The 57,671-nt window shown below is 45.4% G+C and carries 60 protein-coding genes and 1 pseudogene (1 of these 61 running past the window's edge); 55 read left to right on the top strand and 6 right to left on the bottom strand.

Annotated features, from left to right (window positions below; all coding sequences use genetic code 11):
- Nucleotides 1–579: the 3' portion of an Hsp33 family molecular chaperone HslO gene (hslO, locus tag DSOL_RS02990; protein ID WP_075363408.1), read on the top strand. 303 nt of this gene lie to the left of the window's left edge; only the last 579 of its 882 coding nucleotides appear in the window; the start codon falls outside the window, past its left edge; it ends in the stop codon at nucleotides 577–579.
- A gap of 125 nt (nucleotides 580–704) precedes the next feature.
- On the opposite strand, the gene rpmB is transcribed toward hslO, so the two are convergent.
- Nucleotides 705–896 carry a 50S ribosomal protein L28 gene (gene rpmB / locus DSOL_RS02985; protein ID WP_075363407.1) on the bottom strand — a complete coding sequence of 64 codons (192 nt, stop codon included), beginning with the start codon at nucleotides 894–896 and terminating at the stop codon, nucleotides 705–707.
- 214 nt (nucleotides 897–1,110) lie between these two features.
- Between rpmB and DSOL_RS02980 the strand changes: the two genes are divergently transcribed.
- From DSOL_RS02980 to DSOL_RS02955, 6 genes are all read left to right on the top strand, one after another.
- Nucleotides 1,111–1,467 (top strand): Asp23/Gls24 family envelope stress response protein, encoded by a 357-nt coding sequence (locus DSOL_RS02980; protein WP_075363406.1) that lies wholly within the window; start codon nucleotides 1,111–1,113, stop codon nucleotides 1,465–1,467.
- A gap of 46 nt (nucleotides 1,468–1,513) precedes the next feature.
- Nucleotides 1,514–3,208, top strand: coding sequence for a DAK2 domain-containing protein (locus DSOL_RS02975; protein ID WP_075363595.1), 1,695 nt, complete (start codon nucleotides 1,514–1,516; stop codon nucleotides 3,206–3,208).
- Nucleotides 3,209–3,448: 240 nt separating this feature from the next.
- Entirely contained in the window at nucleotides 3,449–4,117 is a 669-nt protein-coding gene (gene sdaAB, locus DSOL_RS02970) for an L-serine ammonia-lyase, iron-sulfur-dependent subunit beta (RefSeq protein WP_075363405.1), read from the top strand.
- A gap of 15 nt (nucleotides 4,118–4,132) precedes the next feature.
- Nucleotides 4,133–4,996 (top strand): L-serine ammonia-lyase, iron-sulfur-dependent, subunit alpha, encoded by an 864-nt coding sequence (gene sdaAA, locus DSOL_RS02965; protein ID WP_075363404.1) that lies wholly within the window; start codon nucleotides 4,133–4,135, stop codon nucleotides 4,994–4,996.
- Nucleotides 4,993–7,560: an ATP-dependent DNA helicase RecG gene (gene recG / locus DSOL_RS02960; protein WP_075363403.1), complete on the top strand. Its 2,568-nt coding sequence runs from the start codon at nucleotides 4,993–4,995 to the stop codon at nucleotides 7,558–7,560. The genes sdaAA and recG overlap by 4 nt, the downstream gene beginning before the upstream one ends.
- A gap of 182 nt (nucleotides 7,561–7,742) precedes the next feature.
- Nucleotides 7,743–7,871 carry a small, acid-soluble spore protein, alpha/beta type gene (locus DSOL_RS02955; protein ID WP_139314368.1) on the top strand — a complete coding sequence of 43 codons (129 nt, stop codon included), beginning with the start codon at nucleotides 7,743–7,745 and terminating at the stop codon, nucleotides 7,869–7,871.
- Nucleotides 7,872–8,034: 163 nt separating this feature from the next.
- Here DSOL_RS02955 and gpr read toward each other — a convergent pair whose 3' ends face one another.
- Nucleotides 8,035–9,021, bottom strand: a complete 987-nt coding sequence (gpr, locus tag DSOL_RS02950; RefSeq protein WP_075363402.1) for a GPR endopeptidase — start codon at nucleotides 9,019–9,021, stop codon at nucleotides 8,035–8,037.
- 287 nt (nucleotides 9,022–9,308) lie between these two features.
- Here gpr and rsmD point away from each other — a divergent pair, with 287 nt between their 5' ends.
- Together rsmD and DSOL_RS02940 are read left to right on the top strand one after the other, a co-directional pair.
- Nucleotides 9,309–9,860 carry a 16S rRNA (guanine(966)-N(2))-methyltransferase RsmD gene (gene rsmD / locus DSOL_RS02945; protein ID WP_075363401.1) on the top strand — a complete coding sequence of 184 codons (552 nt, stop codon included), beginning with the start codon at nucleotides 9,309–9,311 and terminating at the stop codon, nucleotides 9,858–9,860.
- A gap of 17 nt (nucleotides 9,861–9,877) precedes the next feature.
- On the top strand, nucleotides 9,878–10,384 hold the full coding sequence (locus DSOL_RS02940) for an ATPase (protein WP_075363400.1): 507 nt from the start codon (nucleotides 9,878–9,880) through the stop codon (nucleotides 10,382–10,384).
- A 156-nt stretch (nucleotides 10,385–10,540) separates the two neighbouring features.
- On the opposite strand, the gene ylbJ is transcribed toward DSOL_RS02940, so the two are convergent.
- Nucleotides 10,541–11,692, bottom strand: a complete 1,152-nt coding sequence (gene ylbJ / locus DSOL_RS02935) for a sporulation integral membrane protein YlbJ (RefSeq protein WP_075363399.1) — start codon at nucleotides 11,690–11,692, stop codon at nucleotides 10,541–10,543.
- Between the two features lie 86 nt (nucleotides 11,693–11,778).
- Between ylbJ and DSOL_RS02930 the strand changes: the two genes are divergently transcribed.
- The 45 genes and pseudogenes from DSOL_RS02930 to DSOL_RS02710 form a co-directional block, all read left to right on the top strand.
- Complete coding sequence (locus tag DSOL_RS02930; RefSeq protein WP_075363398.1) at nucleotides 11,779–12,543, top strand: patatin-like phospholipase family protein; 765 nt, start codon at nucleotides 11,779–11,781, stop codon at nucleotides 12,541–12,543.
- Nucleotides 12,544–12,717: 174 nt separating this feature from the next.
- Nucleotides 12,718–13,911 (top strand): acetate/propionate family kinase, encoded by a 1,194-nt coding sequence (locus DSOL_RS02925; RefSeq protein WP_075363397.1) that lies wholly within the window; start codon nucleotides 12,718–12,720, stop codon nucleotides 13,909–13,911.
- Nucleotides 13,912–13,977: 66 nt separating this feature from the next.
- A complete protein-coding gene (locus tag DSOL_RS02920) occupies nucleotides 13,978–14,493 on the top strand; it encodes a YceD family protein (protein WP_075363396.1) in 516 nt (171 codons plus the stop codon).
- Nucleotides 14,494–14,521: 28 nt separating this feature from the next.
- Nucleotides 14,522–14,701 (top strand): 50S ribosomal protein L32, encoded by a 180-nt coding sequence (gene rpmF / locus DSOL_RS02915; RefSeq protein WP_075363395.1) that lies wholly within the window; start codon nucleotides 14,522–14,524, stop codon nucleotides 14,699–14,701.
- A gap of 297 nt (nucleotides 14,702–14,998) precedes the next feature.
- Nucleotides 14,999–15,562, top strand: coding sequence for a transcription factor FapR (gene fapR, locus DSOL_RS02910; RefSeq protein ID WP_075363394.1), 564 nt, complete (start codon nucleotides 14,999–15,001; stop codon nucleotides 15,560–15,562).
- A gap of 24 nt (nucleotides 15,563–15,586) precedes the next feature.
- A complete protein-coding gene (gene plsX / locus DSOL_RS02905) occupies nucleotides 15,587–16,570 on the top strand; it encodes a phosphate acyltransferase PlsX (protein ID WP_075363393.1) in 984 nt (327 codons plus the stop codon).
- A gap of 47 nt (nucleotides 16,571–16,617) precedes the next feature.
- Nucleotides 16,618–17,619: a beta-ketoacyl-ACP synthase III gene (locus DSOL_RS02900; RefSeq protein WP_075363594.1), complete on the top strand. Its 1,002-nt coding sequence runs from the start codon at nucleotides 16,618–16,620 to the stop codon at nucleotides 17,617–17,619.
- A complete protein-coding gene (fabK, locus tag DSOL_RS02895) occupies nucleotides 17,616–18,572 on the top strand; it encodes an enoyl-[acyl-carrier-protein] reductase FabK (RefSeq protein ID WP_075363392.1) in 957 nt (318 codons plus the stop codon). Before DSOL_RS02900 ends, fabK begins: the two co-directional genes overlap by 4 nt.
- Before the next feature lie 2 nt (nucleotides 18,573–18,574).
- Nucleotides 18,575–19,513 carry an ACP S-malonyltransferase gene (gene fabD, locus DSOL_RS02890; protein ID WP_075363391.1) on the top strand — a complete coding sequence of 313 codons (939 nt, stop codon included), beginning with the start codon at nucleotides 18,575–18,577 and terminating at the stop codon, nucleotides 19,511–19,513.
- A 1-nt stretch (nucleotide 19,514) separates the two neighbouring features.
- Complete coding sequence (gene fabG / locus DSOL_RS02885) at nucleotides 19,515–20,258, top strand: 3-oxoacyl-[acyl-carrier-protein] reductase (RefSeq protein ID WP_075363390.1); 744 nt, start codon at nucleotides 19,515–19,517, stop codon at nucleotides 20,256–20,258.
- A gap of 43 nt (nucleotides 20,259–20,301) precedes the next feature.
- The gene (acpP, locus tag DSOL_RS02880) at nucleotides 20,302–20,529 is read left to right on the top strand and encodes an acyl carrier protein (RefSeq protein WP_075363389.1); all 228 of its coding nucleotides are present in this window, start codon (nucleotides 20,302–20,304) and stop codon (nucleotides 20,527–20,529) included.
- 140 nt (nucleotides 20,530–20,669) lie between these two features.
- Nucleotides 20,670–21,623, top strand: a complete 954-nt coding sequence (locus DSOL_RS02875; RefSeq protein ID WP_075363388.1) for an NAD(P)H-dependent flavin oxidoreductase — start codon at nucleotides 20,670–20,672, stop codon at nucleotides 21,621–21,623.
- Nucleotides 21,624–21,626: 3 nt separating this feature from the next.
- Entirely contained in the window at nucleotides 21,627–22,865 is a 1,239-nt protein-coding gene (gene fabF / locus DSOL_RS02870) for a beta-ketoacyl-ACP synthase II (RefSeq protein WP_075363387.1), read from the top strand.
- 62 nt (nucleotides 22,866–22,927) lie between these two features.
- Nucleotides 22,928–23,677 (top strand): ribonuclease III, encoded by a 750-nt coding sequence (gene rnc / locus DSOL_RS02865; protein ID WP_075363593.1) that lies wholly within the window; start codon nucleotides 22,928–22,930, stop codon nucleotides 23,675–23,677.
- Nucleotides 23,664–27,260, top strand: coding sequence for a chromosome segregation protein SMC (gene smc / locus DSOL_RS02860; protein WP_075363386.1), 3,597 nt, complete (start codon nucleotides 23,664–23,666; stop codon nucleotides 27,258–27,260). The genes rnc and smc overlap by 14 nt, the downstream gene beginning before the upstream one ends.
- Nucleotides 27,261–27,306: 46 nt before the next feature.
- Nucleotides 27,307–28,242, top strand: coding sequence for a signal recognition particle-docking protein FtsY (ftsY, locus tag DSOL_RS02855; protein WP_075363385.1), 936 nt, complete (start codon nucleotides 27,307–27,309; stop codon nucleotides 28,240–28,242).
- Between the two features lie 11 nt (nucleotides 28,243–28,253).
- A complete protein-coding gene (gene mtnP / locus DSOL_RS02850) occupies nucleotides 28,254–29,024 on the top strand; it encodes an S-methyl-5'-thioadenosine phosphorylase (protein ID WP_075363592.1) in 771 nt (256 codons plus the stop codon).
- Between the two features lie 15 nt (nucleotides 29,025–29,039).
- Entirely contained in the window at nucleotides 29,040–30,077 is a 1,038-nt protein-coding gene (gene mtnA, locus DSOL_RS02845) for an S-methyl-5-thioribose-1-phosphate isomerase (RefSeq protein WP_075363384.1), read from the top strand.
- Between the two features lie 105 nt (nucleotides 30,078–30,182).
- Nucleotides 30,183–31,487, top strand: a complete 1,305-nt coding sequence (locus DSOL_RS02840; RefSeq protein WP_075363383.1) for an amidohydrolase — start codon at nucleotides 30,183–30,185, stop codon at nucleotides 31,485–31,487.
- 73 nt (nucleotides 31,488–31,560) lie between these two features.
- A complete protein-coding gene (locus tag DSOL_RS02835; RefSeq protein WP_075363382.1) occupies nucleotides 31,561–31,929 on the top strand; it encodes a putative DNA-binding protein in 369 nt (122 codons plus the stop codon).
- 49 nt (nucleotides 31,930–31,978) lie between these two features.
- Entirely contained in the window at nucleotides 31,979–33,340 is a 1,362-nt protein-coding gene (gene ffh / locus DSOL_RS02830) for a signal recognition particle protein (protein WP_075363381.1), read from the top strand.
- Between the two features lie 282 nt (nucleotides 33,341–33,622).
- Nucleotides 33,623–33,889, top strand: a complete 267-nt coding sequence (gene rpsP / locus DSOL_RS02825; RefSeq protein WP_075363380.1) for a 30S ribosomal protein S16 — start codon at nucleotides 33,623–33,625, stop codon at nucleotides 33,887–33,889.
- 25 nt (nucleotides 33,890–33,914) lie between these two features.
- Nucleotides 33,915–34,145: a KH domain-containing protein gene (locus DSOL_RS02820; RefSeq protein ID WP_075363379.1), complete on the top strand. Its 231-nt coding sequence runs from the start codon at nucleotides 33,915–33,917 to the stop codon at nucleotides 34,143–34,145.
- Nucleotides 34,146–34,208: 63 nt separating this feature from the next.
- Entirely contained in the window at nucleotides 34,209–34,709 is a 501-nt protein-coding gene (gene rimM / locus DSOL_RS02815) for a ribosome maturation factor RimM (RefSeq protein WP_075363378.1), read from the top strand.
- A 6-nt stretch (nucleotides 34,710–34,715) separates the two neighbouring features.
- The gene (gene trmD, locus DSOL_RS02810; RefSeq protein ID WP_075363377.1) at nucleotides 34,716–35,528 is read left to right on the top strand and encodes a tRNA (guanosine(37)-N1)-methyltransferase TrmD; all 813 of its coding nucleotides are present in this window, start codon (nucleotides 34,716–34,718) and stop codon (nucleotides 35,526–35,528) included.
- Nucleotides 35,529–35,593: 65 nt separating this feature from the next.
- Nucleotides 35,594–36,151, top strand: a complete 558-nt coding sequence (locus DSOL_RS02805; protein ID WP_075363376.1) for an RNA methyltransferase — start codon at nucleotides 35,594–35,596, stop codon at nucleotides 36,149–36,151.
- A gap of 152 nt (nucleotides 36,152–36,303) precedes the next feature.
- Nucleotides 36,304–36,651, top strand: a complete 348-nt coding sequence (gene rplS, locus DSOL_RS02800) for a 50S ribosomal protein L19 (protein WP_075363375.1) — start codon at nucleotides 36,304–36,306, stop codon at nucleotides 36,649–36,651.
- A 197-nt stretch (nucleotides 36,652–36,848) separates the two neighbouring features.
- Entirely contained in the window at nucleotides 36,849–37,361 is a 513-nt protein-coding gene (lepB, locus tag DSOL_RS02795; protein WP_075363374.1) for a signal peptidase I, read from the top strand.
- Nucleotides 37,362–37,411: 50 nt separating this feature from the next.
- Nucleotides 37,412–38,242, top strand: coding sequence for a ribosome biogenesis GTPase YlqF (gene ylqF, locus DSOL_RS02790; protein WP_075363373.1), 831 nt, complete (start codon nucleotides 37,412–37,414; stop codon nucleotides 38,240–38,242).
- 122 nt (nucleotides 38,243–38,364) lie between these two features.
- A complete protein-coding gene (locus DSOL_RS02785) occupies nucleotides 38,365–39,147 on the top strand; it encodes a ribonuclease HII (protein ID WP_170871424.1) in 783 nt (260 codons plus the stop codon).
- A gap of 116 nt (nucleotides 39,148–39,263) precedes the next feature.
- A complete protein-coding gene (locus tag DSOL_RS02780; protein WP_075363372.1) occupies nucleotides 39,264–39,623 on the top strand; it encodes an NADH-quinone oxidoreductase subunit A in 360 nt (119 codons plus the stop codon).
- Nucleotides 39,614–40,135 (top strand): NADH-quinone oxidoreductase subunit B, encoded by a 522-nt coding sequence (locus DSOL_RS02775; RefSeq protein ID WP_075363371.1) that lies wholly within the window; start codon nucleotides 39,614–39,616, stop codon nucleotides 40,133–40,135. Before DSOL_RS02780 ends, DSOL_RS02775 begins: the two co-directional genes overlap by 10 nt.
- Nucleotides 40,125–40,613, top strand: a complete 489-nt coding sequence (locus DSOL_RS02770) for an NADH-quinone oxidoreductase subunit C (protein ID WP_075363370.1) — start codon at nucleotides 40,125–40,127, stop codon at nucleotides 40,611–40,613. The genes DSOL_RS02775 and DSOL_RS02770 overlap by 11 nt, the downstream gene beginning before the upstream one ends.
- 11 nt (nucleotides 40,614–40,624) lie before the next feature.
- Nucleotides 40,625–41,728: an NADH-quinone oxidoreductase subunit D gene (locus tag DSOL_RS02765; RefSeq protein ID WP_075363369.1), complete on the top strand. Its 1,104-nt coding sequence runs from the start codon at nucleotides 40,625–40,627 to the stop codon at nucleotides 41,726–41,728.
- A gap of 25 nt (nucleotides 41,729–41,753) precedes the next feature.
- The gene (gene nuoH / locus DSOL_RS02760) at nucleotides 41,754–42,800 is read left to right on the top strand and encodes an NADH-quinone oxidoreductase subunit NuoH (protein WP_075363368.1); all 1,047 of its coding nucleotides are present in this window, start codon (nucleotides 41,754–41,756) and stop codon (nucleotides 42,798–42,800) included.
- 4 nt (nucleotides 42,801–42,804) lie between these two features.
- A complete protein-coding gene (locus tag DSOL_RS02755; protein ID WP_075363367.1) occupies nucleotides 42,805–43,206 on the top strand; it encodes a NuoI/complex I 23 kDa subunit family protein in 402 nt (133 codons plus the stop codon).
- A gap of 2 nt (nucleotides 43,207–43,208) precedes the next feature.
- Complete coding sequence (locus DSOL_RS02750) at nucleotides 43,209–43,721, top strand: NADH-quinone oxidoreductase subunit J family protein (protein ID WP_083642286.1); 513 nt, start codon at nucleotides 43,209–43,211, stop codon at nucleotides 43,719–43,721.
- A complete protein-coding gene (gene nuoK / locus DSOL_RS02745; RefSeq protein WP_075363365.1) occupies nucleotides 43,708–44,061 on the top strand; it encodes an NADH-quinone oxidoreductase subunit NuoK in 354 nt (117 codons plus the stop codon). Before DSOL_RS02750 ends, nuoK begins: the two co-directional genes overlap by 14 nt.
- A 21-nt stretch (nucleotides 44,062–44,082) precedes the next feature.
- Nucleotides 44,083–46,026 carry an NADH-quinone oxidoreductase subunit L gene (gene nuoL, locus DSOL_RS02740; RefSeq protein WP_075363364.1) on the top strand — a complete coding sequence of 648 codons (1,944 nt, stop codon included), beginning with the start codon at nucleotides 44,083–44,085 and terminating at the stop codon, nucleotides 46,024–46,026.
- Complete coding sequence (locus DSOL_RS02735) at nucleotides 46,026–47,567, top strand: complex I subunit 4 family protein (protein WP_075363363.1); 1,542 nt, start codon at nucleotides 46,026–46,028, stop codon at nucleotides 47,565–47,567. The genes nuoL and DSOL_RS02735 overlap by 1 nt, the downstream gene beginning before the upstream one ends.
- On the top strand, nucleotides 47,567–49,012 hold the full coding sequence (locus tag DSOL_RS02730) for an NADH-quinone oxidoreductase subunit N (RefSeq protein ID WP_075363362.1): 1,446 nt from the start codon (nucleotides 47,567–47,569) through the stop codon (nucleotides 49,010–49,012). Before DSOL_RS02735 ends, DSOL_RS02730 begins: the two co-directional genes overlap by 1 nt.
- A 169-nt stretch (nucleotides 49,013–49,181) precedes the next feature.
- Complete coding sequence (locus DSOL_RS02725; RefSeq protein WP_075363590.1) at nucleotides 49,182–49,541, top strand: YraN family protein; 360 nt, start codon at nucleotides 49,182–49,184, stop codon at nucleotides 49,539–49,541.
- Nucleotides 49,542–49,696: 155 nt separating this feature from the next.
- Nucleotides 49,697–50,398: a response regulator transcription factor gene (locus tag DSOL_RS02720; protein WP_075363361.1), complete on the top strand. Its 702-nt coding sequence runs from the start codon at nucleotides 49,697–49,699 to the stop codon at nucleotides 50,396–50,398.
- Between the two features lie 62 nt (nucleotides 50,399–50,460).
- The gene (locus DSOL_RS02715; RefSeq protein ID WP_075363589.1) at nucleotides 50,461–52,257 is read left to right on the top strand and encodes a HAMP domain-containing sensor histidine kinase; all 1,797 of its coding nucleotides are present in this window, start codon (nucleotides 50,461–50,463) and stop codon (nucleotides 52,255–52,257) included.
- A 125-nt stretch (nucleotides 52,258–52,382) separates the two neighbouring features.
- Nucleotides 52,383–53,570 (top strand): annotated as a pseudogene (locus DSOL_RS02710) (YifB family Mg chelatase-like AAA ATPase); the annotation flags it as partial.
- A 316-nt stretch (nucleotides 53,571–53,886) separates the two neighbouring features.
- Here the strand turns inward: DSOL_RS02710 and DSOL_RS02705 are convergent.
- The 3 genes from DSOL_RS02705 to DSOL_RS02695 form a co-directional block, all read right to left on the bottom strand.
- Nucleotides 53,887–54,417 carry a hypothetical protein gene (locus tag DSOL_RS02705; protein WP_075363360.1) on the bottom strand — a complete coding sequence of 177 codons (531 nt, stop codon included), beginning with the start codon at nucleotides 54,415–54,417 and terminating at the stop codon, nucleotides 53,887–53,889.
- 75 nt (nucleotides 54,418–54,492) lie between these two features.
- Complete coding sequence (locus tag DSOL_RS02700) at nucleotides 54,493–55,104, bottom strand: hypothetical protein (RefSeq protein ID WP_075363359.1); 612 nt, start codon at nucleotides 55,102–55,104, stop codon at nucleotides 54,493–54,495.
- 21 nt (nucleotides 55,105–55,125) lie between these two features.
- On the bottom strand, nucleotides 55,126–55,404 hold the full coding sequence (locus DSOL_RS02695) for a hypothetical protein (protein ID WP_075363358.1): 279 nt from the start codon (nucleotides 55,402–55,404) through the stop codon (nucleotides 55,126–55,128).
- Nucleotides 55,405–55,765: 361 nt separating this feature from the next.
- Between DSOL_RS02695 and DSOL_RS02690 the strand changes: the two genes are divergently transcribed.
- Nucleotides 55,766–56,257 (top strand): hypothetical protein, encoded by a 492-nt coding sequence (locus DSOL_RS02690; RefSeq protein WP_075363357.1) that lies wholly within the window; start codon nucleotides 55,766–55,768, stop codon nucleotides 56,255–56,257.
- The last annotated feature ends 1,414 nt before the right edge of the window (nucleotides 56,258–57,671 follow it).

The following is a 57,671-nucleotide window of genomic DNA, read 5'->3' as shown; positions in this document are numbered from 1 at the left end:
GCTTCGGGGAAACTGGATGTAGCTACTGCAGTTGGCTCTGGTGAGTTGGCGGTGAGCCGTAGTTTGCAAAATGGTGAAGTTTATACGGGAATGGTCCCGCTGGTCAGTGGTGAGATTGCGGAAGATCTTGTGCATTATTTGCTGACGTCTGAACAGATTCCTTCGGCTTTGCTGCTTGGGGTACTGGTCGAAAAGGACTATCATGTGGCTGGAGCGGGTGGGCTTTTGATTCAACCGTTACCTGGAGCGACAGAAGAGGATATACAAGCCATTGAAAGTCGGCTCGGACAGTTAGGGGTAGGAATCAGCGAACTGGTCGCTCAGAGCGGAAATATGGAGGAGTTGATCGGCAGTCTAATGGGACAAATTCCTTATCATGTCTTGGAACGACGGGTGGCAAAGTTTTCTTGTTCGTGTTCTAAGTCACGTCTGACGGATACCTTAGTATCGTTAGGCAAAAAAGAAATAGCAGACCTAATCTCAGACGGGAAAGCCGAGATGGTTTGCCATTTTTGTAACGAACATTATTTATTTAATGTGGAAGAGCTTCAACAAATTTCGGATCAGGCCGAAATGTAGACGGGCTGTGTAATGTTGCTCCACTCACCCGCAGCACCGTCGCTATTGCGCTTGATTGTGGGAGACGTGGCAAAACCTTAGGGTAAAATGAAAAAAGCCCGACAAACTGTCGGGCTTTTGATTCATTAGCTAGCGCGCTGAACTTTGCCGGAACGTAAGCATCGGGTACAAACTTTGATCCGGGCGGGAGTACCGTTGACAATTGCATGAACGCTTTGCAAGTTGGGTTTCCAAGTTCGCTTTGACCGTATATGAGAGTGGCTGACTTGAAATCCGGTTTTTACTCCTTTGGCGCATACTGCACAAACATTAGCCATGCTTTAAAACCTCCTTTGCCACCGAAATGACACTGCTATATTCTATCAAAAGTCTTACGGGTTGGCAAGGTATCCTCTAATTTTCTTAATGCTAAATTATGAAAACAGTTTTAGCGGGTGTTAGCAAGATATTTAAAGTTTTCTTTGAACATTTTTCATTTACTTGATAGAATAGTTTCAATGTGGACGATGCTGGAAGGAGTGGATCCTTTTTATGGGAAAAGAAATTATTAATAGTTTAGGTAAAATTGATATTTCTGAAGAAGTCATTTCTACGATTGCGGGTGCTGCAGCTGTTGAATGTTACGGATTGGTGGGCATGGCCTCACGCAAAATAACCGATGGTTTTGTGGATCTGCTGAGACGGGAAAATTTGGCTCGTGGTGTGGTGGTTACCATAAAAGACAATGAACTCGTTATTGATCTCCATATTGTTGTTGGATATGGTGTTAGGATTTCTGAAGTGGCGGCTAATGTTATGGAACGCGTTCGTTATACCACGGAGAAACTTACGGGATTAAACGTATCCCAAGTGAATGTGAACGTTCAAGGAGTTCGCATTTTAGAGTAGTGCAAAAGAGTAGGGGGATTCGGTTTTGAGGTCAGCGACGAACATTATGAATGTTCTTAACGGACAAGTATGGAAACAAATGATGGTGGCAGGGGCACGGGCCCTAGAAATAAAAAAACATGATGTTGATGCCCTAAATGTTTTTCCAGTTCCAGATGGAGATACAGGAACGAACATGTTTTTAACGATTCAATCTGCAGCAAGGGATGCCGAAAAGATCTTGAGTGATTCTATCGGTGAAGTGGCAACAGCAGCTTCAATGGGCTCGTTAATGGGTGCTCGCGGTAATTCAGGGGTGATTCTTTCTCAGCTCTTACGAGGGATTGCCAAAGGGTTTGATGGATTGTCAACGGCCAATTCTCTTCAAGTAGCACAAGCTTTGCAAGCTGGGGTGGATACGGCGTACAAAGCAGTTATGAAACCTGTTGAGGGTACGATCCTAACGGTTTCGAGAGAAACGGCGCGGGGCGCGTTAACCAAGGCCAAGGGGGGGGGATCACTTCTCGAAACTCTTCAAGAAGCAGAGCGTAAAGGTTTAGAGGCTCTTGCGAGAACACCGGATTTGTTGCCGGCCTTAAAACAGGCTGGTGTGGTTGATGCTGGAGGTCAAGGATTCCTCATTATTTTGGGCGGATGGATTGCTGTTTTAAAGGGAGATACGAGGGTAGGGGACAATCTGCCTAATCTGGAGAAAACATCAGCTCCACGTGTTCAGAAAACTCAGGAGTCTCATGAAACTAAACCAGGATTCATGCAAATTGAAAGTCTAGAGTTCCCTTATTGCACTGAATTCTTGGTTAAGGGAAGTAATTTGCGTGTTGAACAGATTCGACAGGATTTAACGGATCGTGGGGACAGTTTGCTGGTCGTAGGAACACCTGAAGTGGTTAAAATTCATGTTCACGTTAAAAATCCTGGTAAAATCTTGGATTATGCGATTCAGTGGGGCTCACTTCATGCTGTTGAAATTCACAATATGTTAGAACAAAATGAGAACATGGCTCACGCTAAGAAAACCAAACAGGATAGTCAAGAACCTGTACCAGATAAATCAATCACTGAAGAGGATTGTAACCCGTGGAAAGAATACGGCGTGGTTGCTGTGGCCATGGGGCAAGGAATTGCAGATGTATTTCAAAGTTTGGGTGCCGATGAAGTTGTTTATGGCGGTCAAACTATGAATCCCAGCACGGAAGATCTTGCTGAAGCTGTGCGGAAGATTTCTTCACGTCATGTTTATATACTACCGAATAATGGGAACATTATTATGGCAGCCCGTCAAGTTAAAGATGTTGTGCAGGACCGTGAAATTTATGTGATACCGAGTAAATCGATTCCCCAAGGAATTTCCGCTTTGCTGAACTTTAATACAGAAGGGGAAGCGGAGACGAACATTCAGAATATGGAACTTGCTCTAGGCCAAGTTCATTCCGGTGAAGTAACGTATGCGGTTCGTGATTCCCAATATGGAACGTTGGATATTTCAAGTGGGGATATTTTAGGGTTGGTGGAGGACGTAATAGTCACTACCGGTCAATCGTTACTCGACGTTGCACAGTCAACCTTGGAGAAAATGGAATGGCAAACCCATGATTTGGTTACCATTTTCTATGGCGAAGAAACTAAACAAGAAGAGGTTGAACGCCTTAGGAATTGGCTTAGCGAAGTAAATCCGAACGTCGAAGTAGAGGTTCATCCCGGTAGGCAACCACTCTACTATTATATTTTTGGGGTGGAATAGGTTATCCTCCGGAGTTTCCGGAGGATTTTTTAACCAGTTAGAAAGTTTATGTTTTGGGTGGGTCCCTTCTCGCCATCACGGCGCTTTGCCATCCTTGGCAGCGCTCTAATCTCGAACGTCCTGTTCGAGTCTTGGCTACAGGGACACTCGGCCATCCTTGGCCAGCGCATAAGTGCAACTAGGGCAGCGCCTTCGCTAGGGCTTGGCGCCAGCCAAGTTTTCTATATTTGGAGGTGTATTGTGGGCAAGAGTAATGTATTTGATCTTCTTGGGCCGATCATGGTTGGCCCTTCCAGTTCACATACGGCAGGAGCAGTGCGTTTGGGTGGAATGGCTAGAAAAATACTGGGCGAGGAACCAGTCCAGGGAAAGATCCTTCTACACGGCTCGTTTGCTACAACAGGGAAGGGACATGGGACAAACCTAGCGTTGGTTGCAGGACTTATAGGCATGGCGACAGATGATGAGCGCATACCTGAGGCTCTCAAGATTGCCGAAGAACGTGGCCTGAACGTCTGCTTTGAAACAGCCGACCTTGGAGATGTTCATCCGAACACTGTGAAGTTTGATTTGTTGGGAGAGCATGGGAGTCATGTTCGGGTGATTGGATCATCTGTCGGAGGAGGAACCATTGTCATTCGGCAGATCAACGATTTTCAGGTGGAGATTAGGGGTGACTATCCCACGTTAGTGATCTTGCACCAGGATCTTCCGGGAGTTGTTGCACAAGTCACGCTCCTCCTATCAACTGTTCAGATTAACATTGCCCGTATGCTAGTTTCCCGTAAAAAGAAGGGCGCTGAGGCCTTAATGGTGCTGGAGACGGACCAAACGATTGACAATGCCGTTCTTGATTTATTACGAAAACTACCAAGAATTTACCAGGCATTGGCTATTGAACCGTTGTAATAGGAGGAAATGAGCATGCGCGCATACGAAGATTGGGTTATTGAGGCGGAAACCAGAGGCTTGAAAATTAGTGAAGTCATCGTTCAAAACCAGATGGAAGAATTAGAACAATCGGAACAAGCTCTTTTTGAACGTATGAGACAGAATCTCAGAGTAATGCGTAAATCGGTTGAAACGGGTCTCAGTGGGGAACGTCGTTCTTTATCCGGTTTAGTAGGGGGAGATGCAGCAAAAGTTGAGGGTCGACGAAAAAGAGGAGAGAGCTTGGTTGGAGAGCTAATGAGTGGTGCGATTGCCAGAGCTCTTGCAGTGGCCGAAGTCAATGCCTGCATGGGGAAAATCGTTGCTGCACCGACTGCAGGTTCCTGTGGGGTACTGCCAGCCGTCCTTTTGACGATTGAAGAGGATCGTCGAGTCTCAGAACAGGCGGTTTTACATGCTCTTTTTACGGCTGCGGGATTAGGAATAATCATCGCAGAGCGAGCAAATGTTTCTGGTGCTGAAGGCGGGTGTCAGGCTGAGATAGGGTCTGCAGCAGCTATGGCTGCCGCAGCGGCCGTGGAATTGGCTGGTGGATCGCCGAGACAGACAGCTGATGCTGCAGCGATCGCCATGAAATCGATGTTGGGTTTAGTTTGTGACCCCGTGGGAGGGCTTGTGGAGGTTCCTTGTGTCAAACGGAATGCAACGGGAGCAATAATCGCCTTGACGGCTGCCGAGATGGCACTTTCGGGTGTGAAGAGCGCAATTCCAGTTGACGAGGTTATCGATACTATGGGCCAGATTGGTAAACAAATGCCGTGTACTCTGAAGGAAACAGCGCAAGGTGGCCTTGCAGTGACCCCAACGGGACGACGAATTCAGGCTGATTTTCTATGAAGCTCTCTCAGGCGCAATTGGTTTTAAATAATTTTCAACGTGCGCTCTTGGCAGAAGAAAAACAGGGATTTACGAATACCGGGGTTTTGGGCGGATTTAATGCCTTTTTGCGAGGAATTCTCCCAAGATTAGGACAGTTATTCCCGGCTCACGACATGGATTTGCTGAAAAATTTGGCTCAACAATATCCCACCTGGAGCCCGCTGCGAAGAAGAGAAGCCTTTGCAGAACTTCGCCGTTTCATGCAAGAAATTTCACTAGAAGCTCAAGAGATACTAGTGCAGAATGAGCTATTTAATGCGGATTTAAAACTACTGGGAAAACAAGATATTACTGAGAAACGAGAAGTACCGGGAAAACATATATCGGCTAAACAGAAAGTACCGGAAGTACCGGAAGTACCGGAAGAACAGGAAGAACAAAGACTACTTGAAAAACAAGAAGGTAAAAAAAATGCTGATAAAGCTCATCCTGTGCACGTAATTAAGAGTCAAGAAATCCCTCTAGAAAGGGCTTTTAAGGGATCAAACAGTGCCTCGTTGCGAATGAGGCCTTTACAATACTTAAAAGGGGTAGGCCCAGAAAGAGCAAAACAACTTGAAAAGCTGGGAATTAATAATGTACAAGATCTGCTGCTCTATTACCCTCGTCGGTATGAAGATCGACGCAAGCAAATGATTGCCGAGATGAAAGATGGAGAAACGGCGACGCTCGCCGGAAAAGTAGTGGCAGGGCATGTGACGAATGGCAAGATGAAAGTGGTTAAGTTGAGTATTGAGCAAGAAGGGCGCTTGTTCCAGGCAACTTGGTTTAACCAAACCTTTATTCTTAAGCAATATCCTGTTGGAACGCACGTCGTTGTAACGGGTAAAGTGCGCTGGCAGCAACAGGTGCCGGAAGTTCTAGTGACAGATATTGAAAAGGACAGTGACGGTGGTCCCTTCACCACCGTTGATCAAGGTACTCAAACGATTTTACCGATTTATTCCGAAACAGCGCGCCTATCTTCCAAGGTAATCCGCGGCATAATTCAGAGTATTTTAGGTCAGGTTGAGGCAGCTTTTCCAGAAGTCCTACCTCGAGAAGAATTGGGGCAATGGATGGAGAGATCCCGAGCGCATCGAGAAATTCACTTTCCGGAGAACGATACCAGTTTGTCCAAGGCAAGGGAAAGGTTGGTTTGGGAAGAGATTCTCTTTTTGCAGTTAGCGGTCGCCGGGCTACGGGAGGGTATGGTTCGTCTGGGAAGTCCACCGTTAACAGGGGGAGAGGAACAGATCCAGAGTTTTTATAGGGCCTTGCCTTTTCGTTTGACCACAGCTCAACAACGAGTGATTCAAGAGATTTTTCAAGATTTGGCTAGACCACAAGGGATGGCTCGCTTGGTCCAAGGGGATGTTGGGTCCGGTAAAACGGCAGTTGCTATGGCCGCTTTGCTCCGTGCGGTGGGATCAGGATACCAAGGGGCAATGATGGCTCCTACGGAAATTTTAGCATTACAACATTTTCAATCCCTTGAGAAAGTGTTCACTCCTCTAGGAATTACGGTGGTTTGTTTATTGGGTAGTCAGAGCAAAAGTGCGCGGGAGGAAACCTTAGCAATGATCGCGGACGGCAAGGCACAAGTCGTAGTGGGAACTCATGCCCTTATTCAAGAAACCGTGGCATTTAAAGCTTTGGGTCTAGCCGTCACGGATGAGCAACATCGGTTTGGGGTGCGACAGCGTTCACTGCTTCAGAGCAAGGGAGAAAGCCCTCACGTTTTAGTCCTCACGGCGACACCGATTCCCCGGACGTTAGCTTTGACACTTTACGGAGATTTGCAGCTTTCTGTGCTTGATGAGATGCCTATGGGGCGAAAGCCAATTATAACCCGCAAATTATCGGAACGGGCCCGTCCAAAAATGGAAAAATTCCTTGAAGAGCAAATTGATCTTGGCAGGCAAATTTATGTCGTTTGTCCGTTAGTAGAAGAATCAGAATCGCTTGATCTTATTTCTGCCACGCAGCGTGCCTCTGATCTTCAAGTTAGGTTTCCGAATCGTCGCGTTGCCCTCCTGCACGGCAAAATGAAGGGAACGGAAAAGGAATCGATCATGGCAGAGTTTAACGCTGGGGAGATTGATGTTCTGGTTGCTACGACCGTGGTGGAAGTTGGGGTCAATGTCCCCAATGCCTCAGTTATGGTCATTGAATCGGCAGAACGGTTCGGACTCGCGCAATTGCATCAACTTAGGGGGCGGGTCGGCCGCGGCAGTGATCAATCTTACTGTTTTTTGTTATCGGGAAACAAAAATAGTCGTCGTTTAGATATTCTCTGCCAAACGGAAGACGGCTTCAAAATTGCCGAAGAGGATATGCGTCTGCGCGGAACAGGGGAACTATTAGGGACACGCCAGCACGGTTTAGCCGAATTGAGGCTTGCGGATCTCTCCCGGGATGGGCATCTTGTCGAGAAGGCCTATCAGATGGCGCAAAAAGCTTTGCAGAACCCGGAAAAGTTTAAATTGCTTTTTCAAGAAGTGCAGAGGATGTTTCCGCCGGAGAAGATAGGGGTAAATTAGGGAGATGTAATTGATTTAAATACAGTTTTTGATTTTTAGCCTAAACCTTTGGCAGGAATTGCCGAGTATGATTATGGACAAATGATCGAATAATAAAACCAGACTGAAGCGTTAAAGTAAAGGCAAAGCAGCAGCGAAGCAGGTCTGCTGCCTTCTCAAAATACTCTAAGGAGGTGTAAGCTTTGACTGAACCCAATAAAACGATGGTCCAACTGACACCGGAATTAGAAAAGTTCAAGTATGAAGTCGCGCAGGAGATTGGGATTGCAAATCGCAAACACAAACGTTTTCCCAATACACCACAACAATAATCTATATGGAAATGGGTCGGGTTTATTTTTACTAAACCTGACCCATTTCTGCTTTCATGCTTAACTACTCTTCTGGCCCAGCCAATGAATGAAATGAAATTGCAGAGGGAGTCACTCCAGAGTTTTGGTGAACGTGCAATTTCATTTGCATTCATCCGTTCAGCTATTGCAAATAACGCTCATAGTCTTCACGATCGACTCCGGGATGCAGGCTGATGGCCAGAGCACCAGCAATAATCTTAGCCGTCGTTTTTATGAGTGTGTCGATTTCCTTGGGTGTGACCATCAGATTTCCTTGGAATGGAGAAAGCACATCATCGATGATTTTGCTGAATGTTTCAGGTTTTATGCCCTTATAAAGTTTATAGAGTGAAGGGCTGGTTACAAATTGCTTAAAAACTCCTTCGACGACGTCGTGGGCAATGAGTGAAGCATTGACAACTGTGGGGAGACCGATGGCAATTACTTTACAACCGACTGTTTCTTCGTTGATGCCAGCCCGTGGGTTTCCTACTCCTGAACCAGGGTGAATTCCAGTATCAGCGAGCTGGATACTTGTGCCGACTCGTTCAAGGGAGCCGGCGGCCAGGGCATCAATAGCTATGACCAAATCAGGTTTGACATGGTCCACTATACCACGGATGATCTCGGCGGTTTCAATTCCGGTAATCCCCAATACGCCCGGCGCAATGGCACTTACTTTTCTCATTTTGCCGTGCAATTCATCTGGAGAGAGTTGGAAAAGGTGGCGGGTGACCATTGTTTTGTCAATAACTTGAGGACCTAACGCATCGGGTGTTGCATTCCAGTTTCCCAACCCAATTATTAGAATGCTGGCATCTTCTTTCAGATTCATGAGTTCGATTAATTGGTCGGCAAGTACCTGGGTGATATCTTCATGGACGACGTAATTGCTCGTTCGGATTTCAGGGGCATCAATCGTAATGTATTTTCCTTTAGGTTTACCGATTGCTTCGACTCCTTCATCGGTCTCAACAGTAATGATCGTTACTTTGGCATGTTCGAGCTTTTGTTCATCCATTCGAACACCGGGAATTTCTTCCCCGCTTTCTCCCCTCAGGAGCTGATGGGCTTCAACGGCTAAATCAAGTTGAACCTTGAGGTGGCGATAAAGTTCTAATTTCTTCATGGCTTCTAACTCCTTTAAATGGATTGAAAAAATCACTGGGGCTTTATTCAAGCTCCCAGTGAATAGAGAGGAAACGAAAGGAAGAGCTGGATGGGGGAAGGACATTCGATGTTTCGTGTTCATTGGCATCGAATACCAAATATAGTATTGGCAAAAACTAAAATGATATGCAGGAAATTTAGGGAAATATATTTATTTGCTGTGGTATAATGATAAGCAGTCCTATTATCTAATAATTATGGCTGAAATGCTTAATAAGCTCTGCTATAATATAACATGGAGGATTTATGAGGATTATTGCAGGGGAAATGCGTGGCCGCCAACTAAAGGCGGTAGAAGGAATGCAAACACGTCCGACCTCGGATAAAGTAAAGGGCGCAATCTTTAATGTTTTAGGAAATAAGGTCTTGGATGCTCGTGTGCTAGACCTTTTTGCTGGAACCGGAAATCTGGCGATTGAGGCACTTTCCCGCGGTTGTCGCGAAGCAGTGATGGTAGAGAAGAGTCTGGCAGCGCATCAAGTTATTCGGGAAAATCTCGAACGAGTTGGGGTTACCCATAAGGCCAAACTTCTATTAATGGACGCATTTAAGTATCTAAACAGACATCCTCATGAAGTATTTGACCTTATTTTTCTCGATCCCCCTTATCGTCAGGAACTTGTCTTAAAGATTATCTTGAGCCTAAAAGAATACTCCTTTTTGACACCAACGGGCGTTATTATTGCTGAAACGGCTAAGGATGAAACGCTAAATGAAGATATTTATCCATATGAAATACGTAAAACAAGCGAATATGGGGACACCAAAGTGTGGTATCTACAGAAAACGGACGTATGACGAGGGAGAGGATTTAAGTGGAAAGCGATATCTTAAGTTTGCTTAACGAAATGGAAGAGATTGTAGATCATGGCCCTAAGATCCCGATGACAGGGAAGGTTTTAGTAGATGACACTGTGATCTTTGAATTGCTGGATCGTGTGCGGGCAGCCTTGCCAGAGGAGTTAACCAATGCCAAATGGGTTTTAAAAGAGCGGGAACGAATCTTGAATGAAGCGCAAACTGAAGCTCAGAAACTGATGGAACAAGGGAAATCGTACGTTGATAAGATGGCAGTAGAGAATGAAGTGGTTAAACAGGCCCAGAGCTATGGAGAGGATATCGTTAGGCAGGCGCAATCCTATGCACGAGATGTAAAGATTGGAGCTGTTCAATACGCTGATGAAATGCTGCAGCATGTCGAACAGAGTTTGTACGAAACGCTTCAATCCTTGCGTAAAAATCGCGAGGAATTAAAGGGGCTAGCCAAAGAAGATCGGGACAACATAGGAAAGTCTGAAAAAGATAAGGGTGAGAAAGCTTAACGAATTCGGTTCAAGAGCGAAAATCATCTAGTATTCGAGGATAATGGCAGTTGAATTGGAAACAATTTAACTGCCATTTTAAAGGTATATAGGATATAAACCATAATCTATATAATGACATTGATAATGGCCTTAATCTCGGAATAGCTCATAACACTATCTTGTAGGTTGTTGGATCAAGGTAAGGACGAAGAGTATGGCAATGATCCCCATAAATACTAGGGAGCTTAAGTGCCAAGTATTCCACACTATAAACGACGTGCTTGGGGTTTGAATTGTAACGACGGATGTAGGTACCTTGGCAACTAAGAGGAAGAGCTGGCTTAAACCTAACGCAAGGATAGCATGTAGTACCCTTGCAATCACAAAAGGGTAGAAGCGCAAATCGGTTCCGCTAATTAATCCGGCGACTTGTGCAAACACGGAAAGTCCTCCCCAACCCATTAGTAAGGCTAGAAGTGCCACTTGCTGATGGAGTAAAGAAAGGGCGCGGATTGACTCCTGACAACCTAAAGTCATTTCAAAGAGACCGTTAAAAAAGGCTTGAAAAACAGGAATCTGAACGATTCGGATAACACTGTGGCTTAGGAATGCTAAAAATAATGTAACGTGCCAGATGTTTAAAAGTCGGAGGACAACGGAAAAAAAGGCCATGAAGCCCGCGACCATTAGGACGGTATTGGTGCTTTGTTTGATGGCATCGCCAAGGACTTGACCGAAAGCACGCTTATCTCTGTTTTGAGCGTCTCTCAGCTCTTGCCAAGCTCGTTTTAATGAGGGTAAATTTGTCGGAAGAGGGGATTTAGGGGAAACACGGTAAAAGCGAAAGAGGAAGCCAACCATCAAATTGGCGAGATAAACTGAGCCGGCCAATAAAACTCCAAGCGAAGGCTTACCTAACATTCCAGAGGCGACGGCTCCAATCATAAAACCGGGGCTGGGGTTATTTGTAAAGGCTAAGAGACGTTCTCCTTCTTCGCGTGTGATTTCTCCAGCTTGACGAAGTCGCGCGGTTAGCACTGCCCCCATAGGAAAGCCTGAAGTATAACCCATGGCCACAACAAAAGCCGCTTTGCCGGGAAGGCGAAAGACCGGACGCATAAATGATTCTAGAAGAACACCGAGAAAATGAACGAAGCCAGCCGCCATGAGAAGCTCAGAAATAATAAAGAAGGGGAGCAAAGCAGGGAGGACAAAATTCCACCATAACGTCAATCCTCCACCAGCGGAGCTAAGAACTTCTTGGGGATAGGCAAACATGCCGAGGGCGAGGAGACTTAAGGCAACGACACGGGCAACGTTGGACATGGGACTATCACCTTCCTAGACCTTTGTTCATAATTTATATGATGGAATGCCAGGCCCTAGAAGTTGGGGTGAGGAGGAGACGTGTAATGAGTCCAAAAAAAGGTCTTGTTTTGGGTGCCGGAGGGGCGCGGGGGTTCGCCCATCTTGGTGTCCTACAAGTACTGGAAGAAGAGAAAATAGGAATGGATATTGTCGTTGGATGCAGTGCAGGAGCAATCTTTGGCGCTTTGTGGTGCGCAGGATTGGATCTATATCGCATTGAACGACTGCTGACTTATCCGGGGTTTGCCAAAAAACTTCTAGACCCTGCCGTCTCCAAAGAAGGTCTAGTTAAAGGGGACAAAATTCTTGAGGTCCTCCGCTTGCTAACCAGAGACATGTCGTTTGAAAATTTAAAAATCCCGTTAGCAATCGTAGCTACAGATATTGAATCAGGGGAACTTGTTGTGTTTAGCGAGGGAAGTGTAGCACAGGCTGTTCGCGCCAGTATTTCTATCCCGGGATTTTTTAAGCCTTATCGTTACCAAGGTCGTCTCTTGGTCGACGGTGCCGTTAAGAATCGCTTACCAGTACATATTGCTCGGAATATGGGAGCGGAGAAGGTATTGGCGGTTGATGTCAAGAAAGGATTGATGACTAAACTTTCCAGTGCCATGGACATCTTACTTCAGTCTATAGAAATTCTCGAAGACGAAGTGTTCCGTGCACATTGCCATGGTGCTGACCTACTAATTCAGCCAGACATTGGCCATATTGGAAGTTTCCAGTTTGATCGTGCCGAAGAAGGGATCCGTCTTGGACGGAGCATCGCGTTTGCGAAATCTTCTGAAATTAAGAGAATAATGGCGTGAGGGGTTGAAAAAACGAAATTTTGTGCTACACTCACGGAAGATGCATAATATCTTCGTGACAATAAATGGTACCTCGAAAAAGGTAAAATTTATTGTTCTTGGGAAGACTATCGTTATTACTTCATTTAGAAAGAATCATGGGATCAGGTGGAAAAATTAAAAGGGGTAGAGGAAATGAAAATTCTTGTTATCAACTGTGGGAGTTCTTCACTAAAATATCAGGTGATCGATATGGACACAAAGAATCCAATCGCCAAAGGGTTAGTAGAACGTATTGGCCTTCCGGGTGCTGTCCTTACGCATAGTATTACCTCCGGGAAAAAGGAGGTCATTAAGACTGAAATACCGAATCATGTCGCTGCCATTGAACTTGTGCTGAAAGAATTAGTGTCTCCTGAATATGGTGCTCTTCAAGATTTGAGTGAGATCTATGCCATAGGGCATCGCGTCGTCCATGGCGGAGAGAAATTCTCGAAATCTGTCGTCATTGATGACGAAGTTATGAAAGCACTAAAGGATTGTATTGAACTAGCTCCACTGCACAATCCTCCCAATATTGCTGGAATTAAAGCATGCCAGAAAATGATGCCGGGTACTCCGCAAGTGGCAGTCTTCGATACGGCTTTCCATCAAACGATGAAGCCTGCCAGCTATATCTATGGCTTACCTTATGAATATTATAAAAAATATGGAATTCGGAAATATGGTTTTCATGGTACATCCCATAAATATGTCAGTCAGCGTGCTGCGGTCCTTCTCAAAAAACCGTTACAAGAATTAAAGCTCATTAGCTGTCACTTAGGGAATGGAGCTTCAATTTCTGCCATTCGTGGGGGAAAATCGATAGAAACTTCGATGGGCTTTACCCCGTTGGATGGATTAATGATGGGAACTCGCTCAGGAACCTTAGACCCAGCAATCGTCACGTATATCATGTGTAGGGAAAACTTGAGTTGCGACCAAGCTAATGACTTTTTAAATAATAAATGTGGCGCTTTAGGGGTTTCTGGGGTAAGCAGCGACTTTAGAGACATTGAAGTGGCTGCGAAACAAGGGAATTTCCGGGCCCAATTGGCCTTGGATATTTTCGCGCATGACGTTAAGCAGTTCATTGGCTCTTATGCTGCTGTATTGAATGGGCTTGATGCCATAATATTTACAGCGGGAGTTGGAGAGAACGCTTCGAACATGCGGGCAGATATTTGCAAAAACCTGGATTTCCTTGGCATAGATCTTGATTTAGAGAAAAACAAGGTCCGGGGTGAAGAAGTGGATGTTTCCAAGGCGAATGCACGTTGCCGAGTTCTTGTTATTCCGACAAATGAAGAACTTATGATTGCTTTAGATACGCTTGAATTAACGATGTAAATGAGTTTCCCTTGACAAAGAAAAATGTCCCAACTATAATAATGTAAGTGTATTGGGGTGGTTAATATGAAAGTGAATGTAGCCCAGGTTCGTTATAGTGAAGGTAGAAGTGTACATTTTGATCTTGTAGAAGATTTTTCTCCCTTCGATTTGGCAACAGAGGACATCTCATTTCAAGCACCGGTACACGTTCAACTTCAGGTAAACAACACAAGTAAAGCAATGCTGGTGAATGGAACCATTGATACAGAGCTTAAAGTGGTGTGTGGACGCTGTTTAGAGGGGTTCGTATATCCATTAAGTCTCGCCTACCAAGATGAATGGGTTTTCCGAGCTCTGGCGACAGAGGATCAATTGGAGACAGCACTCCTTTTGGACAAAGATGAGGTCGAGATCAACGAACGAATTTTTGAACAAATTGTGTTAGCTTTACCGATGAAGTTTATTTGTTCAGCAGAGTGTCAGGGGCTATGTCCGACCTGTGGTGCGAATCGAAATCTGACCCCTTGTCATTGTGGGGAGGACGACATTGACCCTCGGTTATCAGCACTGGCCAAATGGCAGTCTCTCATGACTGATTAAGTTTAGTGAACCTAAAGGGGGTGTAATTATGGGTGTTCCGCAACATCGCCAATCAAAAACAAGAGTGCGTAAACGTCGGGCTATGTGGAAACTTACTGCACCGAACCACATCGAATGCCCCCAATGCCATAAACCGAAAATGCCGCATTATATATGCCCTAGTTGTGGGTATTATAATTCCAAAGTCGTTATTGCAATGGAATCATAAGGTTTAGCGCGCAAAAACAAAGAACTCTTTTTTAAAGAGTTCTTTGTTTTTGCGTTTTAGATCCTATTCCATTAAGAAACATTAAAGTTGTTAACCACTTTTTAGACCAAAATCTGGTATTCCCTCTGCTTTCGACAGGGTTATTTCTTGAAAAGCTTAGCATGATGGTTTATAATTGTGACCAGGTCATAAAGCGCGATGCGTTATGCGAGTGGGTCGATGTTCGAGCTCCACAAAGTGTCGTTTTTATCATCGGACAAAGAGTTAATAAATTCAGGGTAAGAAATGGTGATAGTGATGGCCCGTTATACTAAAGAAGAACGCCGCAAAGTATTGGAGGAAGCACTTTCAGAGCATCCGTTCTTTACCGATGAGGAACTAGCAGAGCGGTTCAAGGTGAGTGTCTCGACCATACGTTTAGATCGGGGAGAACTGGGGATACCGGAATTGCGGGAGAGAACCAGGGCAGTAGCCCAAGATGCGTACTTCGCGTTAAAGTCGTTAGATGACCAAGAATTGATCGGAGAGTTGCGAGAACTTGTCATTGGAGAGAGAGCTCGTTCCGAGTTGAGGATTGAGGAGAGTATGGTTTTAGCCAAGGCCAGAGTTGCCCGTGGACATTATCTCTTTGCCCAGGCCAATTCCCTCGCCATTGCCTTAGTGGATGCTCCTATGGCCTTAACGGGGAGTGTCGATATGAAATTCATCCGGCCTGTTCAGTTAGGTGAGGTTGCCGTTGCTGAAGGAAGAGTAATCAAGCGAACTCGCAATAAATATTGGGTTCAAGTATCAGTAAACGTTGATTTGGAGGAAGTGTTCCAGGGACTTTGGATTCTTTTTGCTAGGGAAGAGCTCTTGTGAGGAATGGGAACGGAGATGAGGTACATGAGAATTGCAGTGGACGCCATGGGTGGCGATCATGCCCCAGAGGAGATAATCAAGGGGACGTTGATAGCTGCAGAAAAAAATCCCGATGTTCAGCTTATTCTAGTGGGCCAAAAAGAGCGGATTTTACCGTTTTTTACAGGCGCGAAACCAAAGAACATATCCCTCTATGAAGCGACTGAAGTCATTGCTATGGACGAACATCCGGCTAATGCTGTACGTAAGAAGAAGGATTCCTCGATTGTCGTTGCAACCCGCTTGGTGAAACTGGGTGAGGCGGATGCCGTTGTGAGCGCGGGAAGCACCGGAGCACAAATGGCTTCTGCGCTTTTGGGCTTGGGCCGTATTAAGGGAATTGAACGACCAGCCATTGCCACAGTTCTTCCGACCCCAGAGGGCGGGAAACTTATTCTCGATGTAGGTGCTAATATGGACGCGACGCCTGAGCAACTTAGTCAATATGCCCTTATGGGCAACATCTATGCCGAAAAGATCCTAAGGATTCCAAATCCGCGCATTGGTCTTCTCAATGTAGGAAGCGAAGAGGGAAAAGGAAATGACTTGACCCAGAAAGCTTATGGGTTACTAAAGGGAGCCCCACTTAATTTTATTGGGAATGTTGAAGGGCGAGATGTACCCTATGGGCGTGCTGATGTGGTCGTTTGCGAAGGTTTCGTCGGAAATATATTGCTTAAAACGGCAGAAGGCCTAGCGGGAGTATTGTTTCAGCAGATTAAGGAAAAAATTACTTCAAATATGGTTCGTAAGCTAGGCGCGCTGGCTGTGAAACCAGGTTTAAAAGAAATCGCCCAGATGATGGATTATGCCGAGTACGGCGGGGCCCCTTTGCTTGGTGTCAATGGGATCAGCATTATCTGTCATGGCAGTTCGAATGCCAAGGCGATTCTTAATGCGATCCGGGTGGCCCAAGAATGTATGAAAATCCAATTAATTGAGCAGATACGGGAAGATCTCCCTAAGTGAGTCTGTTGTTTAACAAAGAGAAAAGAGGACAGATGACTATGCGAAGTGTGCGAAGTGTGGGAATTGCGGGGCTAGGGTCATATGTTCCTGAAAACATTTTAACGAATGCCGATATAGAAAAGATTGTGGACACCAATGATGAATGGATCCGATCGCGTACAGGGATCAGGGAACGTCATATCGCCCCGAAAGAGATGCCCGTCTCGGAACTATGTTACCAAGCGGGGTTGCGGGCTTTAGAAGATGCTCAAATTGCTCCTGAAGAGGTTGACCTCGTTGTTGTAGCGACGATAACGCCAGACTATGCCTTTCCTGCGACAGCCTGTCTCGTTGCCGACCGATTAGGAGCAAAAAATGCAGCGGCCTTTGACCTTGAAGCGGGATGCACAGGATTTATTTATGGTGTTGCGACCGCAAGTCAGTTTATTGCTTCAGGAATGTACAAAACAGTGCTCGTTATTGGGGGGGAAACCCTAAGCAAAGTGCTTAACTGGGAAGATCGTTCCACGTGTATCCTTTTTGGTGATGGTGCTGGGGCGGCAGTTTTGCAACCAGTGGAAGAGGGATCTGGCTTTTTGAGTTTTGAATTGGGTTCAGACGGTTCAGGTGGTATGTTGCTTTCTCAACCGGCTGGGGGGTCCCAATGTCCGGCAAGTTTTGAAACAGTCGAAAAGAACCTCCACACCATTCAGATGGAGGGTAAAGAAGTCTTTAAATTCGCAGTGCGAATTATGGGGGATGCTTCGCTTAAGGTCATTGAGAAAGCGGGTTTAAGTAAAAAGGATGTGGATCTTCTTGTCCCCCATCAAGCAAATATCAGAATTGTAGATGCAGCGGTTAAGCGCTTGGGGATTTCTCCAGATAAGGTGGTCGTTAATTTAGACAAGTATGGAAATATGTCAGCAGCGTCCATTCCAGTGGCCTTAGATGAGGCTGTCAAAGCGGGACGCATTGCAGAAGGAGACATTGTAGTTATGGTGGGATTTGGTACAGGTCTAACATGGGGAGCTTGTGTTTTGAAATGGACGAAAGTAGGCATAACCGTATGATTAAAACAAGGATTTGCGAACTCATTGGGATCGAGTACCCGATTTTTCAAGGAGGCATGGCTTGGGTTGCGACTGGGGAATTGGCTGCCGCGGTCTCCGAAAGTGGGGGATTAGGCATTATAGGCTCGGGACATGCCCCTGCGGACTGGTTGCGTCAGGAAATTCATAAGGTTAAAGCGATTACGAAAAAGCCGTATGGGGTTAATGTCATGCTGATGTCCCCGTTTGTGGACGACGTCATGAAAGTCATTCTGGAGGAACGTGTTCCGGTGATTACGACGGGGGCAGGTAATCCTGGAAAATACGTACCTCTTCTTAAGGAACTAGGGACAAAAGTGATTCCGGTGGTTGCCTCAGTTGCGTTGGCTAAACGTTTAGAAAAGGCTGGAGTTGATGCGCTCATTGCCGAAGGAATGGAGTCTGGTGGGCATATCGGAGAAATCGGAACGTTCCCACTTGTTCCGCAGGTCGTGGATGCTGTTAAAATACCAGTCATTGCTGCCGGAGGGATCGTAGATGGGCGAGGTCTAGTGGCGGCTTTAGCCCTTGGAGCAGAGGGAGTACAGATGGGGACTCGCTTTATGTGCGCGGAAGAATGTACGATTTCCCGCCTTATCAAGGAAAAAATTGTCAAAGCCAAAGACCGTGCTACTGTTATTACAGGTCGTTCCACTGGTCATCCCGTGCGTTGCCTAGATAATCACTTTACTCGTGATATTGAGCAATATGAAAAAGAAGGAATGTCAGCAGAGGAACTTGAAAAACTGGGCGTCGGAAAATTACGCCTAGCCATGGTGGATGGAGATGTGGAGAATGGTTCTATCATGGCTGGACAAATTGCCGGTGCGGTAACCCGAATAGAACCTGCGGCACATATCATTCAGGATATTATGCAAAGCGCAGAACGGGAATATGAGCGGCTGACTGCCCGGTTTGGGGAAAGGAGGGCCTAAACTTGGGCAAACTTGCCTTTATTTTCCCGGGCCAAGGGTCTCAATATGTCGGAATGGGAAAAGAACTCTTCTTGACTTCAAGTGGAGAGAGCGCGCTCGAGACGGCACGCGAGATCCTAGGGAGTAAGTTTATCACCTTACTGGAGGAGGGGCCTGATGAAGAACTTCAACTGACGGCTAACACGCAACCGGCGATTTTATTAGTCAGTGTGGCAGCATGCCGGCATCTTCGAGAGGCGGGGATTGAACCGGATTATGTCGCAGGGCACAGTCTCGGCGAGTATTCTGCCCACGTAGCTGCTGGAAGTTTGAACTTGGCTGAGGCACTCCGCGTCGTGAGAGCACGCGGAGAACTCATGCAAGCAGCTGTTCCGAGAGGTGAGGGGGGAATGGCTGCGATCCTAGGGCTCTCTGCTGATCAAGTGGAAGAGGCTTGCCATCGTGCATCAGAACTGGGTGTGGTCGCTCCGGCAAATTATAATTGTCCAGGACAAGTGGTTATCTCTGGAGAAATGAAGGCCATTGCCTATGCCATAGAGGTGGTAAAGGGAATGGGAGCAAAACGTGCTATACCGCTTTTGGTAAGCGGGCCATTTCACTCTAGCCTAATGGAGCACGTGGGAGAAGAACTACGCCCGATTTTAGAGCAGGTACCCTGGCAAATCCCGCGTTGTCCTGTTATTGCGAACATTGATGCCATGGACGTAATTTCTCAGGAACGTACGGTCAGTACGTTGGTTAAGCAAGTTAGTGGTGCCGTCCATTGGGAGCAATCCGTCCGACATTTGATAAACTCAGGTGTTGATACATTTATTGAGTGCGGTCCAGGTAAAGTCCTGACAGGTCTCGTCAAAAAAATTGCCCCTAGTGTCAATCTCCTCCGCGTCGAGGATAAGGGGTCCTTAGAAAAGTCACTTGCATATTTGAAGGAGAGTCGTTAAAATGGTGCTGAATGATTGCGTAGCGATTGTTACGGGAAGTGGGCGAGGGATTGGGCGCTCCATAGCTCTGGAACTGGCGTCAGCGGGTGCGAAAGTTGTCGTCAATTATGCAGGTCGGTCCGATAAAGCTGAGGAAACCGTGGAATTGATTCGCCAAGCGGGCGGAGAAAGTTTGGCCGTTCAAGCAGATGTGAGCCAAGAAATTGATGTCAAGCGCCTAATACAAACCACCTTAGACCATTATGGAAAGATCAACATTCTCGTCAACAATGCTGGAATCACCAGGGATACGTTGTTGCTTCGCATGAAAGAAACAGATTGGGATGCTGTCTTGGACACGAATCTCAAAGGAGTTTTTCTCTGCACTAAAGCGGTGAGCAAAGGAATGCTCAAACAACGGTCAGGGGTTATTGTTAATATCTCTTCAGTCGTGGGTCTTTCCGGAAATGCGGGACAAGCAAATTACGCTGCAGCAAAAGCCGGGGTGATCGGGTTCTCAAAGTCCGTTGCTAAGGAATTCGCCTCTCGTGGAGTTCGGGTTAATGTGGTCGCTCCAGGGTATATTTACACGGATATGACGGAAACCTTACCAGAAGGGGTCCAAAGTGAAATCTTGCGCGGTATTCCGCTTGGCCGCATAGGAAAGCCAGAAGACGTTGCCAAAGTGGTCCGCTTTCTTGTGTCCCCGGAGGCTTCCTACATTACAGGACAGACTGTGTGTGTCGATGGGGGTATGGAAATGTAATCCCCGTTATTAATGAATCTGTGAGAGGAGGTGAAGAAACAACATGGGAGTTTTCGAAAAAGTGAAAGCCATCGTCGTCGAACAACTTGGGGTAGATGAGGCTGATATTACCCAGGAGACCTCCTTTGAAGAGCTAAATGCAGATTCTTTGGACATCGTTGAACTCATTATGGCTCTTGAAGAGGCATTCGACTTGGATATTCCGGATGAGGAAGCAGAAAAGATCCGGACAGTTGGAAACGCAGTAACTTACATCAACGATAACAAGTAACTAAGAAAAGGTCCCGTACTCAGATGCGGGGCTTTCTTTTAAGAGGGTTTCTTTCTCCTTTACAAATGAAATGTAACTGGGAGAGAGTTAAATATAAATGCTTATTTGTTCAGGTAGAACTCTGACGGGGAGGAAAAATCGTGAAAATACCCGAACTTCGTATTGCTAATTTAGTGGCCAAAATTCCTATTATTCAAGGAGGAATGGCCGTAAGAATATCCATGGCTCCTCTTGCAGCAGCGGTTGCTGAAGAGGGAGGGATCGGAATCATTGCAGGCAGTGGTTTGTCCGTGGAGGAACTGAAAGCCGAAATTCGAGAAGCACGGCGACGAACTAAAGGAATTATCGGGGTCAATGTAATGTTTGCTGTCCGTGAATTTGCTCAGTTGGTTCACGCAGCGTTTGAGGAAAAGATTGATCTCTTAGTTTCTGGAGCAGGCTTTTCAAGAGACATGTTCACTTGGGGTAAGGAAAAGGGGATTCCGGTTGTACCGATCGTCTCATCTGCTAAATTGGCTAAACTATCCGAAAAGCTAGGCGCAGCTGCTGTGATCGTGGAAGGAATCGAGGCTGGTGGGCATTTAGGGACGGATCGTTCCATGCGCGATATCCTTCCGGAAGTTAAAGCAGCGGTCAGCATTCCTGTGATTGGGGCCGGAGGGGTTGTTGATGGCAAAGACGTCGTGGAAGTCATGAAAATCGGCGCCGATGGGGTGCAAATGGGAACGCGATTTGGTCTGAGCGTAGAAAGCAGTGCAGCTCCAAATTGGAAAGCCGCAATGTTGAAAGCAACTGAAGAGGACATTGTGATTATTCATAGTCCTGTTGGCTTACCAGGTCGGGGGATCCGAAGCCCTTTCACTCAAGCCCTTGAAAACCAAGTGGATGTCAAACCGACGGAGTGTGCTGGTTGTCTTAAACATTGTGAGGGGAATTTTTGTATCATGAGCCGATTAGTTAAGGCTCAGCAGGGAGATGTTCAGGAGGGACTTATCTTTTCAGGGGCAAAAGTGCATAAAATTAATGAAGTTTTGTCCGTGCACGAGATTTTCCAGGACATCAGAAACGAACTACTCAGCGTGAAGGAGGAATAGGTTTTGAAGCATCGCGCAGTTATTACGGGGATGGGTGTGATCTCTCCCGTGGGGAGCAATTTAGATGAATTCTGGAATAATTTGATCGAAGGAAAGTCCGGAATCGGACTGCTGACCCGCTTCGATACGATCGATTTGTCGACTAAAGTTGCGGCAGAGGTGAAAAACTTCGAGCCGACGGAATGGGTCGAAAAAAAGGAAAGTCGCCATATGGATCGTTTTTCCCAATTTGCCATTGCAGCCGCCAAGTTGGCGTTGCAGGATTCCGGGTTGGATTTAGAGAAAGTGGACAAGGAACGGGCAGGAGCCATCATGGGATGCGGAATTGGTGGCGTCACAACGTTTGAAGAACAAAAAGAAGTGCTCATGAAGAGAGGTAACAGTCGGATTAGCCCTTTTTTTGTTCCCATGCTGATTAGCAATATGGCAGCCGGACATTTATCGATTGAGTTTGGCTTACAGGGATCGAGTATGACGATTGTTACAGCCTGTGCATCAGCAACCAACGCGATTGGGGAAGCGTTACGGATTATTCAACGGGGAGAAGCCGACGTCGTGTTATGCGGAGGAACCGAGGCGCCAATTACACCTTTGGCCTTTGCTGGTTTTTGCTCCATGAAGGCGATGTCGACTGAAAAGGAAAATCCTGAGCAAGCGTGCCGACCCTTTGATAAACGCCGCAGTGGCTTTGTCATGGGGGAAGGAGCAGGAGTTTTGGTCTTAGAATCTGTCGAACATGCAAAAGCGCGAGGGGCGCACATTTATGCTGAACTGGCGGGCTATGGAAACTCCTCGGATGCTTATCATATTACCACACCGGTCCCTGGCGGTGCCGGTGCGATTCGGGCGATGCGACTGGCCTTAAAGGATGCCGGCGTGAGTGTTGAAGAGGTTGACTATATCAATGCGCATGGTACCGGCACGGGGCCCAATGATGCGACAGAAACTGCGGCCATCAAAGCTGTGTTTGAGGGGTATGCGTCGAAGTTAGCGATCAGTTCGACTAAATCTATGACAGGGCACTTAATGGGGGCTGCCGGAGCCATTGAGGCTATTATTTGTGCCCTGGCCATTGAACGAGGAGAGATACCCCCAACGACAAACTACGGAGAGCCAGACCCGGAATGTGATCTTGACTACGTTCCAAATGTTGCTCGAAAACAAGAGGTGACGGTGTCAATGTCTAATTCTTTAGGTTTTGGTGGACATAATGCCACCATCGCCTTGAAGAAATTTGTCTAAAGGTAAGGAGATCTAGAGTAATGGTCGAAAAAACCCGCAAAGTGCCTACGAATTCGGCGAAAATGGAAGGAAAGTCAGGGAGGAAAAACTATGCCCTGACTTCTCTTAAACAAGATCTAGGGCTTGATCTGGCAAAACGATTGGGACTAGACACTCCTCCCAATCGTCTGTTCATCACGGCCCTAACGCACCCATCCTACGTGTTTGAAAATCCTCAGTTCGGGAAGGAAAATAATCAACGTCTTGAGTTCTTGGGCGATGCAATTTTGGACTTTGTGATTGCAGAGTATCTGTATTTGAGTTATCCGGATCGGCCGGAAGGAGAACTTACAAAGATGCGAGCCGCTGTCGTCAACGAAACGACGTTAGCCCACAAGGCGCATGAAATTGGATTGGGGCAAGAGCTTTTGTTGGGTAAGGGGGAGCAGGTATCAGGTGGACGGGAACGGCCATCCATCTTGGCGGATGCCTGGGAAGCTCTTATTGGAGCGATTTACTTGCAATATGGATTCCCAGAGGCCCGAAGGATTATCTTGGATTTACTCAAACCGTCCATTAATGAAGTCGCCGAAGGAAATTACGGGGACTACAAAACCGTGTTACAGGAAAAAGCTCAACGGGAAGAAAAAGAGGTAAACTATCAGATCTTAGCTGAAGAAGGACCTGATCACAATAAATGTTTTACAGCGGGTGTCTTTTTGCAAGGAAATTTAATGGGTAAAGGGATAGGCCGCACCAAAAAGGAAGCTGAACAACATGCAGCTAAGCAGGTTCTAGAACATTGGGGGAGGGAGAACGATGGCGAAACCTGAGAATTTCCCGGTATTCTTAAAGGGAATTCATATTCAGGGCTTTAAATCGTTCGCCGATCGTGTCAAATTGGAACTAGGCCAGGGATTAAGCGTCATTGTGGGCCCAAATGGGAGTGGAAAAAGCAATGTCGCAGATGCGGTTCGCTGGGTTCTGGGGGAACAAAGTGCCAAGAGCCTGCGAGGAGCAAAAATGGAAGATGTTATTTTTGCTGGAAGCACACAACGTCGCCCTGTCGGGATGGCAGAAGTGTCCCTTGTTTTTGATAATACAACGGGAATCTTTCCGTTGGACTTTCGGGAAGTCACGATTACACGGCGGGCCTATCGTGACGGTGACGGACAATATTTAATTAATAAAGCACCCTGCCGGCTCAAAGATATTCAGGAACTATTTATGGACACGGGAGCTGGGAAAGAAGGGTTTTCGATCATTGGGCAGGGGCGGGTTGAGGAAATCTTAAATCTGAAATCGGAAGAACGCCGATCGCTGATCGAAGAGGCGGCTGGGATTACCAAGTTCCGATTCAGAAAACGCGAGGCCTTGAAGCGTCTGGATGCTACGATCATGAATCTTCAACGTCTTGAGGATATCGTACGGGAAATTGAGGGACAACTGACTCCTCTGGCTGCCCAAGCCCAAGTGGCCGAACAAAGCCTTGTGCTCACTGCGGAACAAAAACGCTTGGAAATCCAGTGGGTTGTGCTCGACATCTCTGAAGTAAAACAAAAATTATCAACGGCTGCCAAGGATTCGGAAACTTTGCAGACTAGTCTAATAGAGGCACAAGCTATCTTGGGGCTGAAAGAAAGTCAAATTCTTAAAGAAAAGCTAGAACTCCAAAAATTAGAGGAGCACATTCAACGGAAGCAGGGGGAGACCTTTCAGGCTGAGCAAACTCTCAATGCTTTAAAACACGACCGAAGCATTCGTACTGAGCGCTTCGGGTATTTTGATGAGCAAATGGCGCGATTAACTCAGGAAATCATTGAGGATGAAGACAAGCTGAAACGTTTGCAGGAACGGATTAAGACCTTAGGAACAAAGCAAACAGTTTTAAAACATACGGTTGAAGAATTACAGTACAAAGTCACTACCCAAGAACAAAAACTAGATGAAGTGCGGGAGAACCATCTCGCTGAAGATATTGATCGCATAAAGACGGACCTTTTTCAGGCTTTAGCAGAGCAATCTAGATGTTCCAATGAATTGACGGGAAAGCGTCAAATTCTTGCTTCTCTGGAACAACAAATTCTTCAGGTGGAGTATGAACAAGGGGAGAAAGAAAAAGAACAACGATCCTTGGCAACGACTTGTGAAAACCAAGAAGAAGAACTATCCCTGATGGATGAGAAAGCCCAAGTCACGGAAAAAGAAGGGTTAAGGCTCAAGACAGAGTGGGATAGGCTTAAAGGGCTTCAGCGAGAAAAGGGCCTGGAACTGCAAAAACATAAAACTCTTACGGATCAATCCAGAGCACGGTTACATGCTTTGCAGTCCTTAGAAGATTCTTTAGAGGGATATCAGCGTGGAGTTCGCGAAGTGATGCTCGCTAAGAAAAAAGGAAAAACAGATTGCTTGGGCCTCTGTGGAACGGTCGCTGACCTTATTACGGTGAATGAAAAGTATGAACTAGCCTTAGAGACTGCACTAGGAGCAGGGTTGCAAAATGTTGTGGCCGAGAATGAAAAAGCCGCTAAACGTGCAATTGCTTATTTAAAGGCCCATCAATTGGGACGAGTTACCTTTCTGCCCCTAGATATGATTCAGGGGTACAGGATGTCGGTGAGCCCGGCTATAGAGAGAGACAGCGGATACATCGGGATAGCAGTTGACCTTGTTAGCTATGACGCAGTATACCGACCAGCGATGGAATTTCTCCTTGGGCGCATTGTCGTTGTTGCGGATATGGATGCTGCGACTCGGATTGCACGAGCGTCTGGGTATAGACAGCGCATTGTGACGTTAGAGGGAGATCAAGTGAACCCGGGAGGGTCTCTAAGTGGAGGGAGTAGTCAGCGCAGAGGGGGAAATTTGCTCGGTCGTTCTCGTGAGATAGAGACCTTGCGTGCGGCATTGCTCCAACTAGAAAAAGATTTGGTGGAAAAAGACTCAGAATGTGTAGAGATAGAGATGCTCTGTCGTAAACTTCAGGTAAACATCGATGATTTGGGATTAAAGCAACGTGGAGATAAAGAACAACAGGTCGTCCTGAGGGCGATGTACGAGAGTGTTCTGAAGCAAATGCACCGAATCACGGAGGATTTAGGGGAGTTAAAGCGGCGGAATCAGGGGAATATTGCACGGAAGAACGAACTTTCCCTTGGCGTGGCAGACCTCGCTGAACGTTTAGCAACTTCAGAAAAGACAGCTGTTAATTTGCGGGAGGCTTATAATAAGAGAGAGCAAGACGCTAAAACTGCTGTTGGAGAAATTGAAGTGCTCAGTGAGCAATTGACACAGGAGAAAATTCGGTTAGCCAAGTGGGAGCAAGAATTAACTCAAAGTGCGGAACAACTAGCACAGGAACGCAAGACACTTGGAGAACATGAAGAGAATCTTCAGCAGAAAAAACAGAATCGTGCTAACTTTGCAAGAAACCGTCAGGTGGTTGCAGAAGAGCAAGAGGAGCTAAGCCGACAAATAGAGAAACAGTCACGAGCCCAAGAAGGTTTGCAATATTCTTTAATGCAACATAGACAGGACAGAGAGAGTTTATCAGCACGGGTTGTTGAACTGGAACAGGAGATTCAGACCATGCGCCAGGGAGTCCATGCGCTAGAACAACGCCTCCATGCCAATGAACTACAGGTTGTTCGCTGGGAAACGGAGAGCCAAGCTGGAGTAACCCGTTTAACTGAGGAGTTTTCTTTAACTTGGGAAGAAGCGACTCTTTATCAAACTGAGGAGGATAGGACCGCCCTGGGGCGAAAAGTTCAAGACTTAAAACGTCAGATTGAGGGGTTAGGCCCAATCAACCAAGCGGCTATTGAAGAGTATCCCAAAATGCTCAAGAGACAGGAATTCATGTTGGCCCAGCAGGATGATTTGGTTGAAGCTAATCGGACCTTGCGTCAATTGATTTCCGAATTGGATGAAACCATGAGTGAACGATTTGGAGAAAGCTTCAAGGCAGTGAATATGGCGTTTCAAGAGGTGTTCAAAGAACTTTTTCATGGCGGAAATGCAGAACTTCATTTAGTTGATCCAGATCATTTGTTGGAAACGGGTGTCGAGATTATTGCTCAGCCACCCGGTAAAAAACCGCAGCTTCTCTCTCTTTTATCTGGAGGAGAACGAGCTTTAACGGCGATTGCTATTTTATTTGCTCTCTTGCGCGTAAAGCCGAGTCCGTTTTGTATCTTAGATGAGATTGAAGCCTCGCTGGATGATTCTAATGTTCAGAGATTTGCCCAATATATTCACCGTTTAGCGGATTCTACCCAGTTTGTTGTAATCTCTCACCGTAAGGGCACCATGGAATCGGCCGATGTTTTGTATGGTATTACCATGGAGGAATGTGGGGTTTCAAAGTTGCTGTCTGTCCAACTTGAGGAACGACAGGATACAACTTATACAGCTTGATGATATAATAAAGGAAAATAGTGACCACATGGGAGGATGTTATAGCTTGGCAGGATTTTTCGCAAAGCTCAAAGAAGGTTTAACAAAAACACGACAAAACTTTGTAGAAAAGGTTGAGCAGGTTTTTACAGGCCGCAAGAAAATTGATGAAGATTTGTACGAAGAATTGGAAGAAGTGTTAATTCGTTCAGACGTCGGTGTTACCACATCCTTTGAATTAGTGGAACGATTGCGTAAAGAAGTTAAACAACGCAAACTCTCGGAGCCTAGTGAGCTAACTCAGGTCCTACAAGAACTGATCGCGGAGTTATTGGGTGAAGAAGTACAGCTGAACATCGCGGAGCAAGGTCCAAGCATTATTCTCATTGTTGGGGTCAACGGGGTTGGTAAAACAACAACGATCGGCAAGCTCGCGAACCGGTTCAAAAATGAGGGCAAACGGGTTATCTTGGCTGCAGGGGATACCTTTCGGGCAGCAGCTATTGATCAACTGGAGGTTTGGGGAGAGCGTTGTGGAGTAGAGGTGATCAAACAAAAGGAAGGTGCAGACCCTGCAGCGGTTGCCTATGACGCAGTACAAGCAGCAAAGTCACGCAATATTGACGTTGTTATCGTAGATACCGCCGGTCGTCTCCACAATAAAGTGAATCTGATGGAAGAATTGCGCAAAGTGAAGCGGGTGATTGAACGGGAAATTCCGGGGGCCCCTCAGGAAGTGCTCCTCGTGTTAGATGCTACGACGGGGCAAAACGCACTGCAGCAAGCCAAGCTTTTTCAGGAAGTGGCAGGAGTCACTGGAATTGTCTTAACCAAACTGGATGGGACGGCCAAAGGGGGCGTCGTGTTAGGAATTCAAGGGGAGACTCGGATTCCAGTCAAATGGATCGGAATTGGAGAAGGGATGGATGATTTGCGACCGTTTGTTCCCAAGGATTTTGCAGCAGCACTCTTTGGCCGGGCAGACGAGGAGGGAGAACGTTGATCCACTACGCTCTGATCGGGGGAACTGGAGTTGAACACTTTGAGCTATCCGAACAGCGTGTCATCAAGGTAAAAACCCCTTACGGAACGGTTGAACCCATGATCGGAAAACTCGATAAGCGCGAACTGGTGTTCATGAGCCGACATGGACGTGATCACGCTACCCCGCCCCACCTCGTAAATTACAGGGCTAACATTTGGGCCTTGCGCGAACTTGGAGTACGAAAAGTACTGGCGACTGCAGCTGTCGGTTCTTTGTCCCCAGAGATTCATTTAGGCGAGTTAGTGCTACCAGATCAGTTTCTTGATTTTACGAAGAGCCGTCCTCAGACTTTCTATGAAGGAGGGCAACAAGGTGTCCTTCATGTAGATATGACAGAGCCCTATTGCTCCACTGCCCGCCAGTTGATCATAGAAGCGTCAGACCACCTTGGATTTGCAGTTAAGAATGGAGCATGCTATGTTTGTACAGAGGGCCCGCGTTTTGAAACTCCTGCAGAGATTCGAATGTTTCAACGTTTAGGGGCTGAACTTGTCGGAATGACGAGTGTTCCAGAAGTTGTTCTGGCTCGCGAACTGGGAATGTGTTACGCCACGATCGGGATGGTTACGAATGAAGCGGCTGGAATTTCAGCTCATCCGTTAACCCATGCCGAAGTGATGGAGAGTGTGGAGAAGCTGGGGGTTAACGTAGCTAAATTGATTGAAGAGACAGTTGAGTTATGGACCCTTGGGCAGGATTGTGCATGTGCATCGGCGAATATAGAAGTTGGTAAGTTTTAGAAAGGTGGTGGGACGTTGAAAGCGATTGAATGGCTAGGAAATGCTTTGCGAATATTAGATCAGACTAAACTTCCACATGAAATTGTTTATCGGGATGCCTTGTCCTATAAGGAGGTGGCAGAGGCTATTGAACAAATGGAAGTACGTGGTGCACCTGCCATTGGGGCAGCCGTTGCATATGGGTTTGCTTTAGGTGCCTTAGAGTACCAAGGAAATCGAGAAGGGTTACCTAGTTTCATGGAAGAGGTACAAGATAGACTTTCGGAGACTCGACCGACAGCGGTCAACTTGTTTTGGGCACTACGGCGTATGGAGGACCGTCTGCGTGAGTGCTGGGATGTGGATGATTTAGATGAGGTGCGGCGCCTTTTAATTGAGGAAGCGGATCGTATTGCCGATGATGATCGCCGCATGAATCGCCTAATTGGAGAGTATGGGAATGAGATTATCCCGGAGAAGAGTAATGTTCTGACCCATTGTAATGCAGGAGCGTTAGCCACTGTGGAGTATGGGACAGCGCTAAGTGTTATTCGTAAGGCTCATGAGACGGGTAAGACTATTCACGTTTATGCGGACGAAACGCGACCGTTATTACAAGGGGCACGTTTAACTGTTTTTGAACTTTTGCGAGACAAGGTTCCTGTGACGCTGATTGCGGACAATATGGCCGGATATCTAATGCAACAAGGTAAGGTTGACCTCGTGATTGTTGGAGCAGATCGCATCGCGGCTAATGGTGATACAGCGAACAAAATTGGGACTTACTCTTTAGCGGTCTTGGCGCAAGCTCATGGCGTACCGTTTTATGTAGCAGCTCCAACCTCGACTATCGATATCAAAGTGGCCAATGGCCAAGAAATCCCAATTGAAGAGCGACCAGCGAAAGAAATTCGAGAGTGCTTTGGGGTAGCCATAGCCCCAGAAGAGGTCAATGTCTATAACCCAGCCTTCGATGTAACCCCGGCGAAATACATCACGGGGATTATTACAGAAAAGGGAATTATTGCTGCGCCCTATTCAGTCAACCTTCTTAAACTGATGGTGAGATCTTAACTTGTACCAGTCAGGAAGGCGTTAGCATTCGACTTGACGCTGGCGCCTAAAGGCTTGGCGCTAGCCAAGTTTTCTTTAAACGACGGGTGTAAGGAGATGGAACGAATGTCCAAAGTTTTAATTCAAGCTATGGTTTTGCCCATGACAGGGCCGGATAGGTTTTATCCCCAAGGAGAAATTTGTATTGAGGATGATCGAATTATTTCGGTAGGAGAACTGGGTTCTGCTCCAGCAGGGTTCGTGCCCGATCGTGTTCTTGATTTGCCAAATGATGTAGTTATGCCGGGCTTAATTAACACTCATACTCACGCCGCTATGACATTGCTTAGGGGCTATGCAGACGACCTACCCCTCATGCCTTGGCTCAATGAGAAGGTATGGCCCTTTGAAGATAAATTAACGGATGAGGATATTTATTGGGGGACAGCGCTGGCGCTTTGCGAAATGATTCGCTCTGGAACGACTACAATGCTGGATATGTATGCTTCGATGGATCAAGTGGCAGAAGTAGTACTCAAGGCAGGTACCCGAGCTGTCCTTGCTCGGGGGCTTATCGGGAATGGTCCGAATGGCAATAGGGCTTTACAAGAGAGCATTGACTTAGTTCAGCGTTATCACGGAGCAGGCGCTGGGAGAGTGAACGTGATGTTTGGTCCTCACGCCCCTTATACTTGTTCAGCAGAGTATCTCCGCAAAGTGAAAGTAGAAGCAGATCGCTTGGGTGTGGGAATTCACATTCATGTGGCTGAGACTCAAGATGAGATTAAGATCTTACAAGATCAGTACGGAAAAACCCCTGTGCAGTGGCTCGATGAGCTTGGGCTTTTCGGAGGGCATGTTGTGGCAGCGCACTGTGTCCATCTAACCCCAGAAGATATGGAGATTTTGGCTCGCAAGCACGTCTGTGTCGCCCACAATGCGGAGAGCAATATGAAGTTGAACAGTGGAACTGCCCCTATTATTGAGTTGCGGGCCCAAGGAGTTGTCGTTAGCCTCGGAACCGACGGTGCTTCGAGCAATAACAACCTTGATCTCTTTGGGGAGATGCGTTCTGCAGCTTTTCAACAAAAACTGTGCAAGGGTTCAACCGTGCTGCCTGCTTATGAAGTATTGGAAATGGCAACCGTTGCAGGGGCTCAAACCCTCGGACTAGAGGATGTCGGAATGCTGGCCCCGGGTTTCAAAGCAGATCTGATTACGATCGACATGGATCAACCTCATTTCTATCCTCGGTTTTCTATCCCAGCGCATCTGGTTTATGTTGCTCATGCTGGGGACGTACGCACGGTGATGGTTGATGGTAAACTTCTCATGGAAGAACGAAAACTTTTGACAATGGATGTTAGTAAAGTTTGCCAAGAAGCGGAAACCCGGGCAAAGCGAATTTCGGCTGAGTTAATGGACAAGTAATAGTCCTTGACAAACCACAAACTTTAGTCTAGAATCCGATAGTAAAGTAAAAATACTTTACAGGAGGGTTGGAATGGACAAACTCACCGAAATGGCTCTCTTAGCAGATTTTTATGGCCCTCTACTTACGGAAAAGCAACAAAACGTCTGGGATCTCCATTATCAACAAGACCTTTCTTTAGTTGAAATTGCCGAGGCGGAACATATTAGCCGTCAGGCTATTCATGATTTACTCAAACGAACAGAACGAATTCTCACAGAATACGAGGAAAAATTAGGACTCGTTCAGCGGTTTTGGACAGAACGCCAGAAATTAATGGAAGTGCAAACCTTGTTGCAAGGGTTAAGCGGGCGGGACTTTTCTAGTAATTCAGCATGGGAACGGCATCAGAAGATACGCGCCATGATCGAAGATGTTTTTATTAACATCTCAGCGGTTTAAAGAATAAGCTAAAGCTTCGGTTGAAATTAAATCGAAAGCGGGGACAGGTATGTTTCAGGGTCTCAGCGATAAACTCCAAGAAACCTTTAAACGGCTTAAAGGAAAGGGCAAGTTAAAAGAAGCGGATGTCAACGAGGCAATGCGCGAAGTGCGCGTAGCCTTATTAGAGGCAGATGTTAACTTTAAAGTTGTCAAAGATTTTGTGGCTAAGGTGAAAGAACGCTCGATTGGGCTGGATGTCTTAGAATCTCTTTCTCCTGCACAACAGGTCATTAAAATTGTACATGAAGAAATGATTACACTGATGGGTGGGGCGACTGGTAAAATTCTTATCGCTTCAAAACCTCCTACTGTGATTATGTTGATAGGGTTGCAAGGGGCTGGTAAAACAACCCATGCCGCGAAATTGGCCAATATGCTAAATAAGCAAGGGAAGCATCCGCTCTTGGTGGCGTGCGATATATATCGTCCTGCAGCAATTAAGCAATTGCAGGTTTTAGGCGAACAGTTAAAACTACCGGTATTCTCTATGGGGCAGGAATCCCCAGTGGAAATTGCCAAAGCTAGCCTTAAGCATGCCAATTCTAATGGACAAGATGTGGTCATTATCGATACGGCTGGCCGCTTGCACATCAACGAAGAGCTGATGGGAGAACTTCGGGATATTAAAACCGCAGTGAAACCCCATGAAATATTATTAGTCGTCGACGCAATGACCGGTCAGGACGCAGTTAATGTTGCGGAATCGTTTCACAAAGAACTGGGTCTTGATGGAGTTATCCTCACGAAGTTGGATGGGGATACTCGCGGAGGAGCTGCCCTTTCCATTAAAGCAGTGACGGGATGTACCATTAAGTTTGCCGGAATGGGCGAAAAAATGGATGCCATAGAACCCTTTCATCCAGATCGTATGGCTTCACGAATTTTGGGAATGGGCGATGTCTTGACCCTGATCGAGAAAGCCCAAGAGTCTTTCGACGAGAAAAAAGCGAAAGAAATGGAACAGAAGCTGCGTAAACAAGAATTCACCCTCGATGATTTCCTGGATCAGATGCAGCAGATGAAGAAAATGGGTCCGCTTTCCTCGATCTTAGAAATGATTCCGGGAGTGGGCAAACAATTAAAAGATGTTCAAATTGACGAAAAAGATACGGCTCATATTGAAGCCATCATTCGTTCGATGACGACCGAAGAACGCCGCAAACCAGCGCTCATTAAAGATTCTCGTAAAAAAAGAATTGCCAAAGGAAGTGGCACGTCTGTTCAAGAAGTCGGGAGTCTTCTGAAACGGTTTGAACAAATGCAAAAAATGATGAAGCAATTTGCTAGCCCAGGTGGCATGGGGATGCTCGGGGGAGGCAAAAAGGGTAAAAAAGGGAAGAAACAGGGAATGAAGTTCCCGACGTTTTAGGTGGACTTGTGTGACACAACACGGGGCGCGCGGCACGAATCTTAGATTAGATTTCGAGCCTCGTGCATCGCGCCTCGAACATCGAATATAGATGGACACACGCTATACTATAGCGTTGTTTATATAATTAACTTACTTTGAACGGAGTTTTAAACTCCATCTTGAAGTTTAGTTGAACTAATCTAGGGGCTAAATGTGCGATGTGCGATATTGAATGTAAGACATTCGAACCTCGGACTTCGAACTTCGAACCTCGGATAATTTGATAAGGAGGTGAAAAACATGGCTGCCAAAATTCGTTTATGCCGCATTGGTGCGAAAAAGAATCCTTTCTATCGTATGGTTATTGCGGATGCTAAAGCTCCCCGTGATGGACGTTTCATTGAACAAATCGGATATTATGATCCAACAAAGAGCCCTGTCGTTTTGAACATCGATGAGGAAAAGGCTTTGAAATGGTTATCAACAGGTGCACAGCCTTCGAATACCGCTAAGTCGTTGCTCAGTCAAGCTGGTATCTTAACAAAATTCCACGAGTCCAAGAACTAAGTGTAGTGTTTGGGGGGTGGTTCCTGTGAAGGAACTTGTAGAAATCCTCGCGAAAGCGTTGGTCGATCAAACCGAGCAAGTTATGGTTGCCCAGTCTGAGACAGACAAGAGCGTACATTTGCAACTGACTGTCGCACCTGAAGATATGGGGAAGGTTATTGGAAAACAGGGGAAGATCGCGAACGCTATTCGTACGCTGGTTAAAGCGGCAGCCGTCAAAGATGGCCGTCGAGTTCATATGGACATTGATCAATGACATTGAGAAGGGCTTTGTGCCCTTCTCAATGTTTTAAAATTATCTATCGAAAGGTGTAAGAGTATGGATGAAGTGCTGATCGGAGAAGTGTTGCGTCCGCATGGGAATAGCGGTGAGCTGAAAATTTACCCGTTAACGACAGACCCAGAACGGTTTCTTAAACTGCAGGAAGTCATTTTGCGGAGCGGCAAGATCGATCAACACTTTGAGATTATTTCTGCCCGTGTTCAGATGGATTTGGTATTGTTGACCCTTAAGGGTATTGAAAGCATCACCCAAGCAGATAAGTACCGCGGGTGGGAGGTTCGGATTGACCGCTCAGAGGTTCCTCCTCTCCAAGAAGGGTGGTATTATTTCGAACTGGAAGGGATGCAGGTTTACGAGGGGGATATTTTGTTAGGCACGTTGTCTCAAGTCCTAGAAACTGGAGCCAACGATGTCTATGTAGTTAAGGGCACTAAAGGCGAACTCTGTGTCCCGGCACTTAAAAGTGTTGTCCAAAAGGTCGATGTCTCAGGGCGACGTATGGATGTCATACTCCCCCCAGGGCTGTTGGAGGGTTAAGAGCTGATGATGCAAATTACAGTCTTAACGTTATTTCCAGAAATGTTTTCTCCAGTTCAAGAAAGTATTCTTAAACGCGCCCAAGAAGCGGGATTGTTGAAGATTCGTCTTGTAAATTTCAGGGACTACGCGACCAGCAAACATAAAAATGTGGATGATGTTCCTTATGGCGGGGGGGCAGGCATGCTCTTAAAGCCTGATCCAATTTTTGCAGCGATTCGGGATTTACCCCAGCTATGTGGTAAGCGAAAGGTTATTCTCATGTCACCACAAGGACAGGTCTTTCGCCAAGAGAAGGCTAAACAATGGTCAGAGCAAGAGGAATTGGTTTTTATCTGTGGACATTACGAAGGTTTTGATGAACGAATCCGGGAATTGGCTGATGAAGAAGCCTCCCTTGGGGACTATGTGTTAACTGGCGGAGAGTTGGCTGCGATGGTCATGATCGATGCCGTGGTGCGGCTTATTCCCGGAGTGCTTGGAGAAGATGCTTCCGCTGAGGAAGACTCACACAGCATAGGACTCTTGGAATATCCTCAGTATACGCGCCCAGCTGACTTCGAAGGGCAACAGGTACCAACAGTTTTGTTATCAGGGCATCATGCTTTGATTAAGCAGTGGCGAAGAAAAGAGTCTCTCAGGCGCACTTTTTTGCGGCGACCAGACTTAATCGAAGCGTTTAGTTTTGAGGCGGAGGATTATCCGCTTTTGGAAGAGCTCATCCTTGAACACCCGGAGATAGCTCCATGGCGAGTAAAATGGGAGCACCTTTGTCCACAGCCCAAACGACGGAGGCGGCACCAAATTAAACCGGGTTAAATAAATGGAACTCAAGATAAAATCAGAGAGACTCTGATTTTAGAAGAATATTGGGAGGAATCTCCGTGGCAGACATATACCTAGCTTTAGTCCATGCTCCAGTGTACAATAAAAATATGGAGACGGTCGCAACTTCGATAACAAATTTGGATCTTCATGATATCGCTCGGTGTTCAACAACGTTTGGTGTAAAACGCTATTTTGTGGTTCATCCTGCTGAGGCACAGCGCCAGTTGGCCAAACGTATTATGGGCTTTTGGCAAGAGGGCTATGGTGCGGAGTACAATCCAGATCGCCAAGAAGCGTTCGCGAGGGTGAGAATCGCGGAGAATTTGGCTGAAGTTTATGCAGAAATTGAAGCAGAACACGGAATTAATCCTATTAAAGTGGCGACGGATGCGCGCAAATACTCCAATACCGTCACTTATGCACAGCTCCGGGAGGAGATTGAAACTAAGGAAACGCCAATTCTGTTATTGTTTGGTACAGGTTGGGGACTACTCAAAGAAGATGTTGAAGCGATGGATCGAATTTTGGAGCCAATCTACGGACCAACAGATTATAATCATTTATCGGTACGCTCTGCGGTAGCCATTATTTTGGATCGCCTTCGGGGACATTAAAACTTAGAGGTTCGGGATTTAGAGGACCGATTTTAAATTGTAAGTTGCATAGCTAAAAGGGTTGTGATAAGATAAATAGGCTTGATAAGGGATGGTCCGCTCGCTGAAAATCAGTGTATGAACATCTAAGCAAGGAAGGGGGGAATTTTATAATGGATTATATTCGAATGATTGAAGAAGAGCAGATGAAAAAGGATCTTCCTCACTTCCGTCCTGGTGATACTGTGCGTGTTCACGTACGCATCGTTGAGGGAACCCGTGAACGTATTCAGGTTTTTGAAGGGCTTGTCATCGCAATGAAAGGTGGCAGCATCAGAGAGACCTTTACGGTTCGTCGTGTCTTTGCTGGCGTTGGGGTAGAACGTACTTTCCCTTTGCATTCACCTCGCTTGGATAAGATTGAGGTGGCGCGTCGGGGTGTCGTTCGCCGGGCTAAGCTTTACTATCTACGCGGACTTTCGGGCAAAGCGGCAAGAATTCGCGATCGTCGCACTGTCTAAGATTAAAAAAAGGGCTGGAGTAATCTGGCTCTTTTTTTTTACCAGTCAGACCTTCATGTCGTGCGTAACGCCACAAACGAATTGAATATTTTGAATCTTCAGGTCAAAGAGCTATTCTAACCAATTAACCTTCTTTTGTGTATGCTCCCATGAATCTTGTTCATACTAAAAGAGTAGTGCAAGAGGGGAGCGAATCGATGGAACTTAAGAGATCGAAAACAAAATGGGTTTTGGGTATAATTGGAGCAATGTTAGTGATCGGTGGATTATTACGTTGGGGTGTATTTCAACCCTATCTGATTCCATCTCCTTCCATGGAACCGGGTATGGTTCCAGGAGATCGCATTCTCGTCAATCGCCTTGCGTATCGACTTTGGGCTCCAACCCGAGGGGATGTTGTCGTATTCGCTTTTCCCAAGGATACAAAGCGGACGTTCGTAAAACGAGTTATTGCCGCCGAGGGTGAGAAGGTTGAGCTTCGCGACAATCAAGTTTTTGTAAATGGAAGTGTTATTCAGGAACCCTATGTAAAACAAGGGGATTACCCTCCTTACGGCCCAGAAGTCGTTCCAGTGGGGAAGGTATTCGTCTTGGGGGATAATCGGCGTGAGAGTGAGGATTCGCGTGAATGGGGTCTTCTCCCCAAAAGTTACCTTTTGGGAAAGGCTTGGTTGGTATACTACCCCTTTCAACGATTTAGGTTCTTTTAAATTTAGAAGTACTTTGTGAATTCTTTTTAGAAGGGTAAAGTGGAATTTTCATGACAATTCAATGGTTTCCGGGGCATATGGCTAAAGCAAGACGTCTCTTAACGGAACAAATTAAATGGGTGGATGTTGTTTTAGAACTTGCCGATGCTCGAATTCCGGTTAGTAGCCGCAATCCAATGCTTCTTAACCTCCTTGGCAATAAACCGAGATTAGTGCTGCTTAATAAAGCGGATTTGGCGGATCCCCTTTGGACGTCTAAATGGCTCTCTTTCCTAAGAACGTCAACTCCAGTCTATGCAGTTAGCGCAACTACTGGGGTTGGGATTAAACAGATTATACCTGAACTAGAACGCATGGTTCTAGCCAAACAAGCAAGGCAGGCTGAAAAAGGGATTCGTCAGCAGATGATAAAGGTCATGATTGTTGGTATTCCAAACATTGGAAAATCGTCCTTGATTAATCAATTGACGGGTGGAGCACAAGCTAAAGTGGGTAATAAACCGGGCGTGACCCGAGGAAATCAATGGGTCCGGATTCATGATCGAGTGGAACTTTTAGATACTCCAGGAATGTTGTGGCCTAAATTTGAAGAGATTGATGTCGGACGAAAGTTGGCAGCACTTGGGGCGATAAAAGATGATGTGTTTGATATTGAAGAGTTATCGACTTGGATCATGGACTGGCTCAAGTTGCATTCCCCCAAGGCCTTAGAACGCTATCAGGGTTCGGATTCAGAGGTCACGTTGGATAGTTTGGGACGAAAACGGGGATGCTTGATTCACGGTGGGCGTGTAGATACGTTAAAAGCTGCTCAAATTTTCTTGCGTGAACTTCGTATGGGCCAACTAGGTCCAATAACGATGGATTATGTTCCTGAGTAAATTTCTATGGGCATAGATAATTTTAATGCTTAGTTAATTCTGTATAGTTAAACTTATACGCTAGAAAAAGGAAATTCGTATCCTATGTCGAAACAGAACTAGGGAGAGAAGAGGAGAAAAGTGTGCAGCCGTTATCCCAGATGAATGTGAGGGAAGTAGAAGAAGCACTGTATAACGACCCTTCCCCTCAAATGCTTTGTGCGTGCCAAAATGACCCACGTCAAGGAGTTCGGCGCCTCGCTGTGCGTCTTGTCAAAGATCAACAGGCACAAGTGCGAGAACAGGCCCGTATTCAGCTACTGCTGGTGGAAGAGAAGAAACTCTGGAACCAGGGATTCCTGTTGCTGGCAGGGATTGACGAAGCAGGGCGTGGCCCTTTGGCTGGGCCGGTTGTCGCTGCTGCCTGCATTCTACCGTCATTGTTTGATTTACCCGGTCTTAATGATTCCAAAATGTTGACGGAGAGCAAACGAGAAAAACTTTACACTCAGATTCAAGCCCAAGCAATTGACTATGCGCTTGGAAGTGCTGAACCGGCCGAGATCGACGCCTTGAACATTTTACAAGCGACGAAGTTGGCCATGAAGCGCGCCATCGAAGGATTGACAGTTCGTCCACATTATTTAATGATTGACGCAGTGCAACTCCCAGCTGTAAATTTGCCACAGCTCCCTTTAGTGGGGGGGGATCGTTTGAGTGCCACCATCGCAGCGGCTTCGATCTTGGCTAAAGTGACTCGTGACCGTTTGATGGTTGACTTAGATGCCCTTTATCCGGAATATACATTTTCCAAAAACAAAGGATATGGTACGAGTGAACATATGAAGGTTTTGCGGCGTTTAGGACCATGCCCTCTTCATCGCAGGAGTTTTGCTCCGGTGAAACAAGGGTCTTCCGTTATTTAGATGCTGGTAGATAACGCCGCATTAGGCCAAATTCATGGACCAGCCCTCAGGGGTTTGGACCTTAAATTTGGTTTTATAGATAAGCCTAGGAATTTTAAGGAAAGGAGGTTAGGAGGATGCCTGATAATAATTTTGCAGGAGTAGGAGTGTTTCTCGTTGGGGCAATAGCTGTCTCGATCATTATGATGATCATGCCAAAGTTATTGGCACCCAAAAAACCGAACAAAGAAAAGCTAACGACTTATGAATGTGGTAATGAGACCATTGGTCGGACCTGGCTTGGATTCAAAAGTAATTATTTCATGTATGCCTTAGTATTTGCCGCCTTCGATGTTGAAACAGTTTTCTTATATCCGTGGGCGCTCACATTCCAAAAGCTTGGAACATTTGCCTTTGTGGAAATGTTCGTCTTTATTCTCATTCTCTTGGTCGGCTTCTGGTATGCTTGGAAGGAAGGTGCTTTAGAGTGGATGTAGCCTTAGAAAAACAGCTTCGCGAGGACGAAGCGTTAATGGAAAAAAACGTTCTGGTTACCAACATTGATAAACTTCTAAACTGGGCTCGCGGGCATTCTTTCTGGCCAGTCACGTTTGGTTTAGCTTGCTGCGCGATTGAAATGATGGCTACGGGCGGACCTCGTTATGACATTTCAAGGTTTGGCTGGGAGGTTTTTCGTGCTTCCCCTCGTCAAGCGGATGTTATGATTGTGGCTGGAACTTGTACTCGTAAAATGGCACCACTGTTGCGCCGTATTTATGACCAAATGCCTGAACCAAAATGGGTTATTGCGATGGGAAGTTGTGCAAACGCAGGGGGACCTTTTGTGGATTCCTATGCGATGATGGCTGGTGTCGATAAGATTGTTCCAGTGGATGTTTATATCCCTGGCTGTCCTCCACGGCCGGAATCATTGCTCTACGGGCTTTTACAACTTCAGTATAAGGTTTCCAATCCCGCTAAGGTGAGGTTAATGAGAAATGGAAAATAAAGTATTAAGACAACGGATTGAAGAGCTTGCAATCCGGGTCAATGGCGAGGTAGAAGAGAGTGTAGGGGCACTTATTTTAAAAGTTAAAGCACCTTATATTATGGAAACTCTAACTGGGGCTAAAAACTTCCCCGATGTTCCATGTGACTTTCTGCACGATTTGTGTGGATTAGACCTTGTCGATCATCTGGAAGTGGTCTATCAATTGTCAAGCCTCCGCGGGCCACAGCGTTTACGCGTGAAGGCGATCGTTGAACGCGAAAATCCGGTGATCGATTCAGCGACTAGGATCTGGCAAGGTGCAAACTACCTTGAGCGTGAAGCTTATGATATGTTCGGAATTATATTTAAAGGGCATCCCAATCTAAAGCGAATTTATCTATGGGATGATTTTGAAGGTTATCCGTTGCGCAAGGATTATGTAACCGAGCCGATTGAGCTTCGAAACGTCGTGCGCCAACGCACAGAAGGGGAATAGGGGGGAAAACCATGGCTGTTAAAAATACACAAGAACTCGTCTTGAACATGGGCCCCCAGCACCCGAGTATGCACGGCGTGTTTCGTATGGTGGTCCATCTAGAGGGTGAAACCGTTACAAAAATTGAACCGAAATTAGGGTATCTCCATCGAGGAATGGAAAAACTAGCGGAAAGCCGAACCTATTCACAGTTTATCCCATATACGGATCGTTTGGATTACCTGGCATCTCCGCATAACAATTGGGCCTATGTTCAAACTGTAGAGAAACTTATGAGTGTTGAAATTCCTGAGCGGGCAGAATATCTTCGGGTCATTTTCGGAGAACTTGCTCGGATTGCCAGCCACCAGGTTATGATTGCGAGTACAGCGCTCGATATTGCTGGGTGGACGGCATGGTCTTATGCTTTCCGTGATCGCGAACGTATCTTAGATATGTTTGAGATGACTGCTGGAAGTCGCTTGACCGTTAATATCATGCGCATAGGGGGATTGAGCGCAGAGCCACCAGCAGAATTTTGGCCGGCTCTAAAAGCGTTCCTTGATGATACACCCGAGATGCTCGAAGAATACTACGGTGTCTTTTTAGGGAATGAGATTACTCAAGGTCGATTGAAGAACATCGGTATTTTATCTAAGGAGCTCGCGGAAAACCTCTCTATTACAGGTCCAGTCTTACGAGCGTCAGGAGTGAATTATGACGTACGTAAAGCGGAACCCTATAGCATCTACGACCGATTTGACTTCAAGGTACCGGTTCGTACGGGGTGCGACAGTTATGACCGTACTTTAATCCGGATGGACGAGATCGTTGAAAGTATTAAGATCATCAAGCAAGCGGTACGTGATATTCCAGAAGGACCGATTATGGCCAAGGTACCTAAAGTTATCAAACCTCCGGTTGGTGAAGTGTATCACCGCGTAGAAAACCCCAAAGGGGAGCTGGGATTCTATATCGTTAGTGATGGAACGACGAAACCGTCTCGGGTTCGTATCCGCCCAGGCACATTCATTAACATACAGATGCTCCCAATTGTGGCTGTGGGATGGAAAATCCAAGACGTTATCGCGATTTTTGCAACGTTGGACGCTGTATTGGGTGAAGTCGATAAGTAGTAAATTCCAATGAGGGGAGAATAAGATGGAGACTTTAAATAATCTATTTCTGATTATTGCGGCTGCCATCCGTAGTCTTTTTGCGGATCCCCACTCAGTTTGGGCTAATTTAACCATGGATGTAATTAATTTTATCGTCGTGGTTGTCATTATTGTGCTGGCTGCTCTGATTTTGATTTTACTTGAACGTAAAATAGCAGGTTGGACGTCACAAAGGACAGGCCCTAATCGTCTTGGTCCGCGCGGATGGTTCCAGACTATAGCAGACGCCTTGAAACTCATGGGGAAAGAGGATGTTACGCCAGCAGGTGCTGATAAGTTTATCTTTAAAGTTGCGCCAATGATTATCTTCTCACTCCCGATGATGACCTTAGCTGTCATTCCTTATGGAAATGGAATGGCACCCATTGATCTCGATTTAGGAATTTTTTATTTTCTAGCGATCTCCGCTATTTCAACACTGGCCTTTTTAATGGCAGCATGGGGATCCAATAATAAATACTCTTTGCTTGGTGGCATGCGGGCTGTTGCCCAAATGATCAGTTATGAAATCCCTTTGCTTTTCTCTTTGCTGGGGGTTGTCATGATCACGCAATCGTTTAATTTAGGCACTATAGTAAAAGCGCAGGCAACCATACCCTTTATTGTTCTGCAACCCTTGGCATTTGTAATCTATATCATTGCTGGATTGGCAGAAGTCAACCGTGCACCGTTTGACTTAGTTGAAGCGGATCAAGAAGTTGTTGCAGGACCGTTTACTGAGTACACGGGACTCCGCTGGGGGTTGTTTTTCCTTGGAGAGTACGGAAATATGACGGCAGTGTCTGCTCTCGCAGCAACCGTGTTTCTTGGCGGTTGGCAGGGGCCGATGTTCTTGCCCGGTTGGGTATGGTTCTGGTTGAAAGTCGGGATTATCATCTTCTTTATGATGTGGGTTCGTTGGACTTTCCCCAGAATTCGTGTCGATCATTTAATGCACTTAGCTTGGAAAGTGTTGTTACCGCTTTCAATTTTAAACATCTTTTTAACGGGTTTGGGAATCTACATTTATCGATTCGTGATGGGAGGGTGACATAGTGTTTGGTAAAGGCTTACTAACAGGATTAGGCATCACGTTCAAACGCATGGTCGGTCCGAATATCACGGAGTTTTACCCAGAGGTGAAACCCAATCTTCCGACCAAGGTGCGTAGTTCCATGGGGCTGCAACCTGATAAGTGTATTTCTTGTAATATGTGTGCCATGGCCTGTCCTAACTCAGTCATCAAATTGACGAGCGAAAAAGATGAAAACAACAAAAAAGTGCTTAAGTCTTATCATATGGATGTTGGCCGGTGCTTGTTCTGTGGTATGTGCACAGAAGCTTGTCCGACCAAGGCCTTAACGGTAACTCAGGATTACGAAAACGCAGTCTATGAACCGGGAGATATGCAGTGGGATATGATTAAACGGGCTGAGCGTAAAGGGAAGGTGGGATAAGCGTGGGCACTATTATTTTCTTTATCTTTGCAATCTTGACGATTGCAGCTGCCTGGGGTGTCGTCACATCTAAGAACATTGTGCATAGCGCGCTTTATCTCGCACTTTCCTTTTCGGGAGTTGCTGTGCTTTACGTTCTGATGAATGCAGACTTTTTGGCGGCTGTTCAGTTGCTGGTCTACACAGGTGCGGTAGCTATTATGGTGGTTTTTGCGGTTATGTTGACCTTGCGTGGAGAAGTTCAAGAGAGCAGTCTTGAAACTCGCAATTGGGGCTGGGGTGCTCTGGTTGCGTCTCTCGTGTTTATTGTGATCGCTCTTGTCATCCTTGGAAATGCAGACTGGCGCGTTTTACCAACCCCGTGGACAGGCGGCGGCTCGACTGAGGATTTATCACTTCTCTTATTGACTCAATTTATGGTTCCCTTTGAAGCAGCCGCTGTTTTGCTCACCGTTGCTTTAGCTGGAGCTGTGATTTTGGCGAAGGGAGTGAAACGAACACATGAACTTAAGTAACTTAAGCAATTTAAGTGTTGGGCTTTCCACGTATCTCTTGGTTGGTGCCATGCTCTTTTGCCTCGGGCTTTACGGGGTCTTTGCCAAGAAGAATATTGTGGCAATTCTCATGTCGATTGAGCTCATGCTTAACGCGGTTAATATTAACTTTGTGGCCTTCAATCGATTTATCTGGAACCAAAAAATCGATATTCACTATGTTCTGACGGGGCATGTTGCAGCACTTTTTGTCATTGTGGTCGCTGCTGCTGAAGTGGCTGTCGGACTCGCTTTGGTTATTGCCATTTACCGTAACCGTCAGTCGACGAATGTCGACGAGTTTAATTGGTTGAAGTGGTAAGAGAGACTATGGAGAAGGTAGGTGTTCAAGGAAATGCATGATCTCTTTCAGTGGGCATGGTTAATTCCTGCTTTGCCCTTCCTGTCGTTTCTACTCATCGCCTTTGTTACGAAACGATCCAAAGGACTGTCTTCCACAGTTTCGATTCTCGCAATTCTCACCGCTCTGGGTATAGCTGTTGCTATAGGCATCGGCGTCATTCAGTCGGGAGCAGAACTAGTGGAAAATCCTGCAATCGTGAACGTGAATTGGCTTAATATTATGGGTTTAAAGATCAATTTTGGCACAGTCATCGATCCTTTAAGTGCCATGATGTTGTTTGTTGTGACGTTAGTTGCCTCCATGGTACAAATTTATTCGTTAGGCTACATGCATGGGGACAAGGGATGGTCGCGCTACTATGCGTATCAATCTCTGTTTGCCTCAGCAATGCTAGGAATGGTCATAGCCACCAACTTATTACAGCTCTTTATTTTCTGGGAATTGGTGGGCTTATGTTCCTACCTACTCATCGGTTTTTGGTACTTCAAAGTATCGGCGCGGGAAGCTGCGAAAAAAGCGTTTATTACGACCCGTGTCGGCGACTTTGGCTTACTTTTAGGAATCCTTTTTCTCTATAACAAGTTCGGAACCCTCGATTTTGTCGCCCTTTCTGCAGCGTTGAGTGCAAATTTACAGAATGTGGCCGTCGTCGGTACCGTGAGCTACGTGACAGTCATGGCGTTCCTCGTCTTTATGGGACCGCTGGGCAAGTCAGGACAGTTTCCCCTACACGTTTGGTTACCAGACGCCATGGAAGGTCCGACGCCAGTTAGTGCCCTGATCCATGCAGCAACCATGGTTGTCGCCGGAGTTTACTTAGTGGCACGGATGTATTTCCTCTTTCATGCCTCTCCGGCCGCACTTCAGTTTATTGCAGGATTGGGTGCTTTCACAGCCATCTTTGCGGCGTCCATAGCGATCGCGCAAGATGACATTAAACGTATTCTAGCCTATTCAACCTTAAGCCAACTGGGCTATATGATGTTTGCCCTCGGTGTTGGTTCGTATTCTGGATCCATGTTCCACTTAATGACCCATGCCTTCTTTAAGGCCTTAATGTTCTTGGGTGCTGGTTCAGTTATTCATGCCTTGCATGAAAAGCAAAATATTTGGGATATGGGTGGACTATGGAAGAAAATGCCGATTACAGGTTGGACCTTTTTCATCGGTGTTTTGGCTATCTCAGGAGTTCCACCGTTTGCAGGATTCTGGTCAAAAGATGAAATTCTAGCCAACGCCTTGCTCAATGGGCATCCCATCATTTATGCAGTGGGACTGTTTACAGCGTTCTTAACAGCGTTCTACATGAGCAGACTGTTCTTTGTGGCGTTTATGGGGCCTGAAAAACCGGAAAACCATCCCCATGAATCTCCCTGGAGCATGACGATTCCTTTGATAATTCTCGCCTTCTTTAGCGTTGTTGGTGGGCTTGTGTCCTTGCCAGAGCATAACTTTGCTTTCTTTGTTCATTATGGAGAATTTGAAGCAGAAGCAATGCATTGGGGTTTAGCTGGCATTTCCGTGATCGCGGGACTGCTCGGTATCGGCTTGGCTTACACGATCTACCTCAAAAAATCGATTGCGGCGGAGGCCATTGTTGCCCGCTTCCCTGGAGTCTATAAAGTGCTCCAAAATAAATACTACATTGATGAGTTATATCTCTGGCTAATTCATAACATTATGGATGGTTTGGGTAAAGCCTTGTATTGGTTTGACATCTATGTGATCGACGGGGTCGTGAATGGAATCGCTTTAATCACGCGCGGAAGTGCCAAAACACTCCGCAGGACGAGCACGGGACAGCTACAAACTTATGCTATGGTGTTCTTTTTTGCAGTCGTTGTTCTTTATTTGGTCTTCGCCTTTGGGGAAGGTCAACTGACGACTCTTAACCCCTTAGCGACGCTAGGAGGTGTGAAATAATGACGACACTACCAACAACGGGTTCACTACTTCTGCCCGCCATCCTGCTTTCACCCGTATTGGCGATGCTCATGATTGTTTTTATCCCTAAAGAAGAGAGAAAGTTGATTAGAATTGTTGCAGCCGTTGGCACATTTGTCGCTATGGCACTCTCCCTATATGCTTTCTTTGCCTATAATCGCTCCCTGGGTGGAATGCAGTTTACGTTGACAATACCTTGGGTTCCTGATATCGGTGTCAACTTAGCCTTTGGAGTGGACGGATTAAGTTTGCCCATGCTTCTTCTGACGAACCTGATTGGTTTTTCCTCCATCTATGCCTCTTGGAATATGGAGAAGCGCACCAAAGAATTCTTTGTTTTGCTCCTTATTCTCATCACAGGGGTCATGGGAACGTTTATTGCGCGTGATTTGTTTATCTTCTTCCTCTTCTATGAGATTGTGGTTATTCCAATTTACATCATGGTGATCATATGGGGAAGTACGAAGCGTGTCACGAAAGAATATGCCGGTATGAAGTTGACCATTTACTTGCTCATTGGATCGGCATTCCTTCTGGTTGCCTTGATTGCGCTTTACTTGGCCGCAGCTAGAAATGGAAATCCAACGTTTATGTTCGATCAGTTAGCTGCGCGGCAAGAACTCTACAGTCCTTCGTTTCAAAAAGTCGCTTTTGGTTTAATGCTCTTTGGTTTTGGGTCTCTCATTTCCATGTTCCCCTTTCACTCCTGGTCCCCTGACGGTTATGCTGGAGCTCCGACTGCTGTTAGTATGATCCATGCAGGAGTCTTAAAGAAGATTGGGGGCTATGGGTTAATTCGCTTGGGTGTCTATGTTCTTCCAATAGGTGCGAGGTACTGGGCTCCGGTCATTGCGGTGTTGGCCATAGGCAACGTCCTTTATGCAGCCTTCATTGCCTTGGCCCAAAAGGATCTCAAATATGTCGTTGGATACTCATCCGTAAGCCATATGGGATACGTTCTCATCGCAATTGCGGCCCTGAATCCGACCGCCATGAACGGTGCCGTAGCCATGATGTTTGCGCACGGAGTCATGTCTGCCTTATTCTTCTCGATGATTGGATTTATCTACGAGAAGACGCATACTCGCAATATTCCTGACCTAGGTGGGCTTGCTCATCAAATGCCGCGTTTAGCCATTGGGTTCATGATTGCGGGTTTAGCCTCCCTGGGGTTACCGGGTACCGTCAACTTCATTGCAGAATTTACGATTTTTATGGGTACGATAAAGGTTCTCCCTGTTCAAGCAATACTGGGTATCGCAGGGATCATTTTTACCGCTGTTTACACCTTAAGGGTTATCGCCAACGTTTTGTTCGGGCCGCGTCGTCCCGAATGGGACCATCTGAAAGACATTCGTGGACCTGAATTGATCCCACTAGTCATACTTGGGTTTGTGATTTTTAGTGTAGGCATATTCCCAAACATCTTGATGGGATTGATTGATACTGGGGTTGTCTCCTCAGGCCTTACCAAAGTACTAGAAACGGTGAGTCAGGCCAAGATTGGAGGGTTGTTCTGATGGTAGATTTCAATATCGCTACAGTGCTCACACCTGAAGTTGCACTAACCGCACTGGCCTTGATTATTTTGGCCATTGGACTTCTGGTTCCACCAGGCGCACGAAAAGGCATAATGCCACTCACCGTTTTTTCGCTTTTGGGTGTTCTTGGGTATACCCTGTATGATTTCTTCTATGGTTCAAAAGCCTTATTCTTGGGTGGCATGTATATTCATGACCAATTCGCAGTTTACTTTAAAGTGCTCTTCCTTGTGGCAGCGCTTCTCGTCGTACTCTCTTCTGGAGGGTATGTACAGAAATTAGCGGAACATCGTGGCAAATTCTATTCTCTAATTTTAACGGCGACCTTAGGAATGATGATCATGGCCGGAGCTGGCGAACTGATCACGATGTATGTCGGCCTCGAACTGATGACGATTTCCTTCTATATTTTAGTTGCCTATTTGCCCGAAGATGCCCGTTCTTCTGAAGCTGGAGTGAAGTATCTTGTACTCGGTGCCACTTCATCTGCTATTTTGCTCTACGGGATTAGTCTTATTTATGGCTTGACTGGGTCGACACAACTCACAGAAATAGCAAGTAAGATAGGGACAAACCTCACTCCAGCGTCTTTCCTAGCTACGGTTTTTCTACTTGCTGGGTTGGGTTTTAAGATTTCTCTTGTTCCCTTTCATCTCTGGGCTCCGGATATTTATGAGGGGGCTCCCACTCCTGTCACTGCTTTCCTGGCTATTGCCTCTAAAGCAGCTGCGTTCGCTGTTCTGATACGGGTTTACCTTTTGATGATGAACAGTCAAGCATTTTCAGGCACTGGGATAACCTTGTTAGTCGTTTTAGCATCCCTTACCATGATCTTGGGTAATTTGATCGCGATTCCGCAAACCAACATCAAACGGTTATTGGCGTATTCGAGCATTGCCCAAGCAGGTTATTTGATGGTGGGGATTATCGCGGAATCCGTGGCGGGTATCAAAGGGGTCCTCTTCTATGCGATGATTTACGTCTTCGCTAATATGGGAGCGTTTGCCGTGGCTACGCACGTGTCTGAGAAGCAAGATAGTGATCAGATCAAGGACTTTGCGGGTTTGATTCGCCGTTCACCTTTAGCCGCAGTTGTTATGACAGCATCCTTGTTATCCTTGGCGGGGATACCTCCACTAGCTGGCTTCGTAGGGAAGTTTTATCTTTTCTCAGCTGTTATGGACCAAGGGTTCACGGCCATTGCCTATATTGGATTCGTGATGAGTATGGTGTCCGTGTACTATTATCTCTCGGTCGTCAAGGTGATGTTCCTTGGCGAGGGTGAGGGGTTACCGGATATTCCGGTACATGGAGCGATGAAGTTCACTATGGTATTCACCATGTTGATTACTCTGGCAATCGGTCTTTATCCGACACCGTTAGCTCAGATGGCGTTCGCTGCGGCCCAGAGCTTAATTAAGTAATCTTGTTTTTCTGCACTCATAAGAGGCTCTCAGTGTTAATGCTGAGGGCCTCTTTAGTATTAGTTTAGTGACTAATGAGCTGCCGAATTGTTCTGAGGTCTAGAGGGTTTTTAGTTGTGTATAAAGAATTGGAACTGTATACTTTGGAGAAGGAGTTGCATTGATTTCTGTGGAGAATAAACGACAATCTCTGGGAAAGGCCGGAGAGGAATTGGCTGCTCGCTTCCTGACAGAATCCGGCTTAACTATTATTACACGAAATTATCGGTGCACTAAAGGGGAGATGGACATAATAGCCCGTGAGGGAGAAGCGCTGGTATTCATTGAGGTGCGCACACGACGATCGTCTTATAGAGGATGGGGTGAGGAGACCATAACCCAACAAAAGGCGCGACGACTGCAAGCAATCGCATCTTATTACGTAGTGCAACAGAGGTATACAAGTTGGCCTTGTTTAAGATTTGACGTGATTGCGATACGTTGGACGGGAGAAAACCCTGATACAATATGGATTAAAGCGGCTTTTTAAATAAAGGTTAATAGTTTGATCACACAATCTTCACGGGTTGATGGTAAACTATACTTACATTTTGGACTTTGAATTAGAGTTAATGTCGTCATAGTGAGAGATATTAGAGTTGTTCAATGTCTCTATATGGTGATCCAAAAGGAGTGTTTTCAAAATTGAATCCGATCTTGATAGTTGATGATGAGGAGAAAATTAGAAGCTTGGTAAGGCTTTACTTAGAGCGGGAAGGGTTTGAGGTTGAGGAAGCGGAAGATGGTCGTGTTGCTTTGGAAAAGTTTCGAGTTGGTCAATTCTCCCTTTTAATAGTGGATCTTATGATGCCTGATGTGGACGGCTGGCGCGTTTGCCGTGAGGTTCGTGCGAGTTCAAGTCTGCCAATAATCATGCTAACTGCCAGGGGAGAAGAATTTGACCGAGTGCTTGGTTTTGAGCTTGGTGCGGATGACTATCTGGTTAAGCCGTTTAGTACCAAGGAATTGGTGGCACGAGTCAAAGCCCTCTTGCGTCGATCAACAGGCCAACTTCAGCAGGTCTCTTCGGAGATAACGGCTGGGTTATTATGTATCGACAAAGAAAGGCACCGCGTAAGCATTTCAGACGAGACTATTAATTTAACCCCTCTAGAATTTGATTTACTTTATTTCTTGGTCAAAAATCAAGGTCGGGTCTTCTCGCGGGAACAGCTAATGGAGACCGTTTGGGGATATGACTTTTATGGGGATGCCCGTACCGTCGATACTCATGTCAAAAAGTTACGGGAGAAACTCGCCCATCCGGATGTTAAGAGAATGTTGGTCACAGTATGGGGTGTCGGATACAAGTTTGATTCTGATCATATCCCTAGTGTAAGAAGTTAAAAAGCCTGAGACTAAAGATAGGGGTTTATTCAGTGAAAACACGTTATAAATGGACTATTTCTATGAAACTGTGGTTAGCCCTGACATTGCTTATTCTTGTCGTATTGGGAGGATTAGGTGTAACCATTACGTGGCTTTTTGGCGACTTTTATCTTCAACAAAAGTTGGATTCACTGCGGACAGAGGCGACGGAAATTTCGACACAATTGGCGACTGTCTATAGTTGGAGTGAACGGTTAAGCCTGTTAGAAACCTTTAAGTTAACGTCTGGTACGCAAATGGTTTTACTCGATTCACATGGGAATATTTTAGTGATTTCGGGTTCGAGTTTGAATACATCACAAGCCCTACAAGGTCGTATAAGTGGGTATTTGGGGGGAGCAGGCGGAGGTCTGATTGGAGGATGGTCTCGGAATTTGCAGCCTTCTGATTTTTTCACCGCCGAGTATTTGGCTCAGGTGCTATCCGGTCAGACCATCTCGATTAAGGCCCTACCTATAAACGGGAGCGGGCAAACAATGTTACTAGCCGCTGCGCCTGTCGGAGCAAAACCTGTTCAAGGAGTTGTATTATTGGGGAGTTCCCCAATTCCACTCCAAGAAAGTATAGCAACCTTTCGTCGACTTATTCTCTATGCTTCGTTGATAGCGGTCTTTTTGGCGACTGCGGTTAGCCTTTTTTTTGCACGGCAAGTTACGAGGCCCTTGGCTTTAATGCAGCGGGGGGCTACACGAATGGCGAAAGGTGATTTTTTGCCCATTCAAGGAATAACAAGTAAAGACGAAATCGGGGAGTTGGCTGAGGTCTTAAATTGCATGGGAGAAAGTTTAAGGAACCATATGGAATGGCTTTCTCAAGAGAGGAACTTGCTTCAAGGGATTGTTGAAAGTATTAGCGATGCGGTGGTTATGTTAAGTTTTGAAGGGGTGATTCTCTATGCTAATGATTCAGCAAAGGGGTTGTGGCAAGAAAATGAAGTTGAGCTTCTAGAACGAAAAACTCAAATCGTTGATTTTCTCCAAACGATGAGCCAGAAGCTTACTCAGGATGAAAATTATGCAACGATGACTCTTGGCATTCAGGTGTTGCAGGTTGTAATGGCACCCTTGGCAGAGACAGAGGGAATTGGTGGACATGTAGCTGTTCTGCGTGATGTCACTGCCTCTTTGCGGGCTGAAAAGGCTCGTCGTGAGTTCTTGGCCAGTGTCACGCATGAACTCAGGACACCCCTGCATCTGATCCAGGGGTATTTGGAGGCCATTCAGGATGCAGTGATACCAAAACATCAGCAAGGAGAGTACATCGAATTGGTCTTGGATGAAGCTAAGCGCTTAGCTCGTTTAGTTCAGAATTTGCAAGACATTAATTGGCTTGAACGGGGACAAAATTTGCAACCCGTACCTATAGATATGGAGTGCTTCATGAGTGATCTGGATCAACGTTTCCAGGGCCGGGCACATGAGTTAGGCTTGAATCTTGATGTGTCGAAAGGGTCTGGGGAATTATTAGCGGACCCAGATCAACTTTTGCAAGTCTTTATTAATCTTTTGGACAATGCAATGAGTCACACCCCTTGTGGGAAAACTGTTAGGGTTTTTCAAGTAGAAGAGCCGAATGAAGTACGGTTGGCAGTTCAAGATGAAGGAGAAGGGATCCCCAAAGAAGCCTTACCTTATATCTTTGACCGCTTTTTCAGGGTGAATAAGGCACGGTCGCGCAAGGATGGGGGAATGGGCTTAGGGCTAGCCATTGTGCGACAAATTGTAGAAGCACACGGAGGACATGTCAGGGTGGAGAGTGATATGGGAAAAGGGACAACGTTTTGGATTGTGCTCCCACGTATGCAAAGCTTGGACTAGTCTGAAGAAAAATAGACCATTGTTTGATTAATTTGGAAGGAATATGGTGAATTAAGGCGAACATTCTATCTATGGTATAAGCGCAACCAAGGGTTACGTTAGTTTTCCATAAGGGAAGGGATTGAATGTTCGCTGCGGTATATGGTATGACCGTCCTTGGGTTACAAGCTCATTTAATTCGCGTAGAAGTTGACGTGGCGAACGGTTTGCCGAGTTTTGATATCGTTGGTCTTGCTACCACTGCTGTTAGAGAGGCGCGGGATCGAGTTCGATCAGCTATACGAAACTCTGGTTATCAGTTTCCTTTACAGCGGGTAACCGTTAACTTAGCTCCTGCGGATTTGCGCAAAGAAGGATCCGGTCTTGATTTACCAATTGCCATAGGAATACTCGCAGCAACTGGGCAATGCAGTTCACCTGAACTCATTCAATATGTTTTTTCAGGGGAACTTTCGTTAGAGGGAACCCTTCGCCCAGTTCCTGGCATGCTCACAATGGCGATAGCCCTGGATAGAGAAAATTCAAAGACGGGGTTAGAAGGGGGACCTGTCCAAGACGCGTTCTGTTTGATTGTTCCACCGGACAATTTGGCGGAAGCTCGTCTAGTGACAGGGTTAGTAACGCATAGTACATCCACCCTGGCTCAAATCGTGAAGGCCATAGAAACGATGGGCGATTTCGAAGATGATGAGATATCTCGGTCTCCTGAACTGGAATCATATAACGGGATCAAGGTAGACTGGGCAGATATCCATGGGCAACAGCAGGCTAAACGGGCTTTGGAGATAGCGGCAGCAGGCGGGCATAATGTCATCTTGATTGGACCACCAGGATCAGGTAAGACGCTACTGGCAAAGGCATATGCCGGGATACTTCCCTTATTAAGCGACCAAGAAAGTATCGAGGTCACTCAGCTTTACAGTGTTTCCGGGTTGCTTAATAGCAATGGATCATTGGTTCAACATCGTCCTTTTCGTAATCCTCATCATTCCGTAACCCGTGCTGGAATGATTGGCGGGGGAAGGGAGCTGCGCCCGGGTGAATTAAGCTTTGCCAATCATGGTGTTCTATTTTTAGATGAGCTGCCAGAGTTTCCTCGTGAAGTTTTGGAATGTCTCCGGCAACCTTTGGAGGATCGCGAGTTGACGATTACCCGTCAGTCGGGGAGTATAACCTATCCTGCCCATGTGAGCGTCATAGCAAGTATGAATCCGTGTCCTTGTGGATATTATGGGGACCAAGGTCGGGTGTGTTCATGCTCACCGTTGCAGATCCAAAATTATCGTGGCAGGATCTCTGGGCCACTTTTGGAAAGCAGTGGTCACATTCTGAAATCAGCTTCTATAGAGAAAGAAGAATTAAACCATTGAAGTATATGGTTGATGTGTATATGGATATATAGCACCTGATCTAAATATATAATAAGTATGCTTTTTAATCAGAAGAGAGTACTTTTTATATATTTAAGTGGAGTGTATCATACTATCACACCCACAAAAACAAGCCTCTAAGCGTCTTGAAATAATTTAGGTAAAATTACCACTGGAAGCCTAATCCATAGAGGGTTTGGGTTGATGTAGGAACTCATTTGGTGCTTCGCTCTAATCATTTTTTATAGTACATATTTATTCACATTTGAGATTCGAGTTCGGATATGATTTTAGAAATCCTTTGCATAATGGCTGTAAAATGTTCAAATGCCGTTAGTGCTAATAATGCATCCCACGTGTCTTCTCCACGCAAATTACTGACAATAATACGACCCATCGAGGGTAACTTATCGCCACTGTTGTTCTGCAATTCTTCAATTAATTTCAAGTATTGAGCATGTCTGCCGTTTAGAAGACGAATGCTTTCTTTAGCAGTTTCTATATTTAACTTATAGTAATTTACAAATAATTTTTCGGTACAGTCCATTATCACTTCAAATATTTTAGATAATTGTTTGTCTGTGAAGGTTCTTCTCTCAATAAGATAAATGCTCATGGAGAGATATAGGTATAAAACTTCGGTGTAGATCACATTCCATTTGTCCTTATCAAGATTATAAGTCGGATAGTTTTCATTATTAGCAACAAAATCTTTTGTGAGTTTTAACACTTCAGAGTAAAGTAGTTCTCCGAATCTTTCGGCACTTAACTTTTTTTTAAACCAACTCATTAAAAGATATTCCCCTTTTTTAGCTCTTCTCTAACATTCATAGGCGACCCTAACTTCTGAAAGCCCTTACATCACTTATATGTTTAAATTTTCCTGCTCTGGATTTAAGTAATCATAATAAGCTCTTATCCAGTCCAAAAAGGATACTCTTTCTAAATAACGCAAACATAAGTAAATGAAAGCCTTTTCATCGGATTGGAGGGGAATACCAAATTGTGTATAATTAGATTTCATTAAATATAAGTTTAAAACATATCCCAAAAAGGTTGCTACAGTATAACCCCCTGCATAATACAACAATCCCTGCCATCCTACCGTAAGAAAGGCGATAACTATTAACACAATTTTATCTACAAACCATCCTGTAATAGTAACGAAAATCCTTGGCTGGGTTATTGACGATACTCCCCGAACAATCATAAACAATGGATATATCCAAAATGATAGGGAGGCTATGATCGTTATTATAAAAGATAATGCAAAAAGAGTATTGTTGGGGATTTCAATATAGAAAGCCAAAATCCCAACTATAAAAATAAACCATTTTCCTGCACAAACAAAAGATTCAATATCTTTTAAAAGGTCATATACGGTTTTGTTGTTCTTGAAAGGAAGTTGCTGACAAAAGTCACCATCTAATCTAATTTTCAAACCCTGCGGAGTTAGCATCCCATTTATTTGTGGCATAATTATCTCTCCCTCTGGCATTTAAATATGTCCATAATTGTACAAATACACCATAGTATAAAGGATACCTAACACCAATCCTACATACCCTTGCCATTTCGCTTTGTTCATAAGATTATCAAATTTAACAAGCCCAATTATACTAACAATAACAGTTACAATGGGCAACATCCCTATAAACCCTCCAAGAAAAATAGAAAACAATCCTAAGATAAAACCAGTTTTACAAAGCAGATTAGGTTTAAGTGTCGTGTTGACCACTTGATTTATATTATCCACTTTCGTTTTTCCACCTCCCATCACTCGCTATCCTATAGTTTACCATTTCAACCGACATTTGTGTGATTATTTTTGGTATATAGACAAATACGATAACGCTTAGTATATAATCTAAATATTGGGATATGTATCCAAAATATTCAGGAATCAACATATTGAAAGGCGTTGAAACAATTGAGAACAGAGCATACAAAGTGGGGATCAAGACTAATTACTGAAAAAGGCTATTATATTGGTTTTGCTTGGAAGGCTTATCTATTGGCGATTGGAAGTGCTATTGTTGTTTTTTCTTTTATTGCATTTCTGAATAAGTAAAGGCAAAAGCAGAGGCACATGATAACGTATTTTTGCCCATCTATTAAGTCGAAGGGAGTATAATTTTATGGACGGCTTTGAGTTTGTTGATAAGATTCCTAATTGGTTACGATGGATTCTATTCATACCAATGCCTATTATTATAGCAAGGATTGTTATTGTCTTAGGCTCGTTTTGTACGAACCTTGTCATTGGCGGAGGATTTGAAGTTGAAAGTAGTTCATGGTTTTATTCTACATTGTTCATTATGTATGACAATGCTATGACCCCTATGATTATGGGAATATCAGGATTTATTATTGCTCCTAAAAAGAAGTTCATTTGTGGATTGATACAGGCTCTTATTTGGGGACTATTTGTAGTTGCTTCTTTGTGTATTGCAGTTACTTATTCAATAATGTCTGGAGATACAGCGTCTTTAGCTTCATGGGAAGCTGTTAAGCTATATATGATGGCCATAATAGGACTTATATCTGTTGTTTATATTTCTGTTGAAATGTTCAAATTAGAAAAAGAGGGTTTTACAAATTTAAATGAGAAAACTTATGAAACATTTTAATTACTGATTACTTTCATAGAAAAAGAGAGCCACACCCCCAAGGATAGTGGAGGTGTGCTTAAACATGGGGGAGAGTTCGGAGTGCTAAACTTTCCCCCATTGCTTAATATTAACCCTCTGAGCGGTCAAGAGAGGGGAGGTCTAAAGAATATAATCGTATTTGAGCTGATATTTTAAGTTCCTTTGAAAATTATTTTTGGAGTTGGGTTGAATGGATTAATACATAGTTCAATTTTCTCTTGGCAATTAGATGAGTTACACTACCTATGTAGATTCGAACTTATCGGGGAAAATTCGTGACCTAAATTAGAATCAGTTGTCACAATACGAGATTAGCTTCTACAGGGAAAGAAGAATTAAACCATTTAAATATACAGTTAAGCTGTATGTAGCTCTATAACTTAATAAGTTTAAACACAAAGAGATGCTCATTCGTTTTTTTACGGAATGAGCATCTCTTTGTGTTTAATTATATTTAATTTCTGTCCTTCCCATCCCTCTGTTACAAATGTCCTTACAGGCCGGTATATGGATAGGTGTACGGATAAACAAACAAGCACCAACCAAGTGCGCCAGTAAAACAAAGAAAGGTTTGATTGCCTATGGCGATGAAACGAGTCAGGGGTCAGCATCATATGTGGTTGACGTATAAACCAGACAGGGTCAATTCCGACATGAAAGCTGATGTTAAGAAGTTGTTGCGGTATATCGAGGATATATCGGCTAAACAAACAAACCCTTGGTCATCCTCAATTGGAGTGTACTTCAGCAATAAGAAGCGAAACAAAAACCACGATTGGGTAGTCGAAGCACACCAACATATCCATCTAATTATTGACTCTGATCCATCAAGCGTTTTGATAAACGCAATTAAGGAATGGTGGGGTAAACGATTCGGGCACGTCAGATTTAAAGACGTTAAGCCAACCATTGAGGACATGCTTGCACTTGTAAAATACTGCACGACACAAGCGAAAGCATCAAAGTATTGTGTGTGGAATCGTACCTTCGGAAAACCTTTAGAACCATTACAATCGTCCCGTAATTATGACCTTAGAAACAACTTTCCTTCTATAAGATGCAAACACGAATCGAAGTGGTTACTTGTTAGGGTCAATAGACCAACACATATTACTACCTTACCTTGTCTATAGTCTCAACCTTAACTCACCCATCGCTATAAAACCATCCATACTATTAAACCATTTATACGCAGATAGAGGATCTAGCGACTCTCCTACCCCTAACCTTTCTCTTGGTGATGGAATGATTGATAATCTAACACCTCCCCCCGCCAATCAGAGGAATGACGTAAGCATGGAGGAACTTTACATTTTACTTTCTAACCTAACCCTCGATGATTCATGAGGTGTCAATTCCGACATCAATTAAACAAATAAGAAGGAAGTGCTTT

The organism is Desulfosporosinus metallidurans, from assembly GCF_001936615.1.
Lineage (GTDB): Bacteria > Bacillota > Desulfitobacteriia > Desulfitobacteriales > Desulfitobacteriaceae > Desulfosporosinus > Desulfosporosinus metallidurans.
This window is presented reverse-complemented; position numbering and strand designations above follow the sequence as displayed.

Bases quoted from the DNA above. Each gene is read 5' to 3' on its own strand.
- rpmB (WP_075363407.1), bottom strand. From the start codon at position 896: ATGGCTAATGTTTGTGCAGTATGCGCCAAAGGAGTAAAAACCGGATTT.
- DSOL_RS02980 (WP_075363406.1), top strand. From the start codon at position 1,111: ATGGGAAAAGAAATTATTAATAGTTTAGGTAAAATTGATATTTCTGAA.
- DSOL_RS02975 (WP_075363595.1), top strand. From the start codon at position 1,514: ATGAATGTTCTTAACGGACAAGTATGGAAACAAATGATGGTGGCAGGG.
- sdaAA (WP_075363404.1), top strand. From the start codon at position 4,133: ATGCGCGCATACGAAGATTGGGTTATTGAGGCGGAAACCAGAGGCTTG.
- recG (WP_075363403.1), top strand. From the start codon at position 4,993: ATGAAGCTCTCTCAGGCGCAATTGGTTTTAAATAATTTTCAACGTGCG.
- gpr (WP_075363402.1), bottom strand. From the start codon at position 9,021: ATGAAGAAATTAGAACTTTATCGCCACCTCAAGGTTCAACTTGATTTA.
- rsmD (WP_075363401.1), top strand. From the start codon at position 9,309: ATGAGGATTATTGCAGGGGAAATGCGTGGCCGCCAACTAAAGGCGGTA.
- ylbJ (WP_075363399.1), bottom strand. From the start codon at position 11,692: ATGTCCAACGTTGCCCGTGTCGTTGCCTTAAGTCTCCTCGCCCTCGGC.
- DSOL_RS02930 (WP_075363398.1), top strand. From the start codon at position 11,779: ATGAGTCCAAAAAAAGGTCTTGTTTTGGGTGCCGGAGGGGCGCGGGGG.
- DSOL_RS02925 (WP_075363397.1), top strand. From the start codon at position 12,718: ATGAAAATTCTTGTTATCAACTGTGGGAGTTCTTCACTAAAATATCAG.
- DSOL_RS02920 (WP_075363396.1), top strand. From the start codon at position 13,978: ATGAAAGTGAATGTAGCCCAGGTTCGTTATAGTGAAGGTAGAAGTGTA.
- rpmF (WP_075363395.1), top strand. From the start codon at position 14,522: ATGGGTGTTCCGCAACATCGCCAATCAAAAACAAGAGTGCGTAAACGT.
- fapR (WP_075363394.1), top strand. From the start codon at position 14,999: ATGGCCCGTTATACTAAAGAAGAACGCCGCAAAGTATTGGAGGAAGCA.
- plsX (WP_075363393.1), top strand. From the start codon at position 15,587: ATGAGAATTGCAGTGGACGCCATGGGTGGCGATCATGCCCCAGAGGAG.
- fabK (WP_075363392.1), top strand. From the start codon at position 17,616: ATGATTAAAACAAGGATTTGCGAACTCATTGGGATCGAGTACCCGATT.
- fabG (WP_075363390.1), top strand. From the start codon at position 19,515: ATGGTGCTGAATGATTGCGTAGCGATTGTTACGGGAAGTGGGCGAGGG.
- acpP (WP_075363389.1), top strand. From the start codon at position 20,302: ATGGGAGTTTTCGAAAAAGTGAAAGCCATCGTCGTCGAACAACTTGGG.
- rnc (WP_075363593.1), top strand. From the start codon at position 22,928: ATGGAAGGAAAGTCAGGGAGGAAAAACTATGCCCTGACTTCTCTTAAA.
- smc (WP_075363386.1), top strand. From the start codon at position 23,664: ATGGCGAAACCTGAGAATTTCCCGGTATTCTTAAAGGGAATTCATATT.
- DSOL_RS02840 (WP_075363383.1), top strand. From the start codon at position 30,183: ATGTCCAAAGTTTTAATTCAAGCTATGGTTTTGCCCATGACAGGGCCG.
- DSOL_RS02835 (WP_075363382.1), top strand. From the start codon at position 31,561: ATGGACAAACTCACCGAAATGGCTCTCTTAGCAGATTTTTATGGCCCT.
- ffh (WP_075363381.1), top strand. From the start codon at position 31,979: ATGTTTCAGGGTCTCAGCGATAAACTCCAAGAAACCTTTAAACGGCTT.
- rpsP (WP_075363380.1), top strand. From the start codon at position 33,623: ATGGCTGCCAAAATTCGTTTATGCCGCATTGGTGCGAAAAAGAATCCT.
- rimM (WP_075363378.1), top strand. From the start codon at position 34,209: ATGGATGAAGTGCTGATCGGAGAAGTGTTGCGTCCGCATGGGAATAGC.
- trmD (WP_075363377.1), top strand. From the start codon at position 34,716: ATGATGCAAATTACAGTCTTAACGTTATTTCCAGAAATGTTTTCTCCA.
- rplS (WP_075363375.1), top strand. From the start codon at position 36,304: ATGGATTATATTCGAATGATTGAAGAAGAGCAGATGAAAAAGGATCTT.
- lepB (WP_075363374.1), top strand. From the start codon at position 36,849: ATGGAACTTAAGAGATCGAAAACAAAATGGGTTTTGGGTATAATTGGA.
- ylqF (WP_075363373.1), top strand. From the start codon at position 37,412: ATGACAATTCAATGGTTTCCGGGGCATATGGCTAAAGCAAGACGTCTC.
- DSOL_RS02780 (WP_075363372.1), top strand. From the start codon at position 39,264: ATGCCTGATAATAATTTTGCAGGAGTAGGAGTGTTTCTCGTTGGGGCA.
- DSOL_RS02770 (WP_075363370.1), top strand. From the start codon at position 40,125: ATGGAAAATAAAGTATTAAGACAACGGATTGAAGAGCTTGCAATCCGG.
- DSOL_RS02765 (WP_075363369.1), top strand. From the start codon at position 40,625: ATGGCTGTTAAAAATACACAAGAACTCGTCTTGAACATGGGCCCCCAG.
- nuoH (WP_075363368.1), top strand. From the start codon at position 41,754: ATGGAGACTTTAAATAATCTATTTCTGATTATTGCGGCTGCCATCCGT.
- nuoK (WP_075363365.1), top strand. From the start codon at position 43,708: ATGAACTTAAGTAACTTAAGCAATTTAAGTGTTGGGCTTTCCACGTAT.
- DSOL_RS02735 (WP_075363363.1), top strand. From the start codon at position 46,026: ATGACGACACTACCAACAACGGGTTCACTACTTCTGCCCGCCATCCTG.
- DSOL_RS02730 (WP_075363362.1), top strand. From the start codon at position 47,567: ATGGTAGATTTCAATATCGCTACAGTGCTCACACCTGAAGTTGCACTA.
- DSOL_RS02715 (WP_075363589.1), top strand. From the start codon at position 50,461: ATGAAACTGTGGTTAGCCCTGACATTGCTTATTCTTGTCGTATTGGGA.
- DSOL_RS02705 (WP_075363360.1), bottom strand. From the start codon at position 54,417: ATGAGTTGGTTTAAAAAAAAGTTAAGTGCCGAAAGATTCGGAGAACTA.
- DSOL_RS02700 (WP_075363359.1), bottom strand. From the start codon at position 55,104: ATGCCACAAATAAATGGGATGCTAACTCCGCAGGGTTTGAAAATTAGA.
- DSOL_RS02695 (WP_075363358.1), bottom strand. From the start codon at position 55,404: ATGGGAGGTGGAAAAACGAAAGTGGATAATATAAATCAAGTGGTCAAC.
- DSOL_RS02690 (WP_075363357.1), top strand. From the start codon at position 55,766: ATGGACGGCTTTGAGTTTGTTGATAAGATTCCTAATTGGTTACGATGG.